This window comes from Pigmentiphaga sp. NML080357 (genome assembly GCF_002188465.1).
Taxonomy (GTDB): domain Bacteria; phylum Pseudomonadota; class Gammaproteobacteria; order Burkholderiales; family Burkholderiaceae_B; genus Pigmentiphaga.
The window spans coordinates 1-55,774 of sequence record NZ_NINW01000046.1; the positions used below are offsets into that span (position 1 = coordinate 1).

Below are 55,774 nucleotides of genomic sequence, written 5' to 3' on the forward strand. Positions count from 1 at the left end.
GGGCCAGATCCGCGGCAGCCGACACCTGGCCTGCGTCGAGCAGGTCGACCGGCGCGACCAGGCAGGCCGACGCATCGATGCCCTCGGGCAGGCGAGGCTCGCGCCGGTCGAGCAGCACGAGATTGGCCCCTTCGCCCGCGACGGCCGCGGCCACGGCGGGCGCCGCCTTCAAGGCCGCGGACCGCGGCGCGGCCGGAGCCGCTTCCCCGGACGCCCCCTGCGGGTCGGCCGTGAACGCCAGCATGCGCAAGCAGGCCATCACAAAGCCCGCATATTCATCGGGCGCCAGCGCGAGCTCGGCCCGGCTGTGCACGGCAATGGAATAGAAAAGCTGGATCTCGTCGGCGCTGAACTGGCCAGCCAGGCGCAGGATGTCGCCTGACAACGGATCGTCGTCGGACAAGGTGGCGGGAACCCGCTGGGCCATGCCCATGCGCGACAGCATCACCGCCAGATCGGCCAGCGCCCCGGTGTACGACAGGCTTCGCGCCGCCAGTTCGTCGGCCACGCCTACCACTGCGGCCCCGTCCGCCGCGCGGATCGCATCCAGCAGCCGGACCAGGTGGCGCTGGTCGATGGTGCCCAGCATGCCGCGCACGGCCTCTTCCGACAGGTTGCCGGCGCTATAGGCGATGGCCTGGTCGGTCAGCGACAGCGCATCGCGCATGGAGCCGCGCGCCGCCTGTCCGATCAGGCGCAGCGCCGGGATTTCGAAAGGCAGCTGCTCGTGCGCCAGCACGTGCTCGAGGTGGCCGACGATGGCCTCGGGCGGCATCTGCTTGAGGTTGAACTGCAGGCAGCGGCTCAGGACCGTCACGGGGATCTTCTGCGGGTCGGTCGTGGCCAGGATGAACTTGACGTGGGGCGGCGGCTCTTCCAGCGTCTTCAGCATGGCGTTGAACGCGTGTCCCGTGAGCATGTGCACTTCGTCGATCATGTAGACCTTGAAGCGGCCCGATGTCGGCGAATAGACGGCCTGCTCGAGCAGTTGCGTCATCTCGTCCACGCCCCGGTTCGACGCGGCGTCCAGCTCCAGGTAATCGACGAAGCGACCGGCGTCGATTTCGGTGCACGCGCGGCATTGGCCGCACGGCGCCGGCGTGATGCCCGTCTCGCAATTGAGGGACTTGGCGAGGATGCGCGACAACGTGGTCTTGCCCACCCCGCGCGTACCCGTGAACAACCAGGCGTGGTGCAGCCGCTGCGTAGACAGGGCGTGCGTCAGCGCACGCACCACGTGTTCTTGTCCGACCAGCGTATCGAATGAACGCGGCCGCCATTTGCGCGCAAGCACCAGATAAGTCATGTAGCGATTGTACCCCCCCTACGCGCTTACGCGCGCCCCCCGGGGGGCGATGCGGGTGGACCGGCGGAGCCGGATCCACCGCATCCTGGGGTACTGCCAGGCTGGCCGGGAACGGCGTGCTTGCCTATCCGTGGTGGCTGCTCGATTAGGAATTAGGAACTGGGGGATGGGGATGGGAGAAGTCGCTGGTTCACTGCGCCATGCCCCTTGATCCAGGGCACCGCGGATCCGGCTCCGCCGGTCCGCCAGTGCCGCCCCTGGGGGACGCGCGCAAGCGCGTAGGGGGGGCAATAGATGGCGAGCCTGACTTCGGCACTGACGGGATACGACTATGGCTGCTTCGTTCCCGACCTGACCAGGTTCACCGCTCCGCCATGCGAAGGGGCCCGCCACTTGCAAGTGTAGCAGGTACGAGAACCTGCCGCCGGCCGCGATGCCCGTGGCAAATACCCAACGCATGCGGTCCGGTGCGGCGCGGGAAGGCGCTCCCTTGAAAAAAATCGCGCCGTCCGGACACGGACACTTGGAAAAACGGCTTTTTTGCGGTTACCATTGGTTTATCTCGGGCTCTACGCCGACCGATTCCGGCGCCTACCTGCCCCGCCCCCTCCGCGCATCGCGCACCCACGCATCGCCAAGGGGTACTCCCGTCAGGATCCGCGCATAAAAAAATTCCCCGCAGGGGTCTGGAATCCAAGCACTGCCGCCCATATATAGCTATCGAACGACATTACCTTTACCGCGCACTGCACGATTCTTCCCTGCGCTTTGCGCATACCTCCAGAAGGAAAACCATGAGCGACGCGATCAAGCACGTGAGCGACTCCAGCTTCGATGCCGACGTACTTCAAGCCAACGAACCGGTCCTGGTGGATTACTGGGCCGAATGGTGCGGTCCCTGCAAGATGATCGCGCCCATCCTGGAAGAAGCCGCCACGCAGTACAAGGGCAAGCTGACGATCGCCAAGTTGAACGTCGACGACAACAACGCCACGGCCGCCAAGTACGGCATCCGCGGCATCCCCACCCTGATGCTGTTCAAGAACGGCCAGGTGGTCGCCACCAAGGTCGGCGCGCTGTCCAAGTCGCAGCTCACCGCCTTCCTGGATAGCTCGCTATAAATCAGTAGCCACGACGGACCGGCTCCCCGCCGGTCCTTCCGATCAACCCTAACCACGCCCTCTCTTGCGCACAGGCGGTGCGCCCCGGCCTCGGGAACCAGCCCTCCGCCCCAAGAGCGACAGACTCTCTGCGCAAAGTCCTCTAACGGGGACGTGTCACCACCAAGAACTCCCCCCGGAGCTTTACCCGAGATGCATCTCAACGAACTGAAGGCGCTGCACGTATCGCAACTGCTGGAAATGGCTGCCACCCTCGAAATCGAGAACGCCAGCCGCCTGCGCAAGCAGGAACTCATGTTTGCCATCATGAAGCGGCGTGCCAAGCAGGGCGAACCGATTTTCGGCGACGGCGTGCTGGAAGTGCTGCCCGACGGCTTCGGCTTCCTGCGTTCGCCCGAAACGTCCTATCTCGCCAGCACCGACGACATCTATATCTCGCCCTCGCAGATCCGCCGTTTCAATCTGCACACCGGCGACTCCATCGAAGGCGAAGTCCGCACCCCCAAGGATGGCGAGCGCTACTTCGCGCTGGTCAAGGTGGACAAGGTCAATGGCCAGGCACCCGAGACCATGAAGCACCGCATCATGTTCGAGAACCTGACGCCGCTGCACCCGAACAAGCCGCTGCGCCTCGAACGCGACATCAAGAGCGAAGAAAACCTGACCGGCCGGATCATGGACATCTTCGCCCCCATCGGCAAGGGCCAGCGCGGCCTGCTGGTGGCAAGCCCGAAATCCGGCAAGACGGTGATGATGCAGCACATTGCGCATGCCATCACCGCCAACCATCCCGACGTCACGATGATCGTGCTGATGATCGACGAACGTCCGGAAGAAGTGACCGAAATGCAGCGCTCGGTGCGCGGCGAAGTGGTCGCCTCCACCTTCGACGAACCGGCCACCCGCCACGTGCAAGTGGCCGAGATGGTCATCGAGAAGGCCAAGCGCCTGGTCGAACTCAAGCACGACGTCGTCATCCTGCTCGACTCCATCACCCGCCTGGCCCGCGCGTACAACACCGTGGTCCCCGCCTCCGGCAAGGTGCTCACCGGCGGCGTCGACGCCAACGCCCTGCAGCGGCCCAAGCGCTTCTTCGGCGCGGCCCGCAACATCGAGGAAGGCGGTTCGCTCACCATCATCGGCACCGCGCTGATCGAGACCGGCAGCCGCATGGACGACGTGATCTACGAAGAATTCAAGGGCACCGGCAACAGCGAAGTCCACCTGGAACGCCGCCTGGCCGAGAAGCGCGTCTACCCCGCCATCAACCTGAACAAGTCCGGCACGCGCCGCGAAGAACTGCTGATCAAGCCGGACGTGCTGCAGAAGGTCTGGGTGCTGCGCAAGTTCATCTTCGACATGGACGAGATCCAGTCCATGGAATTCATCCTGGACAAGATGCGCTCGACGAAGAACAACGCCGAGTTCTTCGACATGATGAAAAAGGGCGGTTAGGGAAGCCCACCCCCTGCGCGCTGCGCGCGCCCGGAATGGTAGGCCCCCAGCCGCTACGCGGCAGCCCCCAAGGGGCCGGGCCCCGCCTTGGGGCGGCCCAGCGCCGGGTCCGGGGGGCGATGCGGGTGGACCGGCGGAGCCGGATCCGCCGCATCCCGGGGTACACCAGGCTGGTGGGGAATGGCGTTCTTTCATGCCTTTCCCTCCTGCGCAGGCCTCAACGTTTTCGGCTTTTCCTGCTCCTTGCGGCAAAACCTCGGCCGGATAAAGCGCCCGACAGCCCAAAATGATGCATTTACAGCTCAAAATGCTGTTAAATCATCGCGGTTGATTGCACAAATCCGAGAATCCCGCGATAATTCAAGGCTTAGCTCTAGAAATTGGGCACGTTGTCGGACCGGCGCTCCAGCAAAGGAAGCCGCCCTGAAGGGACGCCCGCAAGCGCAAACCTTCGTCCCGGCTGGCGACCCGCACTATCCAAGGAAGACCATGAAAGAAGGCATCCACCCCGAATACCGCGACGTCGTGTTCCAGGACCTGCAGACCGGCAGCAAGTTCATCACCCGCTCCACCCTGAACACGCGCGAAACCATCGAAATCGATGGCAAGACCTACCCGCTCTTCAAGTGCGACGTGACGTCTGAATCGCACCCGTTCTACACCGGTGCGCAGACCCGCATCGTCGAAACCGGCCGCGTCGAGAAGTTCCGCGCCCGCTTCGCCCGCACGACCGGCAAGACGTCCGCCTGAACGGCACCGTCCTCCACCAAAAAGGGCAGCCCTCGCGGCTGCCTTTTTTGTCTGGGGCGGCGCTCCGGGACACTAGAATTCGACTTATCGCCTGTTAGGTAATTCCAGCGGTTCGATGCCCACTCGCTTTCCGTCCTCGTTCTACTCGTCGATCATGCCGCCCACTCCGGCGCGGCTGACCGCGGTCGCGGCCACCAAGCTCCCGCGCTGGAGCCTGCTGGCCCTGTGCCTGCTCTACATCGTGACCGGCCTGGTCATGCGCGAGCCCTGGAAGAGCGAAGACGTCATCGGCCTGGCGCAAATGTGGAGCGCCTACGACGGCGGCTGGCAGCAATGGCTGGCGCCCGAGGCGGCGGGGGTCGCGGTATCGCAGGAGGGGCCGCTCGCCACCTGGGTCGGCGCCCTGTGCATGTGGCTGTTCTCGCCGGTGCTCGGGCACATCCTGGCGGGACGCATTCCCAACCTGATCTGGTTCGGCATCGCCAGCACCAGCCTCTGGTATGGCGCCTATCTGCTTGGCCGCCGCGCCGAGGCGCAACCGCTGGCGCTGCCCTTCGGCGGTCAGCCCGAGCCTCGCGACTACGGCCGCATGCTGGCCGATGCGGCGCTGCTCCTTCTGCTGGCCACCCTGGGCGTGCTCTGGCGCAGCCACGAAACCTCCGCCGAACCGGCCAGCCTGGCCTTTCACGCGCTCGCTTTCTACTCGCTCGCACGCATGCTCGACCACCCCCGGGCGGCGGCATTGACGCTGGGCGTGGCGCTGGGCGGGGCATTCCTGGCGCGCGGACTCCCGGCCGTGGCGCCGCCCTTGCTCGCGATTGCGCTGCTCGCCTGGCGCTGCCGGGCGCTACGCCCGGCACTGCGCTGGATCGCGCTGCTGAGCCTGCCCCTGGGCCTGGCCCTGTCGCTGGCCTGGTGGGTGCCCGCCGCCTTGCTCAAGCCGTACTGGATGAACGGCTGGTGGGAATGGAACGCCAGCGTGTTCGGCATTCTCACGCCGAAGGGGCTGTCCAGCGCGATGCGCAACATGCCCTGGTTCCTGTGGCCGACCGGCCCGCTGGCCTTGCTGGCGCTGTGGCGCTGGCGCGCCTACCTGGATTCGCCTCACGTGCAGATCCCGGGCGCCCTGGCCCTGGCGGGGCTGGTCATGCTTTGCGTGGCGCGCGAACCCGTGGACGCCGAATACATGGCGCTCGTCATCCCGTGCGCCATGCTGGGCGCGCTTGCGCTGCCCACGCTGCGCCGCGGCCTGATCAATGCCCTGGACTGGTTTGCCGTCATGGTGTTCTCGGCCGCCGCGTGCGTCGTCTGGATGGGTTGGATCGCCATCATGACCGGCGTGCCGCCGAAGATCGCCCGCAACATCGCCCGCCAGACACCGGGATTCGACGCCGACTTCTCATTGTTCGCCTTTACCGCGGCGCTGGCCGCCACCGCCGCATGGATAGCGCTCATCATCTGGCGGTTCCGCACGCGCCCGACAGGCCTGTGGCGCGGCACCGTGCTCTCGGCGGGCGGCGTGGTCGCGTGCTGGCTGCTGATCATGACGCTATGGCTGCCGTCGATCAACTACAACAAGAGCTACCGCAAGGTTTCCAGCAGCGTGGCGTTTGCCTTGGCCGAAGAGCAGGCACGCACCGGCAAGCGGGAATGCGTGCGCAGTTCCGGCCTGGGGCTGTCGCAGCGCGCCTCGTTCGCGGTCTTCGACGACCTGCGCTTCGAGCTGAGCGGCGATTGCCCGCTCGTCCTGCTGCAAGGCAATGCCAGCGTCCTGTGGAATGCGGTCCAGCGCGGCGAATATGCCGGCAGCCGCGTGCTGTGGGAAGGCACGCGCGCAGCCGAATTCCGCCGCGCGCCCGAGTTCCGCGAATACTTCATCCTGCTGCGTCCGGCCCCGCCCGGGCGTCCCGCCTCGTGAGCGCAGACGCGGCGGGCGCGCTTCCCGCCGGCTGGGGAGCAACCCTGCGCCGCATCCTGCAACAAGGCTGGCCGGTGCTGGTCGGCCAATGGGCAGGCATGGCCTTCGGCGTGCTCGACACCGCGATGACCGGCCATGCCTCTCCCGTCGCACTGGCGGCGATGGCGCTGGCCGTTTCGATCTACGTCACCGTTTTCATCGGCCTGACGGGAGTGCTGCACGCGCTGATCCCGATTGCGGCCCAGCACTTCGGCGGCCGCCGCCTGACGGACATCGGCCATGCCTGGGGCCAGGCGGTCTGGCTATCGCTCGGGTTGTCGGTGCTGGGCGGCCTGGCCATGATGTTTCCGGACGCCTGGCTGGCGATGTCGGGCGACGTGGATCCCGCCGTGCGCGGGCAGGTGCGCGGCTATCTGTATATGCTCATCCTGGCCTTGCCGGCAGCCCTGGTGTTCAGAACGGTCTACGCGCTCAATACCGCCGTATCCAGACCCAAGGTGGTGATGGCCATCAACATCGCGGGCATCGGCTTCAAGGCCCTGTTCAACTGGCTCTTCATTTACGGCAAGTTCGGCCTTCCCGCCCTGGGGGCGGTCGGCGCCGGCCTGTCCACGGCGCTGGTGTTCTGGATCAGCGTCGGGGCAAGCGCCATCGTGCTCCGCCGCGATCCGTTCTACCGCCAGTTCGGGCTGCGCATCGGGCGCCCCGACGGAAAGACGCTGGGAGAACTGCTGCGGCTGGGCGTTCCCATGGGCGCGTCATACCTGATCGAGGTCACCTCGTTCACCTTCATGGCATTGCTGGTGGCGCGCGAAGGCATCTACGCCACCGGGGGCCACCAGATCATGGCCAACCTGGTGGCGCTGTGTTTCATGATGCCGCTTGCGCTCGGCGTATCGACCGGCGCGCTCACGGCCCAGGCGATCGGCGCCGGCGATCCGTTGCGCGCGCGCCGGACGGGTTCGGCAGGGCTGGCCATCGGCACCCTGGGCGCGCTGCTGACCATCGGCGTCGTGATCCTGGCGCGCCAGCCCATCGTCCGGGCCTACACCAGCGACGCCGAGGTCGGCGCCGTGGCCGTGGGCCTGCTCGGCATGCTCGCTTTCTTCCACCTGTTCGACGCGCTGCAATGCATGACCAGCTATCTGCTGCGCGCCTACAAGGTGGCGGTGGTGCCGATGCTGATCCAGGCCGGCGCGCTATGGGGCATAGGCCTGTTCGGCGGCTGGTGGCTGGGGTTCGGGCCGGGCGCCGGCGCGCTGAGCGGCCTGGTCGCGATGCTGATGCCGGGGGCGCCTGTGGGCGCCGGCACGATGTGGCTGATGGCTGCGTTCAGCATGGCGGTGTCGGCGCTGATGCTGCAATACTGCTACTGGCGGGTTGCGGGCCGGCGCGAAACCGAACCGGCGCTCGCCTGACGGCGCGGGCGGCGAAATGCCCCGTCCCTGCCGCTACACGCGCAGGAAATGCTCGCGGTAGTACTTGAGCTCGTCGATGGACTCGTAGATGTCGGCCAGCGCCTCGTGCCGGCTTTTCTTCTCGAACCCCTTGTAGATCTCGGGCTTCCAGCGCCGGCACAGTTCCTTCAGGGTGCTGACGTCCAGGTTGCGGTAGTGGAAGAATGCCTCCAGGCGCGGCATGTAGCGCACCATGAAGCGGCGATCCTGGCTGATGGTATTGCCGCACAGCGGCGATTTGCCGGCCGGCACGTACCGGGCAAGGAACTCGAGCAGGATGTCCTCGGCCTGCGCCTCGGTCAGTGAGGAAGCCTTCACTTTGTCGATGAGGCCGCTCCGGCCGTGCGTCGCCTTGTTCCAGGCGTCCATGCCGTCGAGCAACGCGTCCGGCTGGTGCAGCACGAGCACCGGCCCCTCGGCGACCACCTCGAGCTGGGCGTCGGTCACCACCACCGCGACTTCGATGATGCGTTCCTTTTCCGGGTCCAGGCCGGTCATTTCCATGTCGAGCCAAACCAGGTGATTTTCGTTCAACGCCATATAATCGGTGCTCCGGAGCTATGCATAGTCGCACGCGCAGCGCCACGGCTGCCGCGCGCGCATAAATGGCAATTTTCTCACAGGCTGGCGCTTCCGCTCCCCCGAGCGCATTCCGGGAGCGCGTCCGGACTTGTGCGTACGCCCACTGACAACGAGCCGCCATCGTGTTTACCCTGCTGTTCGTCTTCATGCTGCTGGCGGGGGTCGCCACCCGCCTGTGGCTCGCGACCCGCCAGACGCGCCACGTCGCCCGCCATCGCGACCGGGTGCCCGCCGAGTTCGCGGACCGCATAGGCGAGGCCAGCCATCGCCGCGCGGCCGACTACACCCTCGCGCGCATCCGCTTCGACGCCGTGGCCCTAGTCTTCGATACCGCGGTCCTTGTCGGCCTGACGCTGCTGGGCGGACTGCAGGCGCTGAACGAACTGGCCGCCGCCCTGGCCTCGTCCGACTTCGTCCGGCAGTTGCTGCTGGTCGGCATGGTGGCGGCCTTGCTGGCGGTGCTGGACCTGCCCTTCACCCTGTGGCGGCAGTTCGTGCTCGAAGCCAGGTTCGGGTTCAACCGCATGACCTTCCGCCTGTTCGCGGCCGATACCGTAAAGGGCGTCGCGCTGGCGTTGCTGTTCGGCTTGCCGCTGCTGTCGGCGCTGCTCTGGCTCATGGCGGAAGCCGGGCGCTACTGGTGGCTCTGGGGCTGGGGCCTGTGGGTCGTGTTCAACCTTTTCGTCATGCTGCTTTTTCCGACAGTGATCGCACCGCTGTTCAACAAGTTCACGCCGCTGGCCGACCAGGCGCTGGCCGACCGGATCCAGGCGCTCGCTCGCCGGACCGGCTTCGCCCTGAACGGCCTGTTCGTCATGGACGGCTCCAAACGCTCCGCGCACGGCAACGCCTACTTCACCGGCCTGGGAAAAAGCAAGCGCATCGTCTTCTTCGACACGCTGCTGGCGCGCCTGGCGCCCGAGGAAATCGAAGCCGTGCTCGCGCACGAGCTGGGTCACTTCAAGCACCGCCACATCGCCAAGCGGCTGACCTTCGGCTTCGGCATCTCGCTCCTCTTCTTCGCGCTGCTGGGCTGGCTGTCCCAGCAAGTCTGGTTCTACACCGGCCTGGGTGTCCTGCCCTTGCTCGACGGCCGCAACGACGCCCTCGCCCTCATCCTGTTCTTCCTCGTGGCGCCGGTATTCACATTCGCCTTCATCCCGGTGGCGAGCTGGTATTCGCGCAAGCACGAGTTCGAAGCCGACCGCTACGCCAGCGAGCAGACCGATCCCGCCAACCTGGTCTCGGCGCTCGTCAAGCTGTACGACGACAATGCGGCCACGCTCACTCCCGACCCCGTGCATTCGGCCTTCTACGACTCGCATCCGCCCGCCAGCATACGCATCGGCAGGCTGCGCCCGAAGCCGCATGCCGCATGAGGTTTCTTCACGCTAACCCGGCCACGCAGGCCGAAAACTTCGATCCTCTCCAGGAACAGGCATGAATCGCGTATTGAGTCTTGAGCAGTTGCGTGGGGGCCGCTGCGTGCCCATGAAGAACCGCCTCCCCATGAGCTCGGCCCACATCGACGAGCAGATCCACGTACTGCCCATCTGGGCGCGCCACGACAACGCCCTCGTACGCGATTACGAATTCAGGGACTATCCGCAGACCATCGCGTTCGTGAACGCCGTCGCCGGGGTCGCCAACCAGGAGGATCACCATCCCGAGCTGCTGGTGAACTACGGCAAGGTGCGCGTCAGCTACACCACGCACGCGATAGGCGGCATCTCCATCAACGATTTCATCTGTGCGGCCAAGATAGACGCGCTCTACGAATCATGAAGCCGCGGCGCGCGCCCGCACAGGCCGGCGCCGGCCTCCGGGGCCGGGTCGTGGCCGCCTTCGGGCGCCATTTCACGGTCGAGTTCGACGACGGATCGACCCGGCAATGCTATCCGCGCGGCAAGAAGGGCACGGCAGCCGTGGGCGACTGGGTCATGGTTGCGCCGGAGGGGCCGGCTGAAGGGGCGATCCAGTCGGTCCTCCCGCGCCGCAACCTGCTCTATCGGTCCGACGAGATGCGGACCAAGCAGTTCGCCGCCAACGTCGACCTGCTGCTCATCGTCGTCGCCACCGAACCGGATTTCTCCGACGACCTGGTCGGCCGAGCCCTGGTGGGCGCGCGCAACGCCGACGTCGAACCCGTCGTAGTGCTGAACAAGATCGACCGCCCCGCCGGCCTCCCCGCCGCCCGAGCCAGGCTCGCCCCCATCGCGGCGCTCGACGTGCCGGTGCTCGAACTCAGCGCCCGCGACGCGGCCGCGACCCGCGCTCTCCTGGCGCCGAGGCTGGCCGGCCGCACCACCCTGCTGCTGGGCCAGAGCGGCATGGGTAAATCCACACTGCTCAATGCCCTGGTACCCGGCGCCGCCGCGGCCACCCAGGAGCACTCGCAGGCGCTGGGAGCCGGCAAGCACACGACCACCAGCACCCGCCTCTACCACCTCCCGGCGGACGTGGCCGCGCGGGCGGACCTGATCGATTCGCCGGGTTTCCAGGCCTTCGGCCTGCAGCATCTGGACGCATCCCAGATCGTCGACGGTTTCCCGGAATTCGCTCCCTACCTGGGCAAATGCCGCTTCTATAACTGCACCCACACGCACGAGCCCGGATGCGCCGTGCTCGGCGCCCTGGAGGAAGGCCGGATCGCTCCCCAACGGCATGCGCTGTACCGGCGGCTGCTGGACGACATGCAACTGGGCCAGCGCTATTGAGCGCTTAAAGCCTGAAGAAATATTCGATCAGCAAAACAATCGTTTGGCGTTATGGTGATCGGCGTTACGCTGGACACGGCCCATCCGGGCCGCCTTCGACGCCCCTTCAGGAGCATCCCGTGGCCTACGCGGCAATCCGGAAATTGATCGAAAAACTGTCCAGCCAACCCGACATGCACGCCGCGCTCAGCCTGGCCAGCGACGGCACCGTGCTCGGCAGGTTTTACGAATTCGAACTGGCCAGCGGCTTCCAGCCGGTCATCCGGCTCGATACCCGCAATCCCGTGGGCTATGACGCCTACGCCCGTTCGCACGCGACGGACGGCGACGTCATCAGCCCGTGGGGACTGTTCTCGCGGGCGGCCGACGACGCGACGCTGGTGCGGCTCGACCGCTTGTGCCGCCTGGTCCATACGCTGAATTACTTCTCGCAGGCCGATGCCGAATTGCCGCTCTACCTGCGCGTCCACGGCAGACTGCTGGCGGCCATCACGCAGGATCATGGGCAGGCATTCCGCCGGATGATCGAAGCCCTGGGCATCCCGCCCTCGCGCATCGTGCTGCAACTGCCGGCCGAGGCTGCGCGGGACGTGCTGCTGGCCGGCGTCATCCTCGGCAACTACAAGAAAGCCGGCTTCCAGGCCGGCGTGCACGCCAACGACGCCAGCGAGGCGCAATCGCTGCTGCACCTGCATGCGCCCGACGTCATCAAGCTCGATGTCCGCACGATCGCCGATCCGGAGCGGGAACTGCCGCCCCTCTTGCAGGCCGCTTCCGCGCTTTCCAGCCGCGTGGTGTTCAAGCGCGTGGAAGATGAAGCCACGCTGGAGCGGCTTGCAAGCCTGGGCGCCCGGTATGCGCAAGGCTATCTGTTCGGGCTGCCTTCGGCGTCGATCGGCAAGGTGCCGGCCGCCCGCGCCAACGGCTGAGAAGCCGTCCCGTGGCGGCCCGGCCCCGTCGAGCCGCGCCGCTCCCTAGCCGCGCTGCAGCAGGTCCGACATGTCGTCCGCGTGTTCTTCCTCGACCGCCAGGATCTCCTCCAGCATGCGCCGGGTCGTAGGGTCCTTGTCGGCGAGGTAGCGGATCATGGCTCGATAGCTGTCGATGGCGATGCGCTCGGCCACCAGGTTCTCCTTGATCATGCTCTCGAGCGTATCGGCCTCGACGTACTGCGAGTGGCTGCGGTCGAGCATGCCGGCGGGCGAGAAGTCCGGGGCGCCACCCAGCTGGACGATGCGCTGCGCGATCTGGTCGGCGTGCTGTTGCTCCTGGGCCGCATGCTCGGCGAACTCCGCGGCCACCGGGTCGGCATGGATGCCGCGGGCCATGAAATAGTGGCGCTTGTAGCGCAGCACACAGACCAGTTCCGTGGCCAGCGCCTCATTGAGCATCTTCAGCACCGCCTCGCGATCCGCGCCATAGTCTTCCGTGACGGCGCCGTCGTCCAGATGTTCGCGCGCCCGGGCGCGAATGGCTTCCACGTCGATCGAGAACTTCTGGGCACTGGGGGCTTGCGGCTTCAACGCCTGTTCCATGTTCCTCTCCTTTCACGAGTAAACCTCGATCCAGGATAGACCGCGCACCGCGCGCGCGTTGTAACAACAACTCTCCGCCGCCCCTAGGCAGGCGGAGGATGCGCGGCCCGCGTGCGGGAGACTCTGGCCTGCGGCGACCGGCGGGCGAGCGCCGCCGGTTACACCTGGACACGCGGCGACGCGGTGCCGGCGCGCGTCCAGGACATGGCAGGACCGGGAACGGCAATCAGAAGGTCAGCCGCACGCCCATGATGATGTTGCGGCCCATCAGCGGCGCGGCGTTCTTGATGAACGACGTATGCCGGTAGGCGAGCTTGTTGGTGAGGTTGTTGGCGCGCACGTAGATCTGATAGCGGCTGCCGCCGGCGCGGCCCTCGTAGGCGGCGCCGAGATTGAGCATGGCATAGCCCGGGGTTTCGGTCTCGAATTCGGCGACCTTGTCCTGGCGTCCCACGTACGACAGTTCGACATCGCCGCTCCAGGCCTGCCACTTGGCGTCCAGGCGGGTGCCCACGCGGTACGCGGGAATGCGCGGCAGGTTGCCGCCGCCGTCGAGGCGCGCCCGCACGTAGTCGCCCATCAGCGAAACCGCGAATATCTTGTTGATCTGGTGCCGGACCTGCGCCTCCAGCCCGGTGAAGGTGGCGTCATGCTGCGTGTACTCCAGCAATTGGAGGCTTTGGTAGACATCCAGCGTGCGGCCGTAGATGAAGTTGTCGACCTTGTTCCGGAATACCGATACCGAGAACGTGGTCGGGCCGGCGAACTTGCGCAGCGTGAGGTCGATATTGTTGGAGGTTTCCTTCTTGAGGTTGACGTTGCCCACCTCATAAGTGGAGGTGGCAAGGTGCAGGCCGTTGGCATAGAGCTCTTCCGCGGTCGGCAGGCGCTGCGAACGCGAAATCGACATGCCCAGCGAATACGACGGGGCGAACTTCCATACCGCCCCGCCGGACACGGAGGTGCCCCGGTGCCGGGTATCGGGCGAATCGCCCTGCGCCTCGATGCGCTGCCATTCATGGCGCAACCCGCCCTCGAAGCGCCAGTTGCCGACGGTGTACTCCTCGAGCGCGAATATGCCGTTGTTGCGCGTGATGGTGGGCTGCACATAGGCTTCTTCGCCCAGCGCGCTGAAGTCGCGGCGCGTCGTCTGCGCGCCGATCACGCCACGCAAGCCGCCTATGGGCGCGTGCTCGAGTTCCACGCGGCCATCGTGCGCCTTGTTCTTGAAGGTGGTGGCAATCGTGTCGCCCTCGATCTCGTCATGCTGGTAGTCGGTGAAGCCGGCGCGCGCGCGTAGCCTGGTGAAACCGGCGAAAGGATCGCGCAGTTCACCGCGCACGTCCCAGCGCTGGCTGCGCAGCTTCACGAAGGGCACGCCGTGGCTGTCGCCTTCATCGCCGTGGTCGTGATCGTGGCCATCCTCGTCGCCATGCTCGTGCTCGTGATCGTGGCCGTCGTCGGGGCAGTGCAGGTGCGCGCCGTGCGTGTGGCAGCCCTCGTAGGCATGGTCGTGGCCGGGTAGGCCATAGCGGTTGCGCTGGCTGGTATAGGCCAGCCCGATGTAGCCGCGGTCGCCTACCCAGGACAGGCCTACGCTGCCGGTCTCGGTATGGTTGTACGAGCCGTCCACGCGGCTGCCGCCGGCCCAGCCGCGGCCCACCTTGTAGTCGTTGGCGTTGCGCTTGAGTCCCTCGGCGTGGAAGACCAGGCCCTTGCCGCCGGTGGTCAGCTCGAAAGCCCCCGTGGTTTCGCGCGGACCGGTTGCCCCGCGCAATTCCACGCTGCCTTCCACGGCCTTGTCCGGCATCTCGGTGGGAATCTTGTTGTCGAGCACGTTGACCACGCCGCCTACGGCCCCGCCTCCGTACAACAGCGCCGCCGGCCCGCGCAGCACTTCCACCCGCTGCGACAGCATGGGCTCCAGGCCCACCGCGTGATCGGGGCTGATGGTGGAAGCGTCCTGGACCTCGGCGCCATCTGATACGACCTTGACTCGCGCGCCATCCATGCCCCGGATGATGGGACGGCTGGCGCCGGCGCCGAAATGGGACGAAGTGATGCCGGGCTCCCGCTCCAGCGTCTCGCCCAGCGTGGCGGCGCGCTTGGTCAACAGCTCGTCTTCGTCGAGCACGGTAACCGGAGCCGCCAAGTCTTGCGCGCCGCGCGACAAGGGCGTGGCCGACACGGTCACCTCCTTGAGGATCTGCGGCGCGGCATCGGCGGGCGACGCCGACTGGGCCCAGGCGGCTGCAGGAAGCCCCCCCCAGGAAACGCTCATCAATGCCAATACGAGGGGATTCAGCCTTCCCAACATCACGGTTCCTTTCTTCATGAATGGCGCAAGAAAATGCCCTCGCGCCAGGCCCTTCGGGTCGTCGCCGCCCCCCGCGGGGCGCTTGCCTTGGGACGACCCGGCAGCAAAAAAGCCGCTCCAGCCGGCATGGCAACCCATGCCCGCCGAGAGCGGCATTCTTGCTCAAAACCGAAGTTAGTGCAACTCTATTGCATATGCATGGCTGTTGCACATAAGGAACTTCGCGAAAGCGGAATCAAAACGCGGAGCAATGTCCCCCGCTGGGCGCCTGTCCCGAGCCTATGGCGAGGATGGCGGGTTCCTTCCGATGGTTGACCGGACTGGAGTGGGTCCAATCCCAGGCGAAGAAAACGATGAGCACTGCCCAGAAAAGCACGATGGCGGAAGCGCGGGAAGTCATGTCCATACCCTCTCGTTCAAACGCCCAGGCGGCGGCGCAGGCGCACGCCGATCAGCGAACCGGCAAACGCCAGCGCGACCCAGATCCAGCCGTGCAGGCTGCCAGTGGAAATGCCGCTGACCATGGCCCCCACATTGCAGCCGAATGCCAGCCGCGAGCTGTAGCCCAGCAGGAAACCCGCCACCAGCACGGCCGCCCACTGGCGGCCCGTCAGCGGCTTGCCGCTGGATGGCCTGCGCGCGGCGATCCACAACGCGCCGGCCATGATGCCGATGTTGGTGATCGAGGTGACGTCCAGGAATACGCTTTGCTCGAGCGTGCGCAGATTACCCGCCTGGCCCCAGAAGGCATTGGCGGCGGGATCGAACACCCCGGCCGCCGTCGCCACCTTGGCGGCCCACAGGCCGAAGCCGTAGACGACTCCCCAGGGCTGGCCGGCCACCACCAGATTGGCCACTGCCAGCAGGGCCAGGCCGATGCCGGCCAGCAGCAGCTTGCGGTTCCACGGCGCGGGCGCGGCCACGCCGCCCTTGCGGCTCCAGACCCAGGCCGCCAGGCCGCAAGCGACCAGGCCGGCGAAGGTCGCCGCCAGTGCGCCGCCCGCGCCCCAGTCTCGAACCAGGCTGACTGGCGCCACGGCGCCCAGCGACAGCCAGCCGTGCAGATGCACCGACCCCAGGAAGCTGCCCAGCGCGAACAGCGGCAGCACTCCCATGTTCAGCGGAATACCCAGTCCGGCCTTGTACAGCGTGCCCGAGCCGCAGCCATCGGCGATTTGCATCGTGATGCCGAACACGAAGGCGCCTATCAGGAGGCTGATGCTGGGCGGCCCCAGGGCCGCGGCCAGGTCGCCGGGAAAGCTCGCCAGGAGCGGAATGGATATGCCGGCGGCCACGGCCAGCAGCACGATCTGGGCGAACACGCCGCTGGCGTCGCGGGCCTCGATCAGCCGGCGCCAGCCGGTGGTGAAACCGAAGCGCGCGCCGGCCAGGAGGCCGCCCATGCCCAGGCCGATGACGAACAGCACGGACTGCCGCACAGTCACGAACCAGGCCAGCGCCAGTACGGCAAGCACGATGGCCACCGTCAGCGGCCAGCGCGCGCGGCCCGGTGCCGACGCGCCAATGGAGGAAACGGCGGGCGAAGCCGCCGGAGGAAATGTCGCTTGCATCAGGGGGTTCCTCTACGACTTGCCGAACAGTTTCTTGAATTTGTCCGCGATCTGGCTGGCCCGCCCCGGCGCATTGTCCATGGGCAGGGCCTGGTCGGCATTGGTCCAGTCGGCCAGCGATTCCGGGTACATGCGAATGTTCGGCAACCCCGCCAGTTCCGACAGCGCGAACCAGTCCGTGGCGGCCCAGTGGCCGGTATTGCAGAACGCGATGTTGTCGCCGGCCACGTCCGGGAACTCCCGGGCCGCGATCGCGCGGGCCTCGGCGGCCGACACGATCTGGGTGCTGCCGGGCGCGAACCAGACGCTGTGCGGAACGTTCTGCGCCCCGTGGATGGTGCCGGGGACCGAGGCGGTCGGCGCCTTGACCAGCCCTTCGAAGAAATTCTTGGGACGCGCGTCGATCAACCGGGTATCGCTCTTGTCTATGCCCGCCAGCACGTCGGCCTGGGTAGCGATGATGGCCGTGTTCAGACGCGGCTCGTACTGGCTGGGCGCGGGCTGGGCCGGCGCATCGTGGCTCAGGGGCTGTTGCGTCTGCTTCCACGCCTGCATGCCGCCGTTCAGGACGGACAGACGGGTCAGGCCGAGGTACTTGAGCGTCCAGTACACGCGGGCGGCGGCGCCGAAGTCGGTCACATCCGCGCCCGAGGACACCACCACGGCATGCCGCTCCGGCGTCAGGCCGAGCTTGCGGACCTGGGCGGTCAGCTTGTCCAGCGGCGGCAGCGTGCCGGGGCTGTTGGCCGGCCCGCGCCACGAGCCGTAGGGAGCGGACAAGGCGCCCGGAATGTGTCCCTGCGCGTAATCGGCCGGCGGCCGGATATCGATGACCGTGACCGAGGGCGAGGCCAGCGTCGCTTTCAGCTCGTCGGGCGACAGGATGGGAGAAGTGGCCGCATGGGCGCCGGCTTGCGCGGCAAAAGCGATCAGCCAGGCGGAAAAGATGGCGAGGATTCTCATGATGGTTGCGCGCGGCGCGCAAAGGGTGGGCATCCTGAGAATTTTAAGGTCTGGCCACGCGGAGGCTCAGACGAAGTATCCATATTCATATAACACTAAGTTATATGATAAGCACGAGAACATAGCTCCTGGTCATGCTTCCCGTGCCCGGCCAGCGACGCCGGGTCGCGGCGCCCCGGCAGCCCTCGAGGCTGCCGGGCAGCGACTGAAGACCGTCTCAGGCCGTTACGTGAAAGCCCACGCGGCCGAGATTCTGCATCTCGAGCTCGACCCAGGTGCCCGCCACGAGGGCCTCGGCGGCGCTGGCGCCGCCGGCCATCACGATGGAACCCTCGGGCAGGATCTCGCCGGCCTGCGCCACCAGGCGCGCGGCCGCGACCAGCGAGCGCACGGGATGGCCCAGGATGGCGGCGGTGGTGCCGACCTGCTGGGCCTTGCCATTGCACGACATGATCAGGCCCAGGTTGGAGAAGTCGATGCTGGGCTTGTGCCAGGCGCCCAGCACCACACCCGACGACGAGGCGTTGTCCGCCACGACGTCTTCCAGCGAGAATTTGAAGGCCTTGTAGCGCGAATCGATGATCTCCAGCGCCGGGGCGATGGCCTCGACGGCATCCAGGGCCTCGAGCGGCGACACCATGCCCGACAGCGGCTTGCGCAGCAGGAAGGCGATCTCGGGCTCGACGCGCGGGTGCACGCGGGTCGACAGCTTGAGCTCGCCGCCCTCGTCCACGCGCATGTCATGCGTCAGGCGGCCCCAGATCATGTCGTGCACGCCCATCTGAACCATCTTGGCACGGCTGGTGAAACCCATCTTCATGCCGATGCGGCGATGGCCGCGGTCGATGCGGCGCTGGATCAGCATGCGCTGCACTTCATAGGCCTCGGCCAGCGTGAGCGGACGGCGCTCGACGAACTGTTCGGCGGCGCGCGGCGTGCTGGCGGCTTCGTCCAGCTCGCGGGCCACTTCGGGTAGGGACAACAGCGGACCGCTCATGCTTGCTCCTTGGCGCCAAATACCGCGCGCACCGAGCCCAGCCCGGCTATGCGCGCTTCCAGAATTTCCTCTCCCCGCACCGCGACCATGGGGCCCAGCGCACCGCTCAGCACCACGTCGCCGGCGCGCAGCGGATTGCCCCGCTCGGCCATCTTGCGCGCCAGCCACAGCGCGGCGTTCAACGGATGGCCCAGGCACGCTGCGCCGGCGCCGATCGACACCTGGTCGCCGTTGCGCTCCATGACCATGCCGCACAGGCGGGCGTCGAAGTCACCCAGCTTGACCGGGCGGTTGCCCAGCACGAACAGGCCCGACGAGGCATTGTCGGCAATGGTGTCGACGATGCTGATCTTCCAGTTGGCGATGCGGCTGTCGACGATCTCGATGGCCGGCACGGCATAGGCGACCGAGGAAATCAGTTCGGCCATGGTGGCCAGGGGCTGGGTCAGGTCGCGCTCCATGACGAAGGCGATCTCGGCCTCGACCTTGGGCTGGATCAGCGTCGACAGCGGCACCTCCTCGCCGTCGCACACCGACATGTCGGCGAACAGCATGCCGTAGTCGGGCTGGTCCACGCCCAGCTGCGCCTGCACCGCCTTGGAGGTCAGGCCGATCTTGCGGCCCACCAGGCGGCGGCCCTGCTGGATCCAGTGATCGGTGTTGGCCTGCTGCACCGCGTAAGCGGCGTCCAAGTCGCCGGCCGGCAATTGATCGCGAATCGGATCGATGGCGACGCGGCTTTCATGAGCATTGCGCAAGCGCTGCGCAAGCCCGGCGATCGCCTCGGCGGCAACGCCTCCTTGTCCTATCTGCCCCATGGGTAGTCCTGTTGAAAGTTGAAGAAAAAACACCTTTATGCCGTATACGTACGAATATACGGGAGAAAACGGAACTTCGGCAACGGCGGCCCGCTCATTGCGCCACCCCCGCCATGAGTTTCAGGCATTTGATGAACAACGCCCGGTACTCGGGCGGCAGCACCGCGATGATGGCGTCTTCCACGTCCTTGTCGCGCGGCAGCACGCGCTCCAGCACGTCCACGCCGGCCTGCGTGATCGTCACCGAATAGGCTCGCTTGTCGTCCGCCGAGCGCCGGCGCTTCAGATACCCCTTCTTCACCAGGCGGTTGATCATGTCGGCCAGCGAATTGCGGTCGAGCGCGATGTCTTCGGCCAGCTGGTTCTGGGTGGCGCCCGGATGCTTGCAGACGGTGATCAGCAGCGCCTTCTGGCGCGGCGTCAGGTCCTCGTCGTGGAAGGTCTGCATGAACAGGGCCTCGGCGCGAAAATGCGCGCGCCGCAGCAGGTGCGACACGACGTCCGTGAGCTCGAACGCCCGCACGGCATCCGTGCAAGGCACGGTTTCCGGTTCGGGAGACGGCGCGGCGGGCGGGCGTCGCAAGGCGGAGGATCGGGTCATGGTGGCGAGCCGGAGCGGACTTGAGATCTTAACTGATGTCGCGCGCCCGGCCAGCGGCGCCCTGGCGTTTCTTCGAACCGGCTATGGCTGGCACCGAAGTTGTTATGCCCCCGGGGATGGACCGGTCGCGCGAAATTCCACTATATTATGACGTATACGTACTATACCTCAACGGAACCCAGCACCATGTCGGTCAAATCCCTGCGCAACTTCATCGGCGGCCGCTTCGAAGACGGCATCCGCACCTTCGACAAACTCAACCCCGCCAACGGCGAACTGGTGGCGCGCGTGCACGAAGCCAGCCGCGACCAGGTGAACGCCGCGGTGGCGGCGGCCCGCCAGGCCTTGCCGGCCTGGGCGGCGCTGCCGGTCAACCAGCGCACGGACTACCTGTACGCGCTGGCCGACGGCATCGAACGCCGCTTCGACGATTTCCTGGCGGCGGAGATCGGCGACACCGGCAAGCCCGTGGGCTGGGCCAGCCAGATCGACATCCCGCGCGGCGCGGCCAACTTCCGCGCCTTCGCCGAGATCGCCCGCACGCTGGACATGGAAAGCTTCATGACCGATACGCCGGACGGCCGGCAGGCGCTGAACTACGCCTACCGCAAGCCGCTGGGCGTGGTGGGCGTCATCTCGCCGTGGAACCTGCCGCTGCTGCTGTTCACCTGGAAGGTCGCGCCCGCGCTGGCCTTCGGCAACACCGTGGTGGCCAAGCCTTCCGAGGTCACGCCTTCCACCGCCACCCTGCTGGCCGAAGTGGCGGCCGAGGTCGGCCTGCCCGCCGGCGTGTTCAACGTGGTCCACGGCTTCGGCCCGAATTCGGCCGGCGAATTCATCACTACCCACCCTGACATCGACGGCATCACCTTCACCGGCGAATCGGCCACCGGCAGCACCATCATGAAGGCGGTCGCGCCGGGCGTGAAGCCGGTATCGTTCGAACTGGGCGGCAAGAACGCCGCGCTGGTGTTCGAGGACGCCGACTTCGACGCGGCCGTCGCCGGCGTGGCCCGCTCGGTCTTCGCCAACTGCGGCCAGGTCTGCCTGTGCACCGAGCGCGTCTACGTCCAGCGGCCGATCTACGACCGCTTCGTCGCCGCCCTGAAGCTCGAAGCCGAGAAACTGGTGCTGGGCCGCCCCATGGACAGCGCCACCACCATGGGCCCGCTGGTGTCGCACGAGCACCGCGAGAAGGTGCTGTCCTACCTGCGCCTGGCGGTCGAGGAAGGCGCCACCGTGGTCACCGGCGGCGGCGTGCCGACCTTCGGCGACGAGCGCGACCAGGGCGCCTACATCCAGCCGACCATCTGGACCGGCCTGCCCGAGACCGCCCGCTGCATCAAGGAAGAGGTGTTCGGCCCGGTCTGCCACATCGCCCCCTTCGATACCGAGGAAGAAGCCATCCGGCTGGCCAACGACACCCACTACGGGCTGGCGGCGGCCGTCTGGACCACCAACCTGACCCGCGGCCATCGCGTGGCCCAGGCCATGCAGGTGGGCCTGGCGTGGGTGAACTGCTGGTTCCTGCGCGACCTGCGCACGCCCTTCGGCGGCAGCGGCCTGTCGGGCATAGGGCGTGAAGGCGGCCGCCACTCGCTGCATTTCTATACCGAGCCGACCAACGTCTGCGTGAAGCTGTAGGCGCGCGAATGGGCGATAATCGCAGGGGAATGTCCCCTGCGGCCGCCATGTCCAACTTCCGTCTGACTCCCAACGCGCTGGGGCACAAGCTCAAGCTGCACCAACTCCAGATCTTCGAGCGGGTGCTCGAGCGCCGGTCGCTGTCGCGCGCGGCCAATGAACTGAACCTGACGCAGCCCAGCGTCACCAAGGCCATCTACGAGCTGGAGAAGTTCGTGGGCGCGCCGCTGTTCGAGCGGTCCAACCGCGGCGTGGTCCCGACCGAGCTGGCGCATCTCCTGGGCCGGCGGGTCAAGACGCTGATGGCCGAGCTGCGCTACATGACGGACGAACTCAATGCCGCGCTGACGGGGGAAAGCGGGCACGTCATCGTCGGCACCCTGATCGCCGCGTCGGCCAAGCTGCTGCCCGAGGCGATCTCGATGCTGATGCAGGAGCACCCGGGGATCCGCGTCACGGTCTCCGAAGGCCCCTCGTCGCAGCTCTTCCCCGCGCTGGCCACGGGCGACCTCGACATCGTGGTGGGACGCCTGCCCGAGCGCGACATCGCGCTCGGCTATGCCTATCCGCTCACCCACCACACGCTGTACGAGGAAAAGCTGCATGCCGTCGTCGGCGCCCACCACCCGCTGGCGCGCGCGGCGCACCTGGAACTGGGCCAGTTGATGGAGCAGCCCTGGATCCTGCCTTCGGCCGAATCGCCGCTGCGCACCGCGGTGGAACAGACTTTCCACCGTACCGGGCTGGGCATTCCGCCCCGCCACATCGAATCCCTGTCGCTGCTGACCAACCTGGGCATCCTGCTGCGCGGCGAGGCCATCGCCCTCATGCCGCAGGACGCCGCCGCGCAATTCCTGGACCACGGACTGCTCAAGCGCCTGCCGCTGGCCGAATTCGGCCTGTTCGGGCGCGTGGGCTATTCGGTACGGGCGAACCGGCAACTCACTCCCGCCAGCCAGCACCTGATCGAATACCTGCATCGCATCTGCGACGCCCGGCGCGCCGGCGCCTCCTGATCCTTCCTCCGGGCGCAAGGCCCGAACGCGCCATAGCCAATGTGCATACCCCGGGCGCCAACTTCTATTTCTCGCCCGGCGCATGGGTCACATAGACTGCAATTAGCCTACGATAGGCCACGACCGCCTCCTTCCGGCGCGGGAAGCCGCCCCGCGGGCGCAGACCTACCGACCCAACGAGAGCACCATGTACAAATACGGTCTTCCGCTCAATTTCCAGAAATGGATCGACGACAACGCCCATCTGCTCAAGCCGCCGGTCGGCAACCAGCAGATCTGGCAGGACTCCGATTTCATCGTCACGGTGGTCGGCGGCCCCAACCACCGTACCGACTACCATGACGATCCGCTGGAAGAGTTCTTCTACCAGATCCGCGGCAACGCCTACCTGAAGCTCTGGGTGGAAGGCAAGGAAGAACGCGTGGACCTGAAGGAAGGCGACATCTTCCTCTTGCCTCCGCACATGCGCCACTCGCCCCAGCGTCCCGAGACCGGCAGCGCCTGTCTCGTCATCGAACGCCAGCGTCCCGAAGGCCTGGTGGACGGCTTCGAGTGGTACTGCCTGCATTGCGGACACCTGGTGCACCGCGTCGAAGTCCAGCTCAAGAGCATCGTGACCGACCTGCCGCCGCTGTTCGAGGCCTTCTACGCCAGCGAGGACAAGCGCCGCTGCCCCTCGTGCGGCACGGTGCATCCCGGCAAGCACGTTCCGGGCACCGCATGACGGCACGGTTCGACTTCGGCGGGGTCGAACTCACCCGCATCGTCGAGGCCGAGGGCCCGCTGCTGCGCCCCGCGGAAATCTTCCCGGACTCGACCCCCGAAGCCATCCAGGCCAACCTGGACTGGCTGGTCCCGCGGTTCTACGACCCGGCCTCCGACCGGCTGGTCATCTCCATCCAGTCCTTCCTGCTGAAAAGCCGCGGCCGCCTGATCCTGGTGGACACCTGCGTGGGCGACTGCAAGGCGCGGGTACGCCCCGACTTTGACCGGCAGCACTGGGGCTGGCTGGATCGCCTGCAAGCGACCGGCGTGCGCCCCGAGGACATCGACATCGTCGTCTCCACCCACCTGCACGTCGACCACGTCGGCTGGCACACGCGGCTGGTCGGCGGCGCATGGGTGCCCACCTTCCCCAACGCGCGCTATCTCTTCACCCACGAGGAATGGGCCTATTGGAAGGAGCACGAGGGCCACCCGGAGCTCGTGCGCACCGGCGACTACGTGGGCGACTCGGTCCTGCCCGTGTTCGAAGCCGGCCTGGCCGACCTGGTCGACATGGACCACCGCATCGACGAAGCCATCCGCCTCGTTCCCGCGCCCGGGCACACGCCCGGCCACGTGGCCGTCGAGATCCAGGGCGAGCACCAGCGCGTCCTGCTGACCGGCGATGCCTTCCACCACCCGCTGCAGTGCTGCTACCCCCAGTGGAGCACGCGCTTCTGCGCCGACCCCGACCATGCCCGCCGCACCCGGCAATCGCTGCTGGAAGCCTGCGCCCGCGACGGCACGCTGGTCCTGCCAGCCCACTTCCCCGCCCCCACCGCCGGCCACATCCGCCGCGCGGCACCGGAAGACGAACACGAATTTCGTTTCGAATTCCAAAAATTACTTTAAACTTAAAACGTAAGTCCAAGGAACCGCCCATGACTTTGCAGCGCCCGGTCCCGGCCCTGGTGGCCAGCCTTTGCCTCGCGTTCGGCGTCACCGCCGCCGCGCACGCCGACATCAAGATCGGCTTCCTGGCCACGATGTCCGGACCCGGCGGCACGCTGGGCCAGGACCAGTACGACGGTTTCATGCTGGGCGTGGAAGCCGCCGGCGGCAAACTGGGCGGGCAGGCAGTCAAGATCATCCAGGAAGACGACCAGCTCAAGCCCGAGGTGGGCCGCCAGGCCGCCAAGAAGCTGATCGAGCGCGACCGCGTGCAGCTCATCACCGGCCTGAGCTTCTCGAACGTGCTGATGGCGGTCTATCGCGACGTCATCAACAGCGGCACCTTCCTGCTGGTGAACAACGCCGGCCCCAGCCAGATCGCCGGTTCGATGTGCTCGCCGCTGTATTTCTCCACGTCCTGGCAAAACGACCAGCAGCACGAGGCCATGGGCAAGTACGCCCAGCAGAAAGGCTACAAGCGCGTCGCCCTGATGGCGCCGAACTACCAGGCCGGCCGCGAGGCGCTGACGGGCTTCAAGCGCTACTTCAAGGGCGAAGTCCTGAGCGAGACCTACACCCAGGTCAACCAGCCCGACTACTCGGTGGAAATCACCCAGCTGCGCACCGCCAGCCCCGACGCCGTGTTCATCTTCTATCCCGGCGGCATGGGCGTGAATTTCGTCAAGCAATACCACCAGGCCGGCCTGCTGGGCAAGGTACCGCTGCTGTCGGGTTCCACGGTGGACGGCACGACCCTGCCGGCGCTGCAGGACCTGGCGCTGGGCGTGATGTCGGGCGGGCCATGGTCGCCCGACCTGCCCAATGCGGCCAACCGCAGCTTCGTCGAGCAGTTCCGCAAGAAATACGGGCGCATCCCCTCGCACTACGCGGCCTATGGCTACGACTCCGCGCAGGCCCTGAATGCCGCGCTCAAGGCCACCGGCGGCCGCCTGGACGACAAGAAAGCCTTCGAACAGGCAATGGTCAAGGCGAATTTCCCCTCAGTGCGGGGCAACTTCAAATTTAACAATAATCACTTCCCCGTATCGAACTACTACGCATTCGAAGTGGTGCGCGACCCCGCGGGCGGCGTGACGCTGGCCACGCGGGAAACCGTGTTCCCGGACCACCAGGACCCCTACCATGGGGAATGCAAGCTGAAATAACCGTCCGGCACCGGCGTCGCGCCGCCGACCGCAGTATCCCGGGGGCCGGGCATCCGGCCTCATCCACCCCGCAGGCAAGCCAGGAGTCCGCATGAAAACCGCCAAACTGATAGCCATCGCATCGATACTGCAAGCGGCCTTCGCCGCCCCCTCCTTCGCCGCCGTCAAGATCGGCTTCGTCTCCACGCTGTCCGGTCCGGGTTCGGTGCTGGGGCAGGACCAGTACGACGGCTTCATGCTGGCCGTGGAACAGGGCCAGGGCAAGCTGGGCGGGGTCGACGTCCAGGTCCTGAAGGAAGACGACCAGATGAAGCCCGAGGTCGGCCTGCAGGTCGTGCGCCAGTTGCTCGAGCGCGAGAAGGTCCCCCTCATCACCGGCCTGATCTACTCGAACGTCATGATGGCGGTCCACCGTCCCATCACCAGCGCGGAGGTCTTCCTGGTCGGCTCGAACGCCGGCCCCACCCCGATCACGGGCAAGGGCTGCTCGCCCTACTTCTTCTCCACCTCGTGGAACAACGACCAGTTGCACGAGGCCGGCGGCGAGCTCGCCAACAAGATGGGCATCAAGAAGATCCAGTTGCTGGCCGCCAACTACCAGGCCGGCAAGGACGCCATGGAAGGGTTCAAGCGAACCTTCAAGGGCCAGGTGGTGGGCGAGACCTTCACCCAGGTCAACCAGCCCGACTACTCGGTCGAGATCTCCGCCCTGGCCTCCAGCAAGCCCGAGGCCATCTACACCTTCTATCCGGGCAGCATGGGCGTGAACTTCGTCAAGCAGTACCGGCAGGCCGGCATGTTCGACAAGGTCCGCATGCTATCGACCTCGACCATCGACGGCTCCACCCTGCCCGCCCTGCAGGACGCCGCGCTGGGCGCGGTCACGGCCGCTCCGTATTCGCCCGACCTCGACAATCCGGCCAACAAGAAATTCGCCGAGGCCTTCCGCAAGAAGTACAACCGCGAACCCTCGATGTATGCGGCGCAATCCTACGACGCCGCCAGCCTGATCGCCTCGGCCCTGGCCAAGACCAAGGGCAACGTGTCCGACAAGGCCGCGTTCCGCGCGGCGCTGCGGGAAGCCAAGTTCGATTCCGTGCGCGGCTCCTTCGCGTTCAACACCAACCAGTTCCCGATCGCGCCGTTCTACCGGGTCGACGTGGCCAAGGACGCCAACGGCAAGCCGGCGTTCGTGACCAAGGGGGTGATCTACGAGCACAGCAAGGACTCGTATGCGGGCGAATGCCAGATGAAGTGACGTGTGAATGGGGGCCTCAGGGGCCCCATTCATGAGCATGTCCGCGTGCCGGCAATGCGAATGGCCGATTGAGCTATCATGCGCGGGCAAGCTTCGACTTCCGGCACCGTGCAGACTTCCTCCATTCCTCGGGAAAACACCGCGTTATTGACATCTCTGGCCATCGGCGATTCGCTGCTGCTGATGATCGTCGCCCAGAACCTGAGGCGGCACGGGATTGCGGTCACGGTCTTCGGGCCACATATCCACCGGCTACGCGCCTGGTTTCCCGGTTTCGATATTCGCGAAGAGTTGCCTGGTGATGCAGCGGAATGCCCGGCGGAATTCCGGACCGTCATCCAATTGCACGAACCGGGCACGGATGCGCCGCAGCGGCGCATCGTGGCGCTGGAAAATCTACGCAGGCTGAAGGTACCGGCCTCCCTGGCCCAAAGGCTGGCCAACTTCAGCCGTGATTCGTTGGGCCTGGCCCAGGCTGACAAATACAACGGCCTTGTCCCGCCTCCCGGACTCGTCTACCGCAAGCATGCCTCCCGTGTCGCCATCCATCCCATGGCCAGCACTCCCGACAAGCGCTGGCTGGCGTCCCGCTTCGTCGCTCTGGCCGTTCGGCTCAAGCGCCGGGGCCTGGACCCGCAATTCATCGTAGGCCCCTCCGAGCGGCCGCAGTGGGAGCACGTCCAGGAACTGGGTATAGGCCTGCCCCGGCTTGGCGCGCTGGAGAATGTCACCGCCTGGCTGTTCGAGTCGGGATGGTTCATCGGCAACGATTCCGGCATCGGCCACCTGGCCTCGAATCTGCATGTTCCTGCGTTGTCGCTGTTCATGCGCCGGGGAAGCGCCCGGACATGGCGCCCCGACTGGGGCCCCGGTCGCATTCTGATCGGCAGCGACGGCATTCCCATGGGCAAGCTCAAAGAAAAGCTCTGGAAATACGCGCTGACGTCAGGACGAGTGGAGCGTGCCTTCAACCAGTTGCAGTCGCAGGTTTCCGCGAAACAGACCGATCTCCCCTGGGACAAGGCCCAAGAAAACACGGCCCGGCCCAGCGGAAACGCGACTCGCGCCATCATGCCCCCAGCCAGGTTCCTGCCTGCTCCGGCCGACGATACGGAATCCTGATTCAGGCCGTCTCACTGAACTGCATCTTGTAGAGCGCGGCGTACAGCCCGCCGGCCGCCAGCAGATCCGAGTGCCCGCCTTGTTCCACGATACGGCCCTTGTCCAGCACGACAATGCGATCGGCATTCTGCACAGTCGACAACCGGTGGGCGATGACCAGGGTGGTGCGGCCTTTCATGAGCCGTTCCAGCGAAGCCTGCACCTGCCGCTCGGATTCGTTGTCCAGGGCCGAGGTGGCCTCGTCCAGGATCAGGATGGGCGCATCCTTGATCAGCGCGCGGGCAATGGCCAAGCGCTGCCGCTGTCCGCCCGATAGCCTGGCGGCGTTCTCCCCTACCCTGCTATGCATGCCTTGCGGCAGGGAATCGACGAACTCCAACAGATTCGCATCGGCCAGGGCCTGCCGAATGACCTGCTCGGAGGGTTCGCTGCGGGCGCCGTAGCTGACATTCGCAGCGATGGTCTCGTCGAACAGCACCACGTCCTGGCTGACCAGCGAAATCGCGTCGCGCAAGCTGGTCAATGTCAGCTCCTCGATCGGCACCCCGTCCACCCGTATCAAGCCCGAAGATGGCAGCGCAAAGCGCGGCAGCATCGATACCAAGGTCGTCTTGCCGCTCCCTGACCGGCCGATGAATGCCACTGTCTGCCCCGGCTCCACCTTGAACGAAATATCGGCCAAGGTATCCCGGGCAGCCTCGGGAAACCTATGCGACACGTTCTCGAACTCAATGCGGCCGCGCACCGGCTGGGCCAAGGTGCGCGTACCGGCATCCGGCTCGGGCATCTCGTCCACCAGGGCGAATACACTCTCGGCCGCCACCAGCATGCGTTGCATGGGGCTGGCGACATTGGCCAGTCGCTTGAGCGGATCCAGTATCTGCAGCATGGCCGTCACGAAAGCGGCGAAACCTCCTACCGTGATCTGGTTGGCACCCGATTGCCCCAGCGCGGTCGCTACCACGATGGCCAAGGCAACCGCGGAAATGGCTTGAGTGATGGGCGCCGACGCCGCCGTGGCCACGGCATTGCGCATGGCAAAACGGCGCAACCGGCCATTGACCTGGAGGAACCGGGCCTCTTCGTGCTCGTAGCCGCTGAACAACTTGATCACCCTCTGCCCATCAATGGCTTCGCTGACAATGCGGGTCAACTCGCCATTCATGGCGATGGTCTCGCGGTTGATCCTGCGGATGCGGCGGGAGATGGCCCGCATGATGAAGGTGGACAAGGGAAAAGCCACCAGCGCGATCAGCGTGAGCTGCCAGGACAGATACAACAGCACGCAAACCAGCGACACCACGATCAGCGTCTCGCGCACCAGCACGGTGATGACTTCGGTGGCCAACTGCATCACGCCCGCTGCATCCACCACGAAGCGGTTGAGCAACAACGACGACCCCATGCGCTTGAAATAGGTATCGGGCAGGCGCAACAGGCGATCGAACATTTCCCCGCGCAGGTCCGCCAGCACATGGTTGGCCGACCACGCCAGGAGGTAGTCACTCAGGAAGTTCAATACACCGCGGACCAGGAAAATACCGACGATGGCCAGCGGGATCTTCCAGACATAGTCCGGATTCTGACCATTGAAACCGCCGTCCAGCAGCGGCTTCATCAGCATCGCCAGGACAGGCTGCGATGCCGCCACCCCTGTCAGGAACAACATGCCGAGCGCGAGCGCTTTCCAATACTTCAGGACCCGCGTATAGACGCGGCGCCACAAATCGGCTTTGACGGGATGGGAGTTCACGAGGGAGTTTTCCGGAGCCAGACCGAATGCCGCTTCGACCTTCCCGCGGCGGCAGGCCCGCTTACAATACGAAGCTTCACATTGTACGCGCAGGCGGCCATCCGCCGGACTGCCCGCCCCTGCCTCTTGATGCCACGCGCCGACTCCATCTACGTACGCCTGCCTAACTGGGTTGGCGATGCCTGCATGTGCCTGCCCGCCCTCGAGTTGCTGCGGCGGGAAGGCCACCCGCTGGTGCTTTGCGGACGCGCCTGGGCCCAGGACCTGTTCTCCGGCCTGACGGGCCATGATGGATTCATCGCGCTGGGCCGCTCGTTCGGCGAAATCAGGCAGACGCTGCGCCGCTCGCTGGCCGGTCACGGCTCGGTGCGTGGCCTGATATTCCCCAATTCACTGTCCAGCGCCGCACTGTTTCGCCTGGCCGGCATCCGATCCGCAGGCTATCGCGGCGATGGCCGGTCGCTGCTGCTGAGCTGGGCATTGCCCAAGCCGCATGGCCTGCACGAGGTGGAGGTGTTCTACCGGCTGGCCTACGAGACGCTACGGCGCTGGCACCCCGGTCCGGCCAGCCGGCCTCCGGAACCCGGCAAGCGCCTCGCGCTGCCCCTGACGGCGGCCCACCACGAACACGCCACGCAAACATTGGCGCAGGCAGGCATCACGGGCCCCTTCGTCCTGCTGGCGCCCATCGCCGCCGGGCTGCACCACGGCCGGCCCAAGGCATGGCCGGGGTTCGGCGCCTTGGCCGAGGCGCTCGGGCAACGCGGATGGACTTGCGCGATCTGTCCGCCCCCGCACGAGGTGGCCGTCTCGCGCGCGGCCGTCCCGTCCGCCACGGTACTGCCGCCGCTGTCCCTGGGTGCCTTTGCCGCCCTGACCACGCACGCCGCCGCGGTGGTATGCAACGACTCGGGTACGTCGCATGTTGCCGCCGCCGCGGGCGCCCGCCAAGTCACCCTATTCGGCGTCACTCGCCGGGAGCGCACCGGCCCATGGTCGCCCGATGCAGTCTGCCTGGGCGCCGAGGGGCAATGGCCGGCCGTGCCCGAAGTCGTCGCCGCCGTCGAACGGCTGGCCCAAGGGGACACCGCATGAGCCGCAGGACTGCCGCGAAGACACCGCGGATCCTGGTCGTCGCCCTGCGCTACCTGGGCGACGTGCTGCTGACCACCCCCCTGCCCCATGCGCTGCGCCAGCACTATCCTGGCTGCGAGGTCGACATGCTGGTGTTCAAGGGCACCGAAAGCATGTTGCAGAACAACCCGGACATCCGCCGGGTCTACACCATCCCCGAACGCCCGGCACGCGAGGAAATCCTTGCGCTCGCCCGCCAGCTCTGGCGCCGTTACGACCTCGCCGTGGTGCCGCAACCCGGCGACAAACCCCACCTGTTCGGTTTCGTGGCGGCACCTCGGCGGATTGGACTGGTCTCGACCGAACGCAGCCATTCCTGGTGGAAAAGGCTGTTGCTGCGACACGCTCTGTCGGTCGACGGGATCACCCATCGCGTTCGCGAAAACGAACGGGTAGTGCAGATGCTGGGCGTGCCGTCCGCCCGCACCGTCATCCCCCCGACGGGCCAGATAGCTCCTGAGGCGTGGGCGGAAAAACTCTCGCCGTACCTGCACGGCACCGCTCCTTTCGATCCACGCCAGCCTTTCGCGGTGATCCATCCCTCGCCACGCTGGCGCTACAAGCGATGGCATACGGCAGGTTGGGCCAGCCTCATGGGCGAATTGCGGCAGCAAGGCTTACGCCTACTGTTGAGCGGCGGTCCGGGCGAAGCGGAAAGCCGGTACCTGGACGAGATCCTGGCCGCGCTGGACGCCCCGACCCGCGCGGCCGTCATCCGCATCCAGGGCTGCCTGGGCCTGGGCGAACTGGCCGATCTCCTGCATCTGGCCCGGCTGTACGTGGGACCGGACACCGCCACGACCCATCTGGCCGCCGCCTGTGGCACTCCTACCCTGGCACTGTTCGGCCCAACCGAGCCCCGCCAATGGGGCCCCAGCCCGCCCGACGGGCTGGAGCCGCCCTGGGACCAGCGCGCATCCAGCCAAGTACGCGGCAACGTCGTCCTGCTGCAGGAACCCTTCCGCGCATGCGTGCCGTGCCAGCAGGAAGGCTGTGAGCGGCACCGCGAAAGCCACTCCGAATGCCTGGACCGCATGGCTCCGGAACGCGTATGCCAGGAAGCGGTCGCCATACTGCGCCGGCAACCCGGCGGCGGGGATGCTGTCCCTGCCCCACCAGCGGAAACCCAGCCATGAAACTCGCTATCGCCTGCCACCGTTTCGGCTACGGCGGCGGCATGGAACGCTACACCATGGACCTGGTGCGTGGGCTGCATCGGCTGGGAGTGCGTCCCCTGGTCTTCGCCCGCGAATTCGACACGGCCATTCCCGAACATGCCTACGTGGAACCGGTACGGATCAACGTCCGGGCCCTGCCCTCGAAACTGCGCGATCACTATTTTTCGGCGCGGGTCCGCGCGCTCAAGGACAGCCACGGGGTGGACGTCCTGATCGGATGCAGCCGCACCGCCGCGTCCGACATCGCCATTTGCGGCGGCACGCACCAGGGATTCCTCGCCCATGCCCAACGCTCGCCCAAATGGTCGGATCGCTGGCAGATCCGGCTCGAATCGCGCCACTACGCCCATGCCCGCAAGGTGGTCGCGCACTCCGGCTTCATGGCTCGAGAACTGGAACGGTATTACGACCTCCCCGCCGGCAAACTCCATGTCGCCTATCCGCCGGTCGACGCTACCCGATTCGTACCCGTGACACCCGAGCGCCGCCTCGAATTGCGGCGGGCGCTGGGCATCTCCGACGGGCAAGTCGCGTTCCTGTTCCCCTCCACCGGCCATGGCCGCAAGGGATACGAGCAACTCGCCTCGTTCTTCCAGGACACGGCGCTGCCGGTGTGCCTGCTCGTCGCCGGCCGGCCGGTCGACGCGCAGTCGCCCCGGATCCGCTACATCGGCTACCGGCAGGACATCGAGGACTGCTATCGCGCCGCCGATTTTACGATTCTGGCCTCGCGCTACGAACCCTTCGGCCTGGTCGGTCCGGAGTCCGTGCTATGCGGCACTCCGGCCGTGCTGCCGCGCGACACCGGCTGCGCCGAGGTGCTGTCGCGCGAGGCATGCGTCACGTTCGACCTGGATAGCCCGGCGTCGCTGGCTGACGCCATCGCCGGCTGCGTGGCACGGGTCCACGAGGGTCGCGCACGGCTATCGTCGCCGTCCGCCCACCTGTCCTATGCCACTGACGTCCTGGCCCATGCGCGCATCGTTCTCGACCTGGCCACCGCTCAGGCCGGCGGCTGAGATGGCGGACGCTGCCGTGCGACCCGCAGGAAGGGCCGCACCAGGATCTGATGCAGGAAACGCTGATACAAATAGCGCTTGAGGTAATAGCCGATGCTGCGCCGGGATTTCTCGGCAGTGTCCAGGTCGACCCGCCCGCCCTCCAGGTACGAGGTCTGCGCGAGTTCGGTCAACCCTATGCAGCTGGGCACGACGGCCCGGACCCGAACGATGCCCCGGCGCTCGAATCCCGCCCAGAAATCGGCTGCGCTCCAGACCGGCTGCAAGGCCGCCAGCATGCGCTCGGCGGCTCCACGCGTCACGATGTAACCATGGGCAAGCCACCAATGTCCGTATCGCCTTACCAGATGCCTCTGGCCGTCCAGCGACTGGCGGCCCCAGCGCGTGTACTTGTCGACATGGGACAACAGCACCACCGTCGGGCTCGCCGGGTCCAGTACGCGCTCTAACTCCCGCAGGACTCGCGGCACGTCGACGCCCGGCGCGGCATCGTCCTCCAGCACCAGAGCCCGGTCGGCGCCTTCGTCCAGCATCCGCCGATAGACGGCCAGATGGCTCAGGGCGCAACCGAGCTCGCCACGCGACAGCGGCCGGTAATCGCGTGTAGCGGTAACCTCATCGTACAGGGCGGAGACAGCCTGCGCGTCAAGTTGCGCTCCATCCACGGCCTGGCAAAGCACGTAGGACAGCCCCAAACGATCCAACTGCGTCCCGATTTTCCGTCGACGCTCGGCGGCACGCTCGAGATTGATGACGTATATCGGCATCATGAGTGAACGGCCTCCTGGCTCATCGCGCCTCTCGGGGCCGGCTCCCGGCAAACGATGAATGCCACCAGCCACGCCATGATCAGAACGTAGAAGGCATTGGTGATCGAAATACTGAACATGGCCTCGGTCAGCCCGAAAATGAAGAAACTCACAGCCGTGGTCAGTCCCATTGCCGCCGCACACGCAACACGAGGGTCCGCACGGCGCAACCTCCTGCCGAAGAAAACCGCGGGAGCCAGATAAAGCGTCAGTACCGCGATGAGACCGGGAACGCCGTAGGCGGCCATCGCATACAGAATATCGTTATGGGAATGGGCAAGCTCTGCGGCTTCTCGTGTGATCAGCCCCGCCTTGGCCTGTTCCCTGAGCGCATCTCTGAAATGCTCCCTTCCCACCCCGGTCCAGGGATGTTCTGCAAAAAGTCTCAGCGATGCGTGCCACACCTGGATGCGACCACCGCTCGAACTATCCAGCGTGTTCTTGCCGCCCGCCAGTGCCGCCACGCTTTCGGCCACCCGCTCCCGCACCATGTCGCTGGTACCCGCAATCGATACGCCGACGACCACCAGCGCGCTCAGCGCCATTACCCGCAGCTTGCGGGAACCATGACGATATGAGGCACATACGACACAGACCAGCACCGGGACGGCCAGCCAGCTACCGCGGGTCTGCCCCGAATACGCGACATACATGCCGGCCAACATCGCCAGCAGCTTCACCCCATGGATCGCATACTGCCGAGGCTCGTCCCATCCGATGGAGATGGCCGCCAGCGCCCCCATCAACAAAGCCAGGTTGGAAAAAGGGATGATGTTGTAGATTCCCACGTGGTCCGGTCGCATCTCGAGGGTGGCGAAATGAATCCACACCGCGGCATAGCAAGCCGCCGCGGCACACCCCCAGGCCATCCACTCCAGTCGTTTCGCCCCCAGCCTGGTCAGGCCCCAGGCCAGCACGAACAGCAGGACGAAGCGTGTGAACAGGTAAGGAATGTTGATCGGCTGCCCGGCCACTGCCTGCTGGATGGCCACCGCCAGCGGCCACAGCAGAAATGCCAGGCTCAGGCCACCGGCGCTGCGCCAGTAAGTGCCCCAGCGCTCCCGGTCGCGTCCGGGCATGAGCAGGCATCCAAGCCCCCAACAAGCCAGCACGGTGAACAGCGCGTTGGAAACCGACATCTTCGGCAGCAGGAACACCGGGAACAGCGCCAGCAATACCGCGAGCAGCCCCTGCAGACCCGCGAACCCCATCGCCGAACGAACAGCCCTCGACAGACCAACCACGCCGCTAGTACTCCAGCCCGACGTCGGCCGGCTGCCCCGTCAGCTTGCCCAGTTGCTGGATCAGCACGTCGGGCACCCGTACCCGCCAGTCCTCGCTCAGGCGCACCACGCACTTGGCATCGCCGCGGTTGTAGACGATCTCGACCGGCGTACCCGGGAAGCCGTTCTCGGGGTCGGCGCGATGCGGGTTGAGGACTTCACGCAGGGAGTCCGCGTGCGCGTTGCCGTTCAGGCGGATGGACAGCGCGCGGGCCTTGGCCTCGCGCGCCATCTGCAGGTCGAACAGTTCGTCGGCCACGATACGCATGCCGCCGGAGTACTCGTCGTTGCTGACCTTGCCGGAGACGATCAGCAACTGGTCTTCGCGCAGCCGGCTGCGGTGCCGCTCGTACAGCTCGTTGAACACCGAGATCTCGACCTGCGCCGTGCCATCGTCAAGCACGGCGAACACCATCTTCCCGCGCCGTGTCATCTGCGTGCGCACGGCCGACAGGATGCCCGCCATCCATTGCAGGTCGCGGCTGGGCTGCAGGTTGGACAGTGGGGTGCGCACGAACCGGCGGACTTCGGTGCGATAGGCGTCGAACAGGTGGCCGCTGAAGTAGAAACCCAGCGCGGTCTTTTCCTGGCCGAGGCGCTCGCGCTCGTCCCAGGGCTCGACATCGGCCAGCTCGCCCGCCAGGTCGGCGTGGTCGTCGCCGCCGAACAGCGACACCTGGCTGGCCGCGCGGGCGGCCTGTTCCGCGGCGTCCATCGCCGTGCCCAGGGTCGCCAGGACCGCGGCGCGGTTGGGCGACAGCGTGTCGAATGCGCCGGCCTTGATCAGGGCCTCGATGGCGCGGCGGTTCACCACGTGGCGATCGATGCGCCGGCAGAAATCGAACAGGTCGGTGAACGGCCCCTTCTCGGCCCGCGCGCGCAGGATTTCCTCGACCGCGCTCTGCCCGGTGCCCTTGACCGCCCCCAGCCCGTAGCGGATGGTGCGCGGCGGCTGCCCGCGCGCCGAATATTCGTCCAGCACCGGCTCGAAGCGGTAATTGGACAGGTTGATGTCGGGCGGCAGCACCTTGACCTTGTTGGCCACGGTATCGGCCCAGAAGATCTGTACCTTGTCGGTGTCGTCCATGTCGGACGACATGGTCGCGGCCATGAACTCGGCCGGATGGTGGGCCTTGAGCCAGGCGGTCTGGTAGGCGATGAGCGCGTACGCGGCGGTGTGCGACTTGTTGAAGCCGTATTCCGCGAACTTCTCCATCAGGTTGAACAGCGTGACCGCGATGTCCGGGTCGTAGCCCTTCTTCTCCGCGCCGGACTGGAAGATCTCGCGGTGCTTGGCCATTTCCTCGGGCTTTTTCTTGCCCATGGCCCGCCGCAGCATGTCGGCGCCGCCCAGCGTGTAGCCGCCGATGATCTGGGAGATCAGCATCACCTGTTCCTGGTAGACGATGACCCCGTACGTGCTCTTGAGGACCGGCTCCAGGTCGGGATGGAAGTATTCGGCCTTGGCGCGGCCGTGCTTGCGGTTGACGAAGTCGTCCACCATGCCCGAGCCCAGCGGGCCGGGGCGATAGAGCGCCAGCACGGCGATGATGTCTTCGAAGTTGCTGGGGCGCAGCTTCTTGAGCAGTTCCTTCATGCCGCGCGATTCCAGCTGGAACACGGCGGTGGTGTTGCCGTCGCTCAGCAGCTTGTAGGAATCGAGATCGTCCAGCGGCAGCGCCATGACGTCGAAATCGCGCATGCCCTCGTTGAACTCGCGCACGTAGCGCACGGCCCAGTCGAGAATGGTCAGGTTGCGCAGCCCCAGGAAGTCGAACTTCACCAGGCCCACGGCCTCGACGTCGTCCTTGTCGAACTGGGACACCGCGATGTGGCTTTGCCCGGGCTGGCAGTACAGCGGGCAGAAATCGGTGAGCTTGCCCGGCGCGATCAGCACGCCTCCCGCATGCATGCCGATGTTCCGGGTCAGGCCCTCGAGCGGCTTGGCCAGGTCGATCAGCGCCCGGGCCTCCTCGTCGTTGTCATAGCGTTCCTTGAACGCGGGTTCTTCCTTGAGCGCGCGTTCGAGGTCCCACGGGTCGGCCGGCGAATGCGGGATGATCTTCGAGAGCCCGTCGCAGAACAGGTAAGGCAGGTCCAGCACGCGCCCGGCGTCGCGGATCACCGCCTTGGCGCCCAGGGTACCGAAGGTGGCGATCTGGCTCACGGCGTCGCGCCCGTATTTCTGCTTGACGTATTCGATGACCTTGTCGCGGTTGTCCTGGCAGAAGTCGATATCGAAGTCGGGCATCGATACCCGTTCCGGGTTCAGGAAGCGCTCGAACAGCAAGTCGTAGCGGATCGGATCGATGTCGGTGATGCCCAGGCTGAACGCCACCAGCGAACCGGCGCCCGAACCCCGCCCCGGCCCCACGGGCACGCCGTTGTTCTTGCCCCAGTTGATGAAGTCCTGCACGATGAGGAAGTAACCAGGAAAGCCCATGTCGATGATGGTCTGGCATTCCTTGTCGAGCCGCTGGCTGTATTCCTCCCAGTGCGCCTGGCGTTCCTTCTCGTCCGGAAAGAGCTGCGCCATGCGCCGCTCCAGGCCCTCCCTGGACAGCTGCACCAGGTATTCGGCCAGCGTCACCCCTTCGGGCGTGGGGAAGTTGGGCAGCTTGGGATTGCCCAGCTCCAGCGTCAGGTTGCAGCGGGTGGCGATGGCCACGGTGTTGGCCAGCGCGGACGGCACGTCGGCAAAGCGCTCGGCCATTTCGTCGGAGGACAACAGATACTGTTCCTCCGTGTAGACGCGCTGGCGCCGGGGATTGGCCAGGATCTCGCCCTCGGCGATGCAGACGCGGGCCTCGTGCGCGCGGAAGTCGCCGCGCTCCAGGAACTGCACGGGATGCGTGGCGACCACCGGCGCTCCGCATTCGGCCGCCAGCCGCATCGCGGCCTGGACATAGGTTTCGTCGCCTTCGCGCCCGGCGCGCTGCAGCTCGATGTAGTAGCCGTCCGGGAACACCTTCATCCAGTGGCGCGCGAACGCCAGCGCCGCCTCCTGGTTGCCGGTCTCCAGCGCCTGTCCCACGTCGCCCTGGCGGCCGCCGGACAGGGCGATCAGCCCCGCTCCGTAGGTTTCCAGCCATTCGGGCCGGATCTCGCCGCGTCCGCGATGCTGGTTGGTCAGGAAAGCCTGGGTCAGCAGTTCGCACAGATTGAGGTACCCTCCCCGGTCGCGCACCAGCAGCAGCATCCGGTAGGGTTTGTCGCGGTCGGCGTCGTTGGAAACCCAGACGTCGCAGCCGGCAATGGCCTTGATGCCCTTGCCCCGCGCCGCCTTGTAGAACTTGATCAGGCCGAACAGGTTGGACAAGTCGGTCAGGGCGACCGCCGGCTGCTCCAGGGCGGCCACGCGCTTGACCAGGTCGGGAATGCGGACGATGCCGTCCGACACCGAGAACTCGGAGTGGACGCGCAGGTGGACGAAGGGAGGAGTAGGCGACTGTAACATGCCGGCATTTTAGCCTCCTGCGGGCCGACGGAAAGACCTATCGGCCATCCGGACGAATCCCCTCTCCGGGCCGGCCGTCAGCGCGCCGGGGAAGACCTCCGCAGGGACTGCATCAGCTTGTCCAGCAGGCCATCCAGCATGTCCAGCTCCTCCTGGCTGAAATCGCCGAACATGACCTCCTGCTCGTGGGCCGCGCCGATCCGGTCGGCGCGCTCGCGCACCTTGCGCCCCTTGGCCGTCAGCGTCAGCTCGAACGCGCGGGCGTCGCGCGGACTGATGGCCCGTTCGACCAGCCCCAGTTCGATCAGCCGGGCCACGACCTTGGAAAGCACGGTTTTCTCGATGAAGGTGGCCGCCTGCAACGCCGACACGCTGATGCCGGGCGCGTCGCCGATCTGCCTCAGGACGCGCAGGTCGCGCACGACCAGCCCCAGGTCCTTGCGATAGAGCTCGTTGACCTGCCGCACCGCCTCGCTCTTGATGAGGTCGAGCTTATACGTGAAATAGGTCTCTAGCTTCTTGGTCACGGCGGTCTCGGGCCTTGGAGAAGGATCGGCGCATTGTATGCCTCTCGCCCCGGGCGGGGTAAATACTGAGTGCAAAATTCAATAGTTGAAATAGCATCCTATTTTTTGGCAGCAACCGATACAGGATCGCAATGAATATCGAGGTGCCCGACACCCACGCCCACGACATGACCACGTGGCGACGCATGCTTCACCGCAACCCGGAACTCGGCTTCGAGGAACACGAAACGGCCGCCTTCGTCGCCGCCCGGCTGCGCGAGTGGGGCATCGACACCCACACCGGCATCGGCGGCACCGGCGTGGTCGGCGTCATCCATGGCTCGCTGGGCCCCGGGCGCAACGTCGGCCTGCGCGCCGACATGGATGCGCTGCCCATGCAGGAGCAGACAGGCCTGCCCTACCAGTCGGTCAAGCCCAACCTGTTCCATGGCTGCGGCCACGATGGGCATACGGCCATCCTGCTCGGCGTCGCGCGGCACTTCGCCGCCCGGCGCGACTTCCGCGGCACGCTGCACCTGATCTTCCAGCCGGCCGAGGAAACCTTGCGAGGCGGCTCCTCGATGATCCAGGACGGGCTCTTCGAGCGCTTTCCGTGCGACGAGGTCTACGGCCTGCACAACCATCCCCCGCTCGAACCCGGCCGCGTGGGCGTGCGCAACGGCGCCATCCTGTCGGCGTGCGACCTGTTCCGCATCCGCATACATGGCGTCGGCGGCCACGCGGCCAGCCCGCACCGCACCGTGGATCCCGTGGTGGTGGGCAGCGCGCTGGTGCAGTCCCTGCAAACCATCGTGAGCCGGTCGGTGGATCCGCTCCAGACCGCGGTGGTCAGCGTTTGCCAGTTCCACGCCGGGACCGCCATCAACGTCATCGCCGGCGAGGCCGTGCTCGAAGGCACGGTGCGCACGCTGGACCACGGCGTCCAGGCCGAGATCCTCAAGCGCCTGAAAGAGATCTGCGCCGGCGCCGAACAAACCCACCGCTGCCGCATCGAGTTCGAGCACCTGCAGACCTCGCCCGCGACCATCAACAGCCCGGAACAGGCCCAGGTCGTGCGGGACGCGGCGCTGGCCGTGGTGGGCCTGGCCGGACTGGAGCCCGACATCGCGCCGCTCATGGCGTCGGAAGACTTCGCCTACATGCTGCAGGAAAAACCCGGGTGCTACTTCTTCCTCGGCAATGGCGGCCACATGTGCCATCACCCCAAGTTCGACTTCAACGACGACGTGCTGCCCGTCGGCATGTCGGTCATGGTCGAGATCGCCCGCCGACGCCTGCAGGCCTGACCCCTTACCCGCCAATCGCCAGGACCCGCCATGTTCAATACCCGCCGTCTCGCCGCCCCGCTGCTGGGGCTCGCCATGCTGGCCGCCGCGCCGGCCCAGGCCCAGACCTATCCGGCCAGGCCCATCCACCTGATCGTCAACGGCGCGCCGGGCAGCCTGCCCGACCTCTTCGCCCGCCCCATCGCCGAGAAAATGCGGCAATCCCTGGGCCAGGCCGTGGTGGTCGAGAACAAGCCCGGCGCCGGCGGCCTGGTGGCAATGACGCAATTGAAGAACGCCCCGGCCGACGGCTACACGCTGGCCATCGTCACCAATGCCCACGCGGTCTGGAACCAGTACCTGTTCAAGAACCTGCCCTACGATCCCAGCAAGGACCTGCAGGCCGTCAGCCCGGTCGCGACGATCCCGATGGTGATGGCCGCCAGCCCGGCGCTCCAGGCCAACTCGCTGAAAGCCCTGGTGGCGCTGGCCAAGGAAAAGCCCGGCACGCTGAACTATGCGTCGTCGAGCAACGGCTCGCCCCCGCACGTGCTGTTCGAGATGTTCAAGCTGCAAACCGGCGCCGACATCGTCCACGTGCCGTTCAAGTCAGGCCCCGACGCGCTGAACTCCACCATCGCCGACCGTACCCAGCTCTACCTCGCGGGCTCGGCGCTGATCGAGGCGCAGATCAAGGACGGCCGCCTGAAAGGCCTGGCCGTCAACACGCGCGAGCGCCTGGCCAACCTGCCCAACGTGCCCACCTTCGCCGAGCAGAACCTGCCCGGCTACGAAGACTCCGTCTGGCTCGGCATCGTCACCCGCACCGGCACGCCGGCCGCCGTGGTGAACAAGCTCAACGCCGAAATCGCCAAGGCCGTGCAGGCCGAAGACATGAAAAAGCTCTACGCTTCGCACGGCTCGGAGGTCTACCTGTCCAGCGCCGAACGATTCGCCGCCCGGATCCAGGCCGACCACGAACTGTGGGGACCGGTGATCCGGAAGGCGAATATTTCGCTGGATTGATTGCTCGGCGCGCACCCGCGCCCGCGCTACAGCGGCAGGTGGGTGAAAGCATCGAGCACCCGGGTGTCCAGAACCGCGCGGTGCGTCCGGTAGCGCCAGGCGCCGTCGGCAGCGCGCGCCAGCATGTCTTCGTAGCGCCCGACGACATACAGGCTGGTCTCGCCTTCCGGCGTGGTCCGGTAAACCGCGAACGGCGACTCGACCCGGGCGCGTCCGTCCTCGATCTCCACGACGCCTGCGCCTACGACGCGCCGGCGCCGGGCCGGATCCCTGACGTGCTGCGGCACTTCGGCCAGAATCTTGCCCAAGCCCGCCGCGTCCGAACGCCACCACGACTGCGGAAGACGCAGCTCCGGCGAATAAGACGCTATTTCATAAACGCCGTCGGCTTCGAACAGCGCGAGCCAACCATCCAGGTCTTCCTGGTCCAGCAGACGCGCCGTACGCTGGACCAGGGCCTGCGCCTCCAGTTTGTCCGTCATCGTTGTCGGCCATTCCATCATGCGGCCCCTTGCAGTTGCTCGAACGGCGCGGCCGCCCTGCGGCCCATGCGCCGCCCCCATTCGACGTAATAGGCGCGCAGGTTGGCATCGTCGGTAGGATTCAAGTCCTCTTCGCGGGCCAGGATGCTATAGCGCACGGAGTCCGTCCGCATCGTGCGGTATTGGGACTCGACTGCCAACAGATCCTCCGGCAGATTGCGTCCCGCGGGCCCCCAGAACATATTGTGGTGCTTCAGGCGCAGGGAACGCATTTCATCGCTGTCGCCCTTCACGCCCAAGCCCCGCCATTCCACCAAGGTGCGGCCGGCATCGAGCGGGATCATCCGATCCAGGCGGACGACGTTCGAGCGGATATTGATCATGAGATCGGGAAACAGGTTCAACACCCGCATTTCCTGGTCGCGCAAACCTGGCAAGGTGCCGTCCCGGGTCACATCCTGGTAGCCGCCGCGCTCGTAAGCCACGGTGGCTTCGCCGTCTGACCAGTATCCGCTATGGGCGTTCGGGAACAGGCGCAGCTTCATGGGGCTAGTCTTGCCCAGCACCCAAGGCTGGGTGGCCCGATTGATGGCGTGCAGCATGCTGTGATAGCGCTCGCTATTGTTGTCCTGCCACAGCTTCCAGTTCGTATGGATGACCGCCTTGTGAAAATGGAACACTTCCATCGGCGCGCTGCCCAGCGGCTCGAGAATGGGCCGGATGCTTTCTCCGAGAAAGGCTTCGAGCGGCTCGCATTCGGGATCGAGGCACATGAACACCAAGCCCGCCACGCTTTCCGTACGCACGGGGACCAGACCCAACTCGGATTTATCCAGGCCGGCGCGCTCGTAGCCTTCGGCCTTGGCGACGGCGCGCAGCCTGCCTTCCAGGCTGTAGGTCCAGTGATGGTAGAAACAGGTGAAGGAACGGGCATTGCCCGATTCGGTCCGCACCACTTCCGCCGCGCGATGGCGGCAAACGTTATAGAAACCCCGAATCTTCCCGTCCGTGCCGCGCACGACCAGCACAGGCTTGCCCGCCAGGCTGGTACGGCGAAAATCGCCCGGCTGGGCGACCTCGCTTTCGTGACAGACGAATTGCCACACTTTCGAAAAAATGCGTTCCTGCTCTTCTTGAAAAATCGTCTCGTCAGTAAAGATCCGGTTGTCCAGATAATGGGTATCCGGCAGCGCCGGAGGGTGATGTCCTTGATGCATTCGATGCTCCAGAAATTGCCATGCCTAACCGTTACTCGATGCTGACGCCGGCACGGTCGGCAACTTTTTCCCACGTCGCAGTTTCACGTTCGATGAAACGTCCGAACGCTTCGGGCGTGCTGGCGACGATGTCGAAATCGTCGCCCTCGATGGCTTTGCGGATGTCCGGCATGCCCAGAATCCGGGCGATCTCGCGCTGGTACTTGTCGACGATGGTCGCCGGCGTGCCCTGAGGCGCCGAAAAACCGATCCAGATGGTGGCGTCGAAATCGGGAAAACCCGCCTCCGCCATCGACGGCACGTCGGGCAGCGACTTCAGGCGCTTGCTCCCCGTCACCGCCAAGGCTTTCAGGCGTCCCGTCTTGACGAACTGGATCACGTTGGCCACGGCGAAAAAACCCGCATCAGTGCGCTTACCGAGCAGGTCGCTGATGGCCGGCGCCGCCCCTTTGTAGGGAATGTGCTTGATATCCACGCCGGCCCGGGTCTTGAAAAACTCCATGGTGAGATGCGAGGCGCTGCCTGGGGAAATCGAGGCATAGTTCAAGGCGCCCTGCTCGCGCTTGGCCAGCGCGATGAAATCGGCCAGATCGTCCGCCGGCACGTCCGGGTTCACCACCAGGACCTGCTCGGAAGACACGGCGCGCGTGATCGGCTCGAAATCCGCGAAGCGGTACTTCAGGTCTTTCCGGAGAAAGGCATTGATGACCAGTGGGTTGTAGCTGACCAGCACCGTATAGCCGTCGGGAGGAGACTGCGCCACCATCGCGGCGGCGATGCTGCCCGAAGCCCCGGCCTTCGTATCCACGACCACCGGCTGCCCCCAGGCTTCCGACAGCTTGGGCGCGACGTAGCGGGCGATGAGGTCCACCGTTCCACCGGCCGTGGGCACGACCATGCGGATGGGCTTGGACGGAAATGCGGTATCCGCGGCAACGGCGGCAATGGGAAGCGCTGCCAGCAGGCCGGCGAGCGCTCCCCATCGACAGGCCCTGCGGCGGGAATGCGATAGGCAATCCATGTTCTCTCTCCTTTGGGTCAATGCCGGCAATCGCGTTGCCGGTTCCTGGTTTTCTTCCTTACATATGTATGCATACTTATATATGTACACTTACTTTAATGGATTGCGGTTAAGATTGTCAACGACCATGACGAATACAGGCTCAAAAAAACGGGAGGCCGGCTCGCCCAGGGCAAGTGGGATGGACGAGCTGTACATGCGGCCAGGCGTGCTGTTCCGGCGCGCCCACCAGATCGCCGTGGGCGTCTTCATGCACGAGGCCGCGGCGCTCAAGCTCACCCCGCCTCAGCATTCGATCCTGTTCACCATCGACCGCTGCCCGGCCCTGAACCAATCGGAAGTAGCCCGGGCGCTGGGGTTCGATCGCGCCACGACCGGGCAGATCATCGCCGGCCTGGAAGCCCGAGGCCTGATCAAACGCAGCCCATCCGCCACCAGCAGGCGCAAGAACGCCCTCTACATCACGACGGACGGCGTGCGCCTGCTGAGCGAAGCGGAGGAACCGAGCCGACGCAGTTCCAAACGCCTGCTCTCGCCCCTGAGCACCAGCGAACAACGCCAGCTCATGGGCCTGGTCGCCAAGCTGACCACGGCGCTCAACGACGAATCGAGAACCCCGCTGACACCCATCGCCCCGGGCGAAAACTAGCTTATTGCAATGCCGAATCCGGCACCGGCACGGTGTAGTTCAGCGCCAGGCGGCCGCCGTCTACATACACGGTCTGGCCGGTGACGTAGCTGGCGTCGTCGCTGGCGAGGAAAACGGCGGCGCCGGCGACTTCTTCCGGACGGCCCAGCCGCGTCATGGGAATGCGCGACAGCACGGTGCGCAGGGCATCCTTGTTGTCGGTGATGGTGGCCATGATGTCGGTATCGATGCTGCCCGGGCCGAGCGCGTTGACGCGCACGCCGTGCGGCGCCATCGCCAGGGCCATCGACTTGGTCATCTGCCGCACCGCGCCCTTGCTGGCGCCGTAGGCGAGCTGGTTCGACATGGCGACTTCCGCGGTCATCGACGACAGGGTGATGATGCTGCCCCCGCGAGCACCGCGCACCATGGCCTTGGCGGCGGCCTGCGCCACCAGGAAGGTGCCGCGCACGTTGACGTTCATCACGAAATCGAGGTCTTCGGGCGTCAGGTCGAGGAACTCGGCGGCGCGGATCACGCCGGCATTGCAGACGCAGATGTCGAGGCCGCCGAACTCGCGTTCGCACAAGGCCACCATCTCGGCCACCTGGGCAGGATCGGTCACGTCGCCCACCATGGCGCGGGCAGGCCAGGCCATCTGCACCAGGGCTTCGGTCTTGACCTTCTCGGCGCGATCGACCAGCACGACCTTGGCGCCTTCCTGGCTGTAGCGCCTGGCGATCGCCAGCCCGATGCCACCGGCGGCGCCCGTTACCAAGGCGACTTTATCTTTCAGTCTCATTCAAACACCTACGTATTGCGCGATCAATTCGGGGCGGTCGGCCAACTCCGGCGACGACCCCTTCCACACCGTCACCCCCTTGTCGAGGATGAAGTTGCGGTCGGACAGGCGCAGCAAGGCCTTGGTGTTCTTGTCGACCACGATCATGGTCAGCCCTTCCTGCTTCAGCTGCGCCAGCACGCTCCAGATTTCGGCGCGCACGATGGGCGCCAGGCCCTCGGTGGCTTCGTCCAGCACCAGCAGGCGCGGGTTGGTCATCAGCGCGCGGCCGATGGCCAGCATCTGCTGCTCGCCGCCCGACAACTGCGTGCCCAGGTTGGCACGGCGCTCTTTCAGGCGCGGGAACAGGCCGTAGATCCTTTCCAGCGTCCAGTCGGAATGGCCGGTGCGCTTGGCCGTGGCCAGCAGGTTTTCCTCCACCGTCAGGGTGGGAAAGACCTGGCGGCCTTCGGGCACCAGCGACAGGCCCAGGCGGCCGATGCGATACGGAGCCCGGCCGTTCAGCACCTGGCCGTCGAAGCTGATGGTGCCGGCGGCCGGCTTCAGCAGGCCGAACAGGCAGTTGATGACGGTGGTGCGGCCCATGCCGTTGCGGCCGATCAGGCCAACCACCTCGCCGCGCTTGACTTCGAGATCGATGTCGAACAGCGCCTGGCAGGAACCGTACTTGGCCGCCAGGCCTTGGATGGAAAGCATTCGTCTTCCCCTCTGGATATGGTTGTGGCCGGCCCTAAGCGTCCGCGTCGTCGCCCAGATAGGCGCGGCGGACCTCCGGATGGTTGCGGATTTCCTCGATCGAGCCGGTGGCGACGATCTTGCCGTAGACCAGCACGCTGATTCGGTCGGCCAGCGAGAACACGGCGTTCATGTCGTGTTCGATCAGCAGGATGGTGTAGCGGCCCTTGAGCGAACGCAGCAGCTCGATCGCCGCCGCGCCCTCGGCCGCGCTCATGCCGGCCATGGGCTCGTCGAGCAGCAGGATGCGCGGGTCGGCGGCGAGCGCCATCGCCACTTCCAGTTGGCGGCGCTGGCCGTAGGCCAGGTTGGAAACCACCGTGTCGGCCACGTCGGCGAGATGGCATTGCTCGATGATCTCGCGCGCCTTGGCCATCACGTCGCCATACGCCGTCATGGGCTTCCATACGGCCCAGCGCACGCCCTGCTTGCGCAGCGCCGCCAGGCAGACGTTCTCGACCACGGTGAAGGCGTCGAAGATCGAGGTGATCTGGTAGGAACGCAGCAGCCCCATGCCGACGCGCTGCTGCACCGGCGTGCCGCTGACTTCCTCGCCGCCGATGCGGATGCTGCCTTCGTCGGAACGCAGCTCGCCGGTCAGAAGGTTGATCAGCGTGGTCTTGCCGGCGCCGTTGGGGCCGATGATGGCATGCAGTTCGCCCGGTTCGATGTCGAGGCTCACGCCGTCGGTGGCGCGCAGGCCGCCGAAGCGCTTGACCAGGTCGCGGGTGCTCAGTCCGATGGCTTGGCTCATCGCGTTTCTCCCGCGGGAACGGCGGCCGGCTCGGCCGCGGTTTCGGGCGCGGACGGCTGCGGCGCCGCGACCCCGCGCAGGCGTTCCAGCCAACTGAAATTGCTCTTGGCCAGCAGCGCGATGACGACGATGACCGGCCCCATGATCAGCATCCAGTGCTGGGTCAGCCCCTTGAAGAATTCTTCCATGACCAGGAAGGCGATCGCGCCGACCACCGGCCCGGCGATGGTGCCCAGGCCGCCGATCACCAGCATCACGATCAGTTCGCCCGACACCGGCCACGACATGTAGCTGGGCGACGCGAAGGCCGTGAGATTGGCCAGCAGCACGCCGGCGATGCCGGTCAGCACGCCCGACATCACATAGGCCGCCAGTTGCACGCGGAACACCGAGTAGCCGAAGGCGTTCACGCGCCGCGGGTTGATGTGCGTGGCCTGCAGCACCATGCCGAACGGCGACTTCTTCAGCCGCGCCAGGAACACGCACGAGGCCAGCAGGACCGCCCATGCCGCCCAGTAGACCTCGGTGCTGCCTGTGAGCTCGAACAGGCCGAAGTTGCTGGCCTCGTTGATGTTGAGGCCGTCGTCGCCGCCGAAGGTCGTCATGCTGACCATCAGGAAATAGAACATCTGCGCGAAAGCCAGCGTGATCATGATGAAGCCGATGCCCGAGGTGCGCAGGCAGACCGCGCCCACGACCAGCGCCACCAGGGCGCAGACGGCCACCGCCGCCAGCAGTTGCAGCCAGCCGTCGCTGATGCCGTAGTAGCTCAGGATGCCCACGGCATAGCAGCCCAGGCCGATGAACATGGCGTGGCCGAAGCTGACCAGGCCGGCAAAGCCGAGGACGATGTTCAGCGCGCAGGCGGCCAGCGCGTAGACCAGGACGCGGGCGAAGAAGGTGACGTAGAAAGGCTCGCCCACCGCCTCGGCGACGAAAGGCACGCAAGCCAGGACGAGGAACAGGATCGGCACGACCCATGCTCCGAGTTTGACGCGATTCATAGAAAACCCTTGCAGTAGGTCAGCGCTTGGCCGGCGCCAGGATGCCATCGGGCTTGAAAGCCAGCACCAGGGCCATCAGCACGTAGATCAGCATGGAGGCCAGTGCCGGGCCGACGGCATTGGCGGAGGCAGGCCCCATGAAGGCGCCCAGCAGTTGCGGGATGTAGGCGCGGCCCAGGGTATCGATGACGGCGATCACCACGGCCGCGACCAGCGCGCCGCGGATCGAGCCGATGCCGCCCACCACGATCACCACCAGCGCCAGGATCAGCACCGGCTCGCCCATGCCCGACTGCACCGACAGGATCGGCCCCGCCAACGCGCCGGCCAGCCCCGCGAGGCCGGCCCCCAGCATGAACAGCAGCTTCTTCAGCAGGTCGATGTTGACGCCCAGGACGCTGACCATGGACGAATTGCTGGCGCCCGCGCGGATCAGCATGCCGAAGCGGGTTTTCTGGATCAGGAACCATGCGCCCAGCGCGACCAGCACGCCCACGGCGATGATGAGGATGCGGTAGACCGGGTACGGCGAACCGAAGATCGTCACCGCGCCTTCCAGGCTGGGCGGAATGGCGGCGTAGTACGGCCGGTTGCCGAACATGACGATGGCCAGTTCGTTGAAGAACATCATCAGGCCGAAGGTGGCCAGCACCTGGTAGAGGTGGTCGTGCCGGTACAGGGGCTTGGCCACCAGGTGTTCCAGCAGCAGGCCGACCAGGCCGGCCGAGACGATGGCCGCGACGATTGCGAACGCGAACGAGCCGCTGGCGTTGTAGCTGGCCGCGCCGATGAAGGCGCCCACCATGTACAGCGAGCCGTGCGCCAGGTTGATGAAATTCATGATGCCGAAGATCAGGGTCAACCCCGACGACAGCAGGAACAACAGCACGCCCAACTGCAAGCCGTTGAGCAACTGCGAAAGAAACAGAGAACTATTCATGAGCCTTCCGTAACAAACATCACCAGCCCCCAGACGGGGCCTGGCGGAGTCGGGCTCCGCCCGCCCGCCAGGCCGCCCCCTGGGGGGCGCGCGCAGCGCGTAGGGGGGCCCTACATTTTGCACTCGGCGACGTAGGCGTCCTGATGGTCGGTCAGGACCTGGGCCAATTGCTTATACGTGATTTTCCCGCCTTCCTGCACGACCTGGTATGCGTAGAAGTGCTGAATCGGCATATTGTTGCTGTTGAAGGCGAACTTGCCGCGCACGGTCGGGAATTCCGCGCCCGCTTTCTTGACGGCCGCGGCGAAAGCCTTGTTGTCGTTCACCTTGCCGCCCAGGCTGGCGACGGCCGCGTTGAGCAGGTTGGCGGCATCGTAGCCGTTGACCGAGAACTCCGTCGGGGTGCGCTTGTACTTGGCCTCGTAGGCCTCGACGAATTTCTTGTTGGCCGGGTTGTCGAGGGTGGGTGCCCACGGCGTGCCGTAGATGGCGCCCACGGCCTGTTCTTTCAGCGCCGCGACCGAGTTGGCATCGATCAGGCTTTCCGAGAAGAACGGCAGCTTGCCCATCAGGCCGGCCTGGTTCAACTGGCGCGTGAAGTTGATGCCGATGCCGCCGGTGTAGAACACGAACAGCGCGTCGGGCTTGGCGTTCTGCGCGGCCGCGATCTCGGCCGCGTAGTCGAGCTGGCCCAGCGGCGTATAGACTTCGTTGGCGACCTTGCCGCCATAGAAGCGCTTGAAGCCGTTGAGCTTGTCCTTGCCGGCCTGGTAGTTCGAGGTCATCAGGTAGACGTTCTTGTAGCCCTGGTCCTTGACGTACTTGCCCATGGCTTCCGACATGCCGTCGTTCTGCCATCCCAGCACGAACAGGTTGGGCAGGCATGCCTTGCCGGCGATCGGCGCGGGACCGGCATTGGTGGACAGCGCCACCACGCCCGCGTCCTTCAGGCGGCGGGTCTCGGCCATCAGCACGTTGGAAAAGCCCAGGCCGACAATGGCGTTGACCTTGTCGCGCTCGATGAACTTCTGCACGATCTGCGCGCCCACGTCGGGCTTGAGCTGGTCGTCCTCGCGCAGCACGGTGACGGGCTGGCCGCCGAACTTGCCGCCCAGTTGCTCCAGCGCCAGCATGAAGCCGTCGTACTGGTCCTGGCCCAGCGCGGCCATCGGCCCCGACAGCACGCCCGAAAAGCCGATCCTGACTTCGGCCTGCGCCGCGCCGGCGGCCAGAGTGGCCGCCAGAGCCAGGGCCAGCGTCGTTTTCTTCATCATCATTATTGGTGTCTCCTGCTACTGGAAAAGTACGGAACGCGCTAGCGCCCGAGCGCCTTGGCGGTTTTCCCGCCAATGCCGAAATTCGTCTTGGGCACTTCGACGAGAACCACCCGCACCGATTCGCGCGGCGCGCCGATGGCGCGGTGGGTGGCCTCGGTCAGTTCCTCGATCAGAGCCGCCCGCTGTTCGTCGGTCCGGCCCTCCATCATCTGCACGGAAATGATAGGCATGCATGCTCTCCTTGGAGCGTCTTGAAGCGTGGACTCAGAGCTTCACGCAAACGTTGCGCAGCTCGGTGTAGAACTCCAGCGAATGTACCCCGCCCTCGCGCCCGATGCCGGATTGCTTGGCACCGCCGAACGAAGTGCGCAGGTCGCGCAGGAACCAGGAATTGACCCAGCAGATGCCCACGTTCAGGGCCTTGCCCAGGCGGTGCGCGGTGCCGACGTTCTGCGTCCAGACCGTGGCGGCCAGGCCGTAGGGTGTGGCATTGGCCAGGTTGATGACCTCTTCCTCGGTGTCGAAGGGCTGGATGTGGCAGCAGGGGCCGAAGATTTCCTCGCGCACGACGGCGGCGGTTTCGGGCAGGCCGGTCCAGATGGTCGGCTGCACCCAGGCGCCCTCGGCCATCTTGCCGGGCATGTCGGGCACGCCGCCGCCGGTCACGATGGTGGCGCCCTCCTCGCGCGCCTTGGCGTAGTAGCCCAGCACCTTCTCGCGGTGGACCTGCGAGACCAGCGGACCGAAATTGGTGGCGTGATCGTTCGGGTCGCCCAGCTTGAACGACTCGGCCTTGGCCTTCAGCGCGGCCACGAACTTCTCGAAGATCGGGCGCTGCACGTAGACGCGCTCCGTGCCCAGGCAGACCTGGCCGCTGTTCTCGAAGGCGGCACGGGCGATGCCGGCCACGGCCTTGTCGAAGTCGGCGTCGGCGAACACGATGCCGGGGTTCTTGCCCCCCAGTTCGAAGGAAACCGGGCGCACGCCGTTGGCGGCGGCCTTCATGATGACCTCGCCGGTACGGGTTTCACCGGTGAAAGTGATGCCATCGACGTCGGGATGCGAGGTCAGGAATTCGCCAGCGGAATCCGGGCCGAAGCCATGCACGACGTTGTAGACGCCCGGCGGCACGCCGACCTCATTCATCACTTCGCCCAGCAGCGTGGCCGTGGCGGGGGTTTCTTCCGAGGGCTTGACCACCACGGTGTTGCCGCAGGCCAGTGCCGGCCCCACCTTCCAGGTCATCAGCAGCAGCGGCAGGTTCCACGGGCAGACCACGCCGATCACGCCGCGCGGCACGCGCACCGAGTAGTTGAGCGCGAAGCCATTGTCGGGCGTTTCCATCTCGAAGGTTTCGCCAGGCACGTTGCGGATCAGGTCGGCGAACACCTTGAAGTTGGCGGCGCCGCGGGGAATGTCCACGTGGCTGGCCAGCACGTGGGGCTTGCCGGTGTCGGCCATCTCGGCCGCCAGGAAATCGTCGAAGCGGCGGTTGATGCCATCGGCGATGGCATGCAGCATCTCGACGCGCTGCTGCACCTTCATCGTGGCCCAGGGGCCGGACAAGGCGGCGCGCGCGGCCTTCACGGCGGCATCCACCTCGGCGCGGCCGGCCTCGTAGACCGGCCCGATCAGGCTGTTGTCGACCGGATTGCGGTTCTCGAAGGTCTTGCCGGTGGCGACCCACTGGCCGTTGATGAAGTTCTTGAACTCGTTCATGAATGCCTCTCCGTTCAATGCGGGGGATGATTTAGATGACTTCGTTGAATTCGGGATCGCCGTCGCACAGGTATTCCCACATGCGTTCGTAGATGCGGCCGGCCCAGGTGGCGCGGCGCTCGCACTCCTCCGGCGACAGCACCGGGCCGCCGGCCAGGCCGGCGGCGCGCAGTTGCAGCTCGATGCGCGCCGCGTCTTCCAGGTACCAGGTCAGCGTCACGGCCTGCTCGAGACCGGCCGCGGCCACCACCGCGCCATTGCCGCGCATCACCACCGCGGGCGCCTGGCCCATCGCGGCGGCGACACCGGCCGCCTGTTCCTCGGTGCGCACCAGTTGCGGGTCGTCCCACAAAGGCACGCCGGGCGAGAAATACGAGCCCATGCCGTGGCGCGGCGCGGGCGTGACGCCGGCGCTGGAAAGCGTCATCACGTCGCGCGGCATGCTACGGATCACGGCGCCGACGTCTTCCCGCAGGCGGTAAATATGCTGATGGATGCGGACTTCGCCGAGAACGCCTTCGGGCAGCTCTCCGTGGACGGGAACCACCGTCCCTGCCTCGTGCGGCGCAATCATGCCCATGGGCTTGGCAGCGCAGACGAGGAAATGATCTTTGTCCAGGCGCAGGCTGCAGTGGCCGTACGCGTGGGCCAGGTTGGCACGCGCCAGGGCGCGGGCCGCCGCCCGCACCAAGCTTTGCTGGCGCGGGGTCGGCACGATGGAGGGCGCGCTCAAGACTTGAACTCCGGAATGTCGGGTTTGGAGCCCCACATGCAGAACCCCGTGGGATCGGCCGGGAAATTGCGCGGACGATAGTTCTTCTCGTCTTCCTCAGTGATGAGGCGCACGCCCGTCGAATACTCGTAGATCATGCCATCCGGGCCTTCGAAGTACAGGAAGATGGCGCTCGACGTCGGATGACGGCCCGGTCCGAAGCGGATGGGAATGCCCTTTTCCTGCAGCACGTAGAAGGCACGCATGATGTCGTCGATGCTTTCTACTTGGTGATTGATGTGCTGCACGCCCGGATAGGCGGAAGGGAAGAGCGCGATCTTGTGGTGTACCTCGTCGATGCGCAGCAGCGGCGCTTCGTCGATGCGCAGCAGCGGCGCTTCGCCGATGCGGTCGCTGACCTTGGCGCTCAGCAGGCGCGTCCAGAAAACTTCGTCGCGCCGCGCGTCCAGCGTGCGCAGCCCGATATGGCTGAACCCCGTGATGCCCGCATCCCGCGAAGGGAAGTAGCGGCGGCCGCTATGCAGGGGCGCATATACGAGGTCGACGCTGTTCCCCGAGGGGTCCTTGAAGTTGATGAACTCGCGGACATAGCGCTGCTCGGCTTCGGCGGCCTTGCCGCGCGTGGCCTGGTAACCCGCCCGCTCCAGTTGCTCCAAGGCCTGCTCGAGCTCTTCAGGAGTGTCGACTTCAAAGCCCGTGGTGTGATCGCGGGGATCGCCTTCGAAATAGCAGAGCGTGTGATCCCGGCTGTCCGACTTGAAGTAAACGGCCTTGCCTTCGCGCCGCGCCACTTGCAGGCCCAGGATCTCCGTGGCGTAGCGAACGGCGCCGTCCAGGTCGGGCGTGCCGAGCCGCACGTAGCGGATGTCGTGTAGATGAATCACCAATGTCTCCCAGCTTGGGCCTAGAGGCCCGCCATCTTTCGTAGCGAACACAATACGCCACAAAATCTCGGTTGAAAATATTTTTATCGAGATTTTATGGTTTTCCCTAATGCTGACGGTTTTACTCGATAATCCACTAGAATTTCACCAGTAAACAACGAGAGGGGGCAATAAGCCGCCCGTACCATCAGACATGCCTGGAAGCCCATTGGAACTGCCCCCGCTGGCTCACTCGGCCACCCCCACTACGCTGGTCGGGACGGCTTACGCGGCATTGCGCCGCGACATCATCGAAGGCCGGCTCGCCCCGGGTTCGCGCCTGCGCGTCGAGCATTTGAAAGATTCGTACGGCGTGGGGGCCGGCACGCTGCGCGAAGCCCTGTCGCTGCTCGTCTCAGACGCCCTGGTGGTCTCCCAGGGGCAGCGCGGCTTCCACGTAACGCCGATTTCGATGGAGGATTTCTACGACATCACGCGCAACCGCATCCTGCTGGAATGCGAAGCGCTGCGCCAGGCCATCCAAACCGGCGACGACGTCTGGGAAAGCCGCATCATCGCTGCCTTCCATCGGCTGAGCCGGGCCGAGGAGCGACTCGCCTCCAATCCAATCAATCGCTTCGACGAATGGGAAGACCGCAACCGGGAATTCCATCAAGCGCTGATCAGCGCCTGCACCTCGCGCTGGATGCACCACTTCCTCGGCATCCTGTACCAGCAGGCCGAGCGCTACCGCCGGCTGGTCGTCACCCGCAAGCCCATCCCGCGCGACGTGCATGACGAACATCGCGCCATCCTGGAAGCCGCCTTGGCTCGGGACGCAGATCGCGCCAGCGCCCTGCTGGCCGACCACATCAGCACGACCTACGAGGCCGTCAAGCACCTGCCTCCGGACCTCTTCACCAACCACGGACAGGCAGCGGAAAGCGCACCGGCCGCCTGAGGCGGGCGACCTTGCAAAAAAAAAGGACGATGCCTGGAGAGGCGTCGTCCTTTTTTCGCTTCGGCAGTGGCGGCCCGCACGGTGGCCGCCCAGGCATGATCAAAGATCCAGCACCAGCTTGCTTCCCTTGCAACCCGAGACGCAGACCATCATGGTCTTGTTCGACTCACGCTCGCGCTCGGTCAGCACCGAATCCCGATGGTCGGGGATGCCGTCCAGCACGGCGGTCTCGCAGGCGCCACACACCCCTTCGCGGCAGCTGTAGTCGGCATCGATGCCCGCTTCCAGCAGCGCATCGAGCAGCGACATGCCGGCCGGCACGTCGATGACCTTGCCGGACTTGGCCAGCTCGACCTGGTAGCTGCCCTCTTGCGAGGCCGTCACCTCGCCCGCGGCGGCAAAGCGTTCGATGTGGACGTTGGGATAACCCAATTCCTTGCAGGCGGCCTCGAAGGCGTCCAGCATGGGCGTGGGACCGCAGCAATAGAAGTGCGTATCGGCCGGATGCGAGGCCAGCAGCTCGCGCAGGTTCGGCGGACCGCCCGCCTCGTCGTCGAAGCGCAGCGTGACCTTGCCGCCGGAGGCGACGAGCTCATCGACGAAGGCGGCCTCTTTGCGGCTGCGGGCGCAATAAATCAACTCGACCGGCTTGCCGATGTCGCGCAGCCGGTTGTACATGCAGAAAATGGGCGTCACGCCGATGCCGCCGGCCAGCAGCACCGATTTGGGCGCCGACTCGTCCAGCTCGAAGTTGTTTCGCGGCGGCGCGATCTTGATGGTCGATCCCACGCGCAGCTGCTCGTGCACGAAGCGCGAGCCCCCCCGGCTATTACGGTCGTTCAGCACCCCGACCACATAGCGATGGCGCTCTTGCGGCGAATTGAAAAGCGAGTAGCTGCGCACGAGGCCGTTGGGCAGATGCAGGTCGATGTGGGAACCGGCCTCGAAAGGCGGCAGTTCATCGCCAGTGGGCGAGCGGAGCTCGACACTGACAATGCCCTGCGCTTCAAGGCGGATGGTGTGAACCAAAACCGTTAGGAGTGAGCTGCTGTTCATGAAGGGTCAACAAAAAGCGGTTATGCGTCGGCACGCAGGGCGATGTCGAGCCGCGCGAAGGCGTCGATCTCCACGGTCAGCCCGGGGAAGACGAGGCCACGCACCTCGACCAACGTGGAACACGGATAAGGCGACCGGAAGAACTCCTTGCGGGCCCGCCC

General features: G+C 66.0%; 52 protein-coding genes, 1 other RNA gene and 1 pseudogene (1 of these 54 cut by a window edge). 23 read left to right on the plus strand and 31 right to left on the minus strand.

The genetic code is table 11. The features are described from left to right. Both dnaX and ffs read right to left on the minus strand, forming a co-directional pair. Positions 1 to 1,306 (minus strand): DNA polymerase III subunit gamma/tau (dnaX, locus tag CDO44_RS20845; protein WP_144389563.1); only part of this gene is annotated, 1,306 nt, incomplete at its 3' end. Between the two features lie 293 nt (positions 1,307 to 1,599). Beyond that, an RNA gene (gene ffs, locus CDO44_RS20850) (signal recognition particle sRNA small type) lies at positions 1,600 to 1,697 on the minus strand. A 403-nt stretch (positions 1,698 to 2,100) separates the two neighbouring features. Here ffs and trxA point away from each other — a divergent pair. The 5 genes from trxA to CDO44_RS20875 all read left to right on the plus strand — a co-directional run bounded on the left by trxA (position 2,101) and on the right by CDO44_RS20875 (position 7,968). After that, on the plus strand, positions 2,101 to 2,427 hold the full coding sequence (trxA, locus tag CDO44_RS20855) for a thioredoxin TrxA (protein ID WP_087782215.1): 327 nt from the start codon (positions 2,101 to 2,103) through the stop codon (positions 2,425 to 2,427). A gap of 192 nt (positions 2,428 to 2,619) precedes the next feature. Then, complete coding sequence (gene rho, locus CDO44_RS20860) at positions 2,620 to 3,882, plus strand: transcription termination factor Rho (protein WP_087782216.1); 1,263 nt, start codon at positions 2,620 to 2,622, stop codon at positions 3,880 to 3,882. Between the two features lie 489 nt (positions 3,883 to 4,371). Then, positions 4,372 to 4,632 (plus strand): type B 50S ribosomal protein L31, encoded by a 261-nt coding sequence (locus CDO44_RS20865; protein ID WP_087782217.1) that lies wholly within the window; start codon positions 4,372 to 4,374, stop codon positions 4,630 to 4,632. 115 nt (positions 4,633 to 4,747) lie between these two features. Then, positions 4,748 to 6,550 (plus strand): glycosyltransferase family 39 protein, encoded by a 1,803-nt coding sequence (locus CDO44_RS20870; protein WP_233146294.1) that lies wholly within the window; start codon positions 4,748 to 4,750, stop codon positions 6,548 to 6,550. Further along, a complete protein-coding gene (locus CDO44_RS20875; protein WP_087782218.1) occupies positions 6,547 to 7,968 on the plus strand; it encodes an MATE family efflux transporter in 1,422 nt (473 codons plus the stop codon). The genes CDO44_RS20870 and CDO44_RS20875 overlap by 4 nt, the downstream gene beginning before the upstream one ends. Positions 7,969 to 8,001: 33 nt before the next feature. Here the strand turns inward: CDO44_RS20875 and orn are convergent, their stop codons facing one another. Then, the gene (orn, locus tag CDO44_RS20880; protein ID WP_087782219.1) at positions 8,002 to 8,547 is read right to left on the minus strand and encodes an oligoribonuclease; all 546 of its coding nucleotides are present in this window, start codon (positions 8,545 to 8,547) and stop codon (positions 8,002 to 8,004) included. 188 nt (positions 8,548 to 8,735) lie between these two features. On the opposite strand from orn, the gene CDO44_RS20885 reads away from it, so the two are divergent. From CDO44_RS20885 to CDO44_RS20900, 4 genes are all read left to right on the plus strand, one after another. Further along, the gene (locus CDO44_RS20885) at positions 8,736 to 9,968 is read left to right on the plus strand and encodes a M48 family metallopeptidase (protein WP_087782322.1); all 1,233 of its coding nucleotides are present in this window, start codon (positions 8,736 to 8,738) and stop codon (positions 9,966 to 9,968) included. Between the two features lie 61 nt (positions 9,969 to 10,029). After that, complete coding sequence (locus CDO44_RS20890) at positions 10,030 to 10,374, plus strand: 4a-hydroxytetrahydrobiopterin dehydratase (RefSeq protein ID WP_198951411.1); 345 nt, start codon at positions 10,030 to 10,032, stop codon at positions 10,372 to 10,374. Then, positions 10,371 to 11,306: a ribosome small subunit-dependent GTPase A gene (rsgA, locus tag CDO44_RS20895; protein ID WP_087782221.1), complete on the plus strand. Its 936-nt coding sequence runs from the start codon at positions 10,371 to 10,373 to the stop codon at positions 11,304 to 11,306. The genes CDO44_RS20890 and rsgA overlap by 4 nt, the downstream gene beginning before the upstream one ends. 119 nt (positions 11,307 to 11,425) lie before the next feature. Then, positions 11,426 to 12,235, plus strand: coding sequence for an EAL domain-containing protein (locus CDO44_RS20900; RefSeq protein ID WP_087782222.1), 810 nt, complete (start codon positions 11,426 to 11,428; stop codon positions 12,233 to 12,235). 45 nt (positions 12,236 to 12,280) lie between these two features. On the opposite strand, the gene CDO44_RS20905 is transcribed toward CDO44_RS20900, so the two are convergent. The 8 genes from CDO44_RS20905 to CDO44_RS20935 form a co-directional block, all read right to left on the minus strand. Then, positions 12,281 to 12,841 (minus strand): bacterioferritin, encoded by a 561-nt coding sequence (locus CDO44_RS20905; protein WP_087782223.1) that lies wholly within the window; start codon positions 12,839 to 12,841, stop codon positions 12,281 to 12,283. 226 nt (positions 12,842 to 13,067) lie between these two features. Continuing rightward, positions 13,068 to 15,158: a TonB-dependent receptor domain-containing protein gene (locus CDO44_RS20910; protein ID WP_087782323.1), complete on the minus strand. Its 2,091-nt coding sequence runs from the start codon at positions 15,156 to 15,158 to the stop codon at positions 13,068 to 13,070. A 235-nt stretch (positions 15,159 to 15,393) separates the two neighbouring features. Next, complete coding sequence (locus CDO44_RS27685) at positions 15,394 to 15,564, minus strand: hypothetical protein (protein ID WP_158213368.1); 171 nt, start codon at positions 15,562 to 15,564, stop codon at positions 15,394 to 15,396. 10 nt (positions 15,565 to 15,574) lie between these two features. Then, positions 15,575 to 16,729, minus strand: a complete 1,155-nt coding sequence (locus CDO44_RS20915) for a YeeE/YedE thiosulfate transporter family protein (protein WP_087782224.1) — start codon at positions 16,727 to 16,729, stop codon at positions 15,575 to 15,577. A gap of 12 nt (positions 16,730 to 16,741) precedes the next feature. Beyond that, positions 16,742 to 17,692 carry a sulfurtransferase gene (locus tag CDO44_RS20920; RefSeq protein ID WP_198951412.1) on the minus strand — a complete coding sequence of 317 codons (951 nt, stop codon included), beginning with the start codon at positions 17,690 to 17,692 and terminating at the stop codon, positions 16,742 to 16,744. A gap of 217 nt (positions 17,693 to 17,909) precedes the next feature. Further along, complete coding sequence (locus tag CDO44_RS20925) at positions 17,910 to 18,689, minus strand: 2-keto-4-pentenoate hydratase (RefSeq protein WP_087782225.1); 780 nt, start codon at positions 18,687 to 18,689, stop codon at positions 17,910 to 17,912. Then, positions 18,686 to 19,507, minus strand: coding sequence for a 2-keto-4-pentenoate hydratase (locus tag CDO44_RS20930; RefSeq protein ID WP_087782226.1), 822 nt, complete (start codon positions 19,505 to 19,507; stop codon positions 18,686 to 18,688). The genes CDO44_RS20925 and CDO44_RS20930 overlap by 4 nt, the downstream gene beginning before the upstream one ends. Positions 19,508 to 19,601: 94 nt before the next feature. Then, positions 19,602 to 20,108: a MarR family winged helix-turn-helix transcriptional regulator gene (locus CDO44_RS20935; RefSeq protein ID WP_087782227.1), complete on the minus strand. Its 507-nt coding sequence runs from the start codon at positions 20,106 to 20,108 to the stop codon at positions 19,602 to 19,604. 186 nt (positions 20,109 to 20,294) lie between these two features. On the opposite strand from CDO44_RS20935, the gene CDO44_RS20940 reads away from it, so the two are divergent. From CDO44_RS20940 to CDO44_RS20970, 7 genes are all read left to right on the plus strand, one after another. Next, positions 20,295 to 21,752 carry a 2-hydroxymuconic semialdehyde dehydrogenase gene (locus CDO44_RS20940; protein ID WP_087782228.1) on the plus strand — a complete coding sequence of 486 codons (1,458 nt, stop codon included), beginning with the start codon at positions 20,295 to 20,297 and terminating at the stop codon, positions 21,750 to 21,752. Between the two features lie 47 nt (positions 21,753 to 21,799). Continuing rightward, complete coding sequence (locus CDO44_RS20945) at positions 21,800 to 22,768, plus strand: LysR substrate-binding domain-containing protein (protein WP_087782229.1); 969 nt, start codon at positions 21,800 to 21,802, stop codon at positions 22,766 to 22,768. 187 nt (positions 22,769 to 22,955) lie between these two features. Continuing rightward, positions 22,956 to 23,492, plus strand: a complete 537-nt coding sequence (locus CDO44_RS20950) for a 3-hydroxyanthranilate 3,4-dioxygenase (protein WP_087782230.1) — start codon at positions 22,956 to 22,958, stop codon at positions 23,490 to 23,492. After that, complete coding sequence (locus CDO44_RS20955) at positions 23,489 to 24,385, plus strand: MBL fold metallo-hydrolase (RefSeq protein WP_087782231.1); 897 nt, start codon at positions 23,489 to 23,491, stop codon at positions 24,383 to 24,385. Before CDO44_RS20950 ends, CDO44_RS20955 begins: the two co-directional genes overlap by 4 nt. Positions 24,386 to 24,414: 29 nt before the next feature. Then, positions 24,415 to 25,590, plus strand: coding sequence for an ABC transporter substrate-binding protein (locus CDO44_RS20960; RefSeq protein ID WP_087782232.1), 1,176 nt, complete (start codon positions 24,415 to 24,417; stop codon positions 25,588 to 25,590). Between the two features lie 91 nt (positions 25,591 to 25,681). Continuing rightward, positions 25,682 to 26,848 carry an ABC transporter substrate-binding protein gene (locus CDO44_RS20965; protein ID WP_087782233.1) on the plus strand — a complete coding sequence of 389 codons (1,167 nt, stop codon included), beginning with the start codon at positions 25,682 to 25,684 and terminating at the stop codon, positions 26,846 to 26,848. Positions 26,849 to 26,926: 78 nt separating this feature from the next. Then, complete coding sequence (locus CDO44_RS20970; protein WP_087782234.1) at positions 26,927 to 27,970, plus strand: glycosyltransferase family 9 protein; 1,044 nt, start codon at positions 26,927 to 26,929, stop codon at positions 27,968 to 27,970. Between the two features lies 1 nt (position 27,971). On the opposite strand, the gene msbA is transcribed toward CDO44_RS20970, so the two are convergent. After that, a complete protein-coding gene (gene msbA / locus CDO44_RS20975; protein WP_255407810.1) occupies positions 27,972 to 29,723 on the minus strand; it encodes a lipid A export permease/ATP-binding protein MsbA in 1,752 nt (583 codons plus the stop codon). A gap of 129 nt (positions 29,724 to 29,852) precedes the next feature. Here msbA and CDO44_RS20980 point away from each other — a divergent pair, with 129 nt between their 5' ends. From CDO44_RS20980 to CDO44_RS20990, 3 genes are read left to right on the plus strand one after another with little or no spacing between them, the layout of a single operon-like run. Then, positions 29,853 to 30,818, plus strand: coding sequence for a glycosyltransferase family 9 protein (locus CDO44_RS20980; RefSeq protein ID WP_087782326.1), 966 nt, complete (start codon positions 29,853 to 29,855; stop codon positions 30,816 to 30,818). Then, complete coding sequence (locus CDO44_RS20985; RefSeq protein ID WP_158213369.1) at positions 30,815 to 31,993, plus strand: glycosyltransferase family 9 protein; 1,179 nt, start codon at positions 30,815 to 30,817, stop codon at positions 31,991 to 31,993. The genes CDO44_RS20980 and CDO44_RS20985 overlap by 4 nt, the downstream gene beginning before the upstream one ends. Beyond that, a complete protein-coding gene (locus CDO44_RS20990) occupies positions 31,990 to 33,054 on the plus strand; it encodes a glycosyltransferase family 4 protein (protein WP_087782236.1) in 1,065 nt (354 codons plus the stop codon). Before CDO44_RS20985 ends, CDO44_RS20990 begins: the two co-directional genes overlap by 4 nt. Here CDO44_RS20990 and CDO44_RS20995 read toward each other — a convergent pair. From CDO44_RS20995 to CDO44_RS21010, 4 genes are all read right to left on the minus strand, one after another. Continuing rightward, a complete protein-coding gene (locus tag CDO44_RS20995; protein WP_087782237.1) occupies positions 33,039 to 33,824 on the minus strand; it encodes a glycosyltransferase family 25 protein in 786 nt (261 codons plus the stop codon). The two genes, CDO44_RS20990 and CDO44_RS20995, sit on opposite strands and share 16 nt — an antisense overlap. Next, a complete protein-coding gene (locus CDO44_RS21000; RefSeq protein WP_144389564.1) occupies positions 33,821 to 35,107 on the minus strand; it encodes an O-antigen ligase in 1,287 nt (428 codons plus the stop codon). Before CDO44_RS21000 ends, CDO44_RS20995 begins: the two co-directional genes overlap by 4 nt. A gap of 4 nt (positions 35,108 to 35,111) precedes the next feature. Continuing rightward, positions 35,112 to 38,603 carry a DNA polymerase III subunit alpha gene (dnaE, locus tag CDO44_RS21005; protein WP_087782239.1) on the minus strand — a complete coding sequence of 1,164 codons (3,492 nt, stop codon included), beginning with the start codon at positions 38,601 to 38,603 and terminating at the stop codon, positions 35,112 to 35,114. Between the two features lie 77 nt (positions 38,604 to 38,680). Beyond that, entirely contained in the window at positions 38,681 to 39,130 is a 450-nt protein-coding gene (locus CDO44_RS21010; RefSeq protein WP_158213370.1) for a MarR family winged helix-turn-helix transcriptional regulator, read from the minus strand. Between the two features lie 131 nt (positions 39,131 to 39,261). Here CDO44_RS21010 and CDO44_RS21015 point away from each other — a divergent pair, with 131 nt between their 5' ends. Next, the gene (locus CDO44_RS21015; protein ID WP_233146295.1) at positions 39,262 to 40,416 is read left to right on the plus strand and encodes a M20 aminoacylase family protein; all 1,155 of its coding nucleotides are present in this window, start codon (positions 39,262 to 39,264) and stop codon (positions 40,414 to 40,416) included. A gap of 30 nt (positions 40,417 to 40,446) precedes the next feature. Continuing rightward, entirely contained in the window at positions 40,447 to 41,421 is a 975-nt protein-coding gene (locus tag CDO44_RS21020; RefSeq protein WP_233146296.1) for a tripartite tricarboxylate transporter substrate binding protein, read from the plus strand. Between the two features lie 26 nt (positions 41,422 to 41,447). Here the strand turns inward: CDO44_RS21020 and CDO44_RS21025 are convergent, their stop codons facing one another. From CDO44_RS21025 to CDO44_RS21035, 3 genes are read right to left on the minus strand one after another with little or no spacing between them, the layout of a single operon-like run. Next, positions 41,448 to 41,903 (minus strand): nuclear transport factor 2 family protein, encoded by a 456-nt coding sequence (locus CDO44_RS21025; protein WP_158213371.1) that lies wholly within the window; start codon positions 41,901 to 41,903, stop codon positions 41,448 to 41,450. 17 nt (positions 41,904 to 41,920) lie between these two features. Next, on the minus strand, positions 41,921 to 43,120 hold the full coding sequence (locus CDO44_RS21030; RefSeq protein WP_087782242.1) for an aromatic ring-hydroxylating dioxygenase subunit alpha: 1,200 nt from the start codon (positions 43,118 to 43,120) through the stop codon (positions 41,921 to 41,923). 31 nt (positions 43,121 to 43,151) lie between these two features. Next, complete coding sequence (locus CDO44_RS21035) at positions 43,152 to 44,141, minus strand: tripartite tricarboxylate transporter substrate binding protein (protein WP_087782243.1); 990 nt, start codon at positions 44,139 to 44,141, stop codon at positions 43,152 to 43,154. Between the two features lie 181 nt (positions 44,142 to 44,322). Between CDO44_RS21035 and CDO44_RS27690 the strand changes: the two genes are divergently transcribed. Then, the gene (locus tag CDO44_RS27690) at positions 44,323 to 44,790 is read left to right on the plus strand and encodes a MarR family winged helix-turn-helix transcriptional regulator (RefSeq protein WP_158213372.1); all 468 of its coding nucleotides are present in this window, start codon (positions 44,323 to 44,325) and stop codon (positions 44,788 to 44,790) included. 1 nt (position 44,791) lies between these two features. Here the strand turns inward: CDO44_RS27690 and CDO44_RS21045 are convergent, their stop codons facing one another. The 10 genes and pseudogenes from CDO44_RS21045 to CDO44_RS21090 form a co-directional block, all read right to left on the minus strand. Continuing rightward, positions 44,792 to 45,571, minus strand: a complete 780-nt coding sequence (locus tag CDO44_RS21045) for an SDR family NAD(P)-dependent oxidoreductase (protein WP_087782244.1) — start codon at positions 45,569 to 45,571, stop codon at positions 44,792 to 44,794. Further along, a complete protein-coding gene (locus CDO44_RS21050) occupies positions 45,572 to 46,267 on the minus strand; it encodes an ABC transporter ATP-binding protein (protein WP_087782245.1) in 696 nt (231 codons plus the stop codon). A 34-nt stretch (positions 46,268 to 46,301) separates the two neighbouring features. Continuing rightward, a complete protein-coding gene (locus CDO44_RS21055) occupies positions 46,302 to 47,060 on the minus strand; it encodes an ABC transporter ATP-binding protein (protein WP_087782246.1) in 759 nt (252 codons plus the stop codon). Then, positions 47,057 to 48,064, minus strand: coding sequence for a branched-chain amino acid ABC transporter permease (locus tag CDO44_RS21060; protein ID WP_087782247.1), 1,008 nt, complete (start codon positions 48,062 to 48,064; stop codon positions 47,057 to 47,059). Before CDO44_RS21060 ends, CDO44_RS21055 begins: the two co-directional genes overlap by 4 nt. A gap of 19 nt (positions 48,065 to 48,083) precedes the next feature. Further along, a complete protein-coding gene (locus tag CDO44_RS21065) occupies positions 48,084 to 49,004 on the minus strand; it encodes a branched-chain amino acid ABC transporter permease (RefSeq protein WP_087782248.1) in 921 nt (306 codons plus the stop codon). A gap of 110 nt (positions 49,005 to 49,114) precedes the next feature. Next, the gene (locus tag CDO44_RS21070; RefSeq protein ID WP_087782330.1) at positions 49,115 to 50,275 is read right to left on the minus strand and encodes an ABC transporter substrate-binding protein; all 1,161 of its coding nucleotides are present in this window, start codon (positions 50,273 to 50,275) and stop codon (positions 49,115 to 49,117) included. A 44-nt stretch (positions 50,276 to 50,319) separates the two neighbouring features. Beyond that, positions 50,320 to 50,520 (minus strand): annotated as a pseudogene (locus CDO44_RS21075) (2-hydroxymuconate tautomerase); the annotation flags it as partial. A gap of 25 nt (positions 50,521 to 50,545) precedes the next feature. Next, entirely contained in the window at positions 50,546 to 52,000 is a 1,455-nt protein-coding gene (locus CDO44_RS21080; protein ID WP_087782250.1) for a 2-hydroxymuconic semialdehyde dehydrogenase, read from the minus strand. A gap of 31 nt (positions 52,001 to 52,031) precedes the next feature. Then, on the minus strand, positions 52,032 to 52,733 hold the full coding sequence (locus CDO44_RS21085; protein WP_198951413.1) for a class II aldolase/adducin family protein: 702 nt from the start codon (positions 52,731 to 52,733) through the stop codon (positions 52,032 to 52,034). After that, positions 52,730 to 53,617 carry a VOC family protein gene (locus tag CDO44_RS21090; RefSeq protein ID WP_087782332.1) on the minus strand — a complete coding sequence of 296 codons (888 nt, stop codon included), beginning with the start codon at positions 53,615 to 53,617 and terminating at the stop codon, positions 52,730 to 52,732. The genes CDO44_RS21085 and CDO44_RS21090 overlap by 4 nt, the downstream gene beginning before the upstream one ends. Before the next feature lie 193 nt (positions 53,618 to 53,810). On the opposite strand from CDO44_RS21090, the gene CDO44_RS21095 reads away from it, so the two are divergent. Further along, on the plus strand, positions 53,811 to 54,557 hold the full coding sequence (locus CDO44_RS21095) for a GntR family transcriptional regulator (RefSeq protein ID WP_087782251.1): 747 nt from the start codon (positions 53,811 to 53,813) through the stop codon (positions 54,555 to 54,557). 99 nt (positions 54,558 to 54,656) lie between these two features. Here the strand turns inward: CDO44_RS21095 and CDO44_RS21100 are convergent, their stop codons facing one another. Then, the gene (locus CDO44_RS21100; RefSeq protein WP_087782252.1) at positions 54,657 to 55,613 is read right to left on the minus strand and encodes a PDR/VanB family oxidoreductase; all 957 of its coding nucleotides are present in this window, start codon (positions 55,611 to 55,613) and stop codon (positions 54,657 to 54,659) included. A gap of 20 nt (positions 55,614 to 55,633) precedes the next feature. Further along, positions 55,634 to 55,774, minus strand: the end of a protein-coding gene (locus CDO44_RS21105; protein WP_087782253.1) for a RidA family protein. 279 nt of this gene lie beyond the right edge of the window; only the last 141 of its 420 coding nucleotides appear in the window; its start codon lies beyond the right edge, outside the window — the gene reads right to left on this strand; the stop codon is at positions 55,634 to 55,636.

What these genes read in the sequence shown, in the direction of transcription:
- CDO44_RS21070 (WP_087782330.1), bottom strand. Translation starts at nt 50,275, where the DNA reads ATGAAGAAAACGACGCTGGCCCTGGCTCTGGCGGCCACTCTGGCCGCC.
- CDO44_RS20990 (WP_087782236.1), top strand. Translation starts at nt 31,990, where the DNA reads ATGAAACTCGCTATCGCCTGCCACCGTTTCGGCTACGGCGGCGGCATG.
- CDO44_RS21055 (WP_087782246.1), bottom strand. Translation starts at nt 47,060, where the DNA reads ATGAGCCAAGCCATCGGACTGAGCACCCGCGACCTGGTCAAGCGCTTC.
- CDO44_RS21030 (WP_087782242.1), bottom strand. Translation starts at nt 43,120, where the DNA reads ATGCATCAAGGACATCACCCTCCGGCGCTGCCGGATACCCATTATCTG.
- CDO44_RS21060 (WP_087782247.1), bottom strand. Translation starts at nt 48,064, where the DNA reads ATGAATCGCGTCAAACTCGGAGCATGGGTCGTGCCGATCCTGTTCCTC.
- CDO44_RS21065 (WP_087782248.1), bottom strand. Translation starts at nt 49,004, where the DNA reads ATGAATAGTTCTCTGTTTCTTTCGCAGTTGCTCAACGGCTTGCAGTTG.
- CDO44_RS21035 (WP_087782243.1), bottom strand. Translation starts at nt 44,141, where the DNA reads ATGGATTGCCTATCGCATTCCCGCCGCAGGGCCTGTCGATGGGGAGCG.
- CDO44_RS27690 (WP_158213372.1), top strand. Translation starts at nt 44,323, where the DNA reads ATGGACGAGCTGTACATGCGGCCAGGCGTGCTGTTCCGGCGCGCCCAC.
- CDO44_RS20960 (WP_087782232.1), top strand. Translation starts at nt 24,415, where the DNA reads ATGACTTTGCAGCGCCCGGTCCCGGCCCTGGTGGCCAGCCTTTGCCTC.
- CDO44_RS20885 (WP_087782322.1), top strand. Translation starts at nt 8,736, where the DNA reads ATGCTGCTGGCGGGGGTCGCCACCCGCCTGTGGCTCGCGACCCGCCAG.
- CDO44_RS20940 (WP_087782228.1), top strand. Translation starts at nt 20,295, where the DNA reads ATGTCGGTCAAATCCCTGCGCAACTTCATCGGCGGCCGCTTCGAAGAC.
- dnaE (WP_087782239.1), bottom strand. Translation starts at nt 38,603, where the DNA reads ATGTTACAGTCGCCTACTCCTCCCTTCGTCCACCTGCGCGTCCACTCC.
- CDO44_RS20890 (WP_198951411.1), top strand. Translation starts at nt 10,030, where the DNA reads ATGAATCGCGTATTGAGTCTTGAGCAGTTGCGTGGGGGCCGCTGCGTG.
- CDO44_RS20985 (WP_158213369.1), top strand. Translation starts at nt 30,815, where the DNA reads ATGAGCCGCAGGACTGCCGCGAAGACACCGCGGATCCTGGTCGTCGCC.
- CDO44_RS20935 (WP_087782227.1), bottom strand. Translation starts at nt 20,108, where the DNA reads ATGACCCGATCCTCCGCCTTGCGACGCCCGCCCGCCGCGCCGTCTCCC.
- CDO44_RS20910 (WP_087782323.1), bottom strand. Translation starts at nt 15,158, where the DNA reads ATGTTGGGAAGGCTGAATCCCCTCGTATTGGCATTGATGAGCGTTTCC.
- CDO44_RS21015 (WP_233146295.1), top strand. Translation starts at nt 39,262, where the DNA reads ATGAATATCGAGGTGCCCGACACCCACGCCCACGACATGACCACGTGG.
- CDO44_RS20865 (WP_087782217.1), top strand. Translation starts at nt 4,372, where the DNA reads ATGAAAGAAGGCATCCACCCCGAATACCGCGACGTCGTGTTCCAGGAC.
- CDO44_RS20995 (WP_087782237.1), bottom strand. Translation starts at nt 33,824, where the DNA reads ATGATGCCGATATACGTCATCAATCTCGAGCGTGCCGCCGAGCGTCGA.
- CDO44_RS21050 (WP_087782245.1), bottom strand. Translation starts at nt 46,267, where the DNA reads ATGCTTTCCATCCAAGGCCTGGCGGCCAAGTACGGTTCCTGCCAGGCG.
- CDO44_RS20950 (WP_087782230.1), top strand. Translation starts at nt 22,956, where the DNA reads ATGTACAAATACGGTCTTCCGCTCAATTTCCAGAAATGGATCGACGAC.
- CDO44_RS21020 (WP_233146296.1), top strand. Translation starts at nt 40,447, where the DNA reads ATGTTCAATACCCGCCGTCTCGCCGCCCCGCTGCTGGGGCTCGCCATG.
- CDO44_RS20930 (WP_087782226.1), bottom strand. Translation starts at nt 19,507, where the DNA reads ATGGGGCAGATAGGACAAGGAGGCGTTGCCGCCGAGGCGATCGCCGGG.
- CDO44_RS20925 (WP_087782225.1), bottom strand. Translation starts at nt 18,689, where the DNA reads ATGAGCGGTCCGCTGTTGTCCCTACCCGAAGTGGCCCGCGAGCTGGAC.
- CDO44_RS21080 (WP_087782250.1), bottom strand. Translation starts at nt 52,000, where the DNA reads ATGAACGAGTTCAAGAACTTCATCAACGGCCAGTGGGTCGCCACCGGC.
- CDO44_RS21045 (WP_087782244.1), bottom strand. Translation starts at nt 45,571, where the DNA reads ATGAGACTGAAAGATAAAGTCGCCTTGGTAACGGGCGCCGCCGGTGGC.
- CDO44_RS20870 (WP_233146294.1), top strand. Translation starts at nt 4,748, where the DNA reads ATGCCCACTCGCTTTCCGTCCTCGTTCTACTCGTCGATCATGCCGCCC.
- CDO44_RS20945 (WP_087782229.1), top strand. Translation starts at nt 21,800, where the DNA reads ATGTCCAACTTCCGTCTGACTCCCAACGCGCTGGGGCACAAGCTCAAG.
- CDO44_RS20955 (WP_087782231.1), top strand. Translation starts at nt 23,489, where the DNA reads ATGACGGCACGGTTCGACTTCGGCGGGGTCGAACTCACCCGCATCGTC.
- CDO44_RS20965 (WP_087782233.1), top strand. Translation starts at nt 25,682, where the DNA reads ATGAAAACCGCCAAACTGATAGCCATCGCATCGATACTGCAAGCGGCC.
- CDO44_RS20920 (WP_198951412.1), bottom strand. Translation starts at nt 17,692, where the DNA reads ATGAGAATCCTCGCCATCTTTTCCGCCTGGCTGATCGCTTTTGCCGCG.
- rsgA (WP_087782221.1), top strand. Translation starts at nt 10,371, where the DNA reads ATGAAGCCGCGGCGCGCGCCCGCACAGGCCGGCGCCGGCCTCCGGGGC.
- trxA (WP_087782215.1), top strand. Translation starts at nt 2,101, where the DNA reads ATGAGCGACGCGATCAAGCACGTGAGCGACTCCAGCTTCGATGCCGAC.
- CDO44_RS27685 (WP_158213368.1), bottom strand. Translation starts at nt 15,564, where the DNA reads ATGGACATGACTTCCCGCGCTTCCGCCATCGTGCTTTTCTGGGCAGTG.
- CDO44_RS20980 (WP_087782326.1), top strand. Translation starts at nt 29,853, where the DNA reads ATGCCACGCGCCGACTCCATCTACGTACGCCTGCCTAACTGGGTTGGC.
- CDO44_RS20970 (WP_087782234.1), top strand. Translation starts at nt 26,927, where the DNA reads ATGCGCGGGCAAGCTTCGACTTCCGGCACCGTGCAGACTTCCTCCATT.
- CDO44_RS21095 (WP_087782251.1), top strand. Translation starts at nt 53,811, where the DNA reads ATGCCTGGAAGCCCATTGGAACTGCCCCCGCTGGCTCACTCGGCCACC.
- rho (WP_087782216.1), top strand. Translation starts at nt 2,620, where the DNA reads ATGCATCTCAACGAACTGAAGGCGCTGCACGTATCGCAACTGCTGGAA.
- orn (WP_087782219.1), bottom strand. Translation starts at nt 8,547, where the DNA reads ATGGCGTTGAACGAAAATCACCTGGTTTGGCTCGACATGGAAATGACC.
- CDO44_RS21025 (WP_158213371.1), bottom strand. Translation starts at nt 41,903, where the DNA reads ATGACGGACAAACTGGAGGCGCAGGCCCTGGTCCAGCGTACGGCGCGT.
- CDO44_RS20915 (WP_087782224.1), bottom strand. Translation starts at nt 16,729, where the DNA reads ATGCAAGCGACATTTCCTCCGGCGGCTTCGCCCGCCGTTTCCTCCATT.
- CDO44_RS21100 (WP_087782252.1), bottom strand. Translation starts at nt 55,613, where the DNA reads ATGAACAGCAGCTCACTCCTAACGGTTTTGGTTCACACCATCCGCCTT.
- CDO44_RS20905 (WP_087782223.1), bottom strand. Translation starts at nt 12,841, where the DNA reads ATGGAACAGGCGTTGAAGCCGCAAGCCCCCAGTGCCCAGAAGTTCTCG.